The sequence below is a fragment of the Thioalkalivibrio sp. ALE10 genome (genome assembly GCF_000381385.1).
Taxonomy (GTDB): domain Bacteria; phylum Pseudomonadota; class Gammaproteobacteria; order Ectothiorhodospirales; family Ectothiorhodospiraceae; genus Thioalkalivibrio.
In genome coordinates, this window is sequence record NZ_KB906451.1 from 113,483 (window position 1) to 170,369 (window position 56,887).

At 65.4% G+C, this 56,887-nt stretch carries 53 protein-coding genes and 1 tRNA gene (2 of these 54 cut by a window edge); 11 read left to right on the forward strand and 43 right to left on the reverse strand.

The annotated features are described in order from the left end of the window. The 5 genes in view from F788_RS0104940 to F788_RS0104960 are tightly spaced (at most 3 nt apart) and all read right to left on the reverse strand, a layout consistent with a single transcriptional unit that may run on beyond the window. A protein-coding gene (locus tag F788_RS0104940; RefSeq protein ID WP_019589447.1) for a glutathione peroxidase crosses the window boundary here: on the reverse strand, positions 1-442 show its 5' portion. Its footprint begins 80 nt before the window's first position; 442 of the gene's 522 nt are visible here — the first part of the coding sequence; the start codon lies at positions 440-442; the stop codon falls past the left edge of the window. Continuing rightward, on the reverse strand, positions 442-1,074 hold the full coding sequence (locus tag F788_RS0104945) for a membrane integrity-associated transporter subunit PqiC (RefSeq protein WP_019569952.1): 633 nt from the start codon (positions 1,072-1,074) through the stop codon (positions 442-444). The genes F788_RS0104940 and F788_RS0104945 overlap by 1 nt, the downstream gene beginning before the upstream one ends. Further along, a complete protein-coding gene (locus tag F788_RS0104950; RefSeq protein ID WP_019589448.1) occupies positions 1,074-2,105 on the reverse strand; it encodes an MlaD family protein in 1,032 nt (343 codons plus the stop codon). The genes F788_RS0104945 and F788_RS0104950 overlap by 1 nt, the downstream gene beginning before the upstream one ends. Further along, the gene (locus F788_RS0104955; RefSeq protein ID WP_019589449.1) at positions 2,102-2,893 is read right to left on the reverse strand and encodes an ABC transporter ATP-binding protein; all 792 of its coding nucleotides are present in this window, start codon (positions 2,891-2,893) and stop codon (positions 2,102-2,104) included. Before F788_RS0104955 ends, F788_RS0104950 begins: the two co-directional genes overlap by 4 nt. 3 nt (positions 2,894-2,896) lie before the next feature. Beyond that, positions 2,897-4,048 carry an ABC transporter permease gene (locus tag F788_RS0104960; RefSeq protein WP_019589450.1) on the reverse strand — a complete coding sequence of 384 codons (1,152 nt, stop codon included), beginning with the start codon at positions 4,046-4,048 and terminating at the stop codon, positions 2,897-2,899. 126 nt (positions 4,049-4,174) lie between these two features. Between F788_RS0104960 and F788_RS0104965 the strand changes: the two genes are divergently transcribed. From F788_RS0104965 to F788_RS0104975, 3 genes are read left to right on the forward strand one after another with little or no spacing between them, the layout of a single operon-like run. Beyond that, complete coding sequence (locus F788_RS0104965; protein ID WP_019589451.1) at positions 4,175-5,089, forward strand: MoxR family ATPase; 915 nt, start codon at positions 4,175-4,177, stop codon at positions 5,087-5,089. Continuing rightward, entirely contained in the window at positions 5,071-6,096 is a 1,026-nt protein-coding gene (locus F788_RS0104970; protein ID WP_019589452.1) for a DUF58 domain-containing protein, read from the forward strand. Before F788_RS0104965 ends, F788_RS0104970 begins: the two co-directional genes overlap by 19 nt. Then, positions 6,093-8,156, forward strand: a complete 2,064-nt coding sequence (locus tag F788_RS0104975) for a DUF3488 and transglutaminase-like domain-containing protein (protein ID WP_019589453.1) — start codon at positions 6,093-6,095, stop codon at positions 8,154-8,156. Before F788_RS0104970 ends, F788_RS0104975 begins: the two co-directional genes overlap by 4 nt. Positions 8,157-8,192: 36 nt before the next feature. On the opposite strand, the gene F788_RS0104980 is transcribed toward F788_RS0104975, so the two are convergent. From F788_RS0104980 to sdhC, 6 genes are all read right to left on the reverse strand, one after another. Then, positions 8,193-9,158 (reverse strand): NifU family protein, encoded by a 966-nt coding sequence (locus F788_RS0104980; RefSeq protein WP_019589454.1) that lies wholly within the window; start codon positions 9,156-9,158, stop codon positions 8,193-8,195. Next, positions 9,112-9,366 (reverse strand): succinate dehydrogenase assembly factor 2, encoded by a 255-nt coding sequence (locus tag F788_RS0104985; RefSeq protein ID WP_024329487.1) that lies wholly within the window; start codon positions 9,364-9,366, stop codon positions 9,112-9,114. The genes F788_RS0104980 and F788_RS0104985 overlap by 47 nt, the downstream gene beginning before the upstream one ends. Before the next feature lie 139 nt (positions 9,367-9,505). Next, on the reverse strand, positions 9,506-10,207 hold the full coding sequence (locus F788_RS0104990) for a succinate dehydrogenase iron-sulfur subunit (RefSeq protein WP_019589455.1): 702 nt from the start codon (positions 10,205-10,207) through the stop codon (positions 9,506-9,508). Further along, positions 10,207-11,982, reverse strand: coding sequence for a succinate dehydrogenase flavoprotein subunit (gene sdhA, locus F788_RS0104995; protein WP_019589456.1), 1,776 nt, complete (start codon positions 11,980-11,982; stop codon positions 10,207-10,209). Before sdhA ends, F788_RS0104990 begins: the two co-directional genes overlap by 1 nt. Continuing rightward, positions 11,979-12,317: a succinate dehydrogenase, hydrophobic membrane anchor protein gene (sdhD, locus tag F788_RS0105000; protein ID WP_018870429.1), complete on the reverse strand. Its 339-nt coding sequence runs from the start codon at positions 12,315-12,317 to the stop codon at positions 11,979-11,981. The genes sdhA and sdhD overlap by 4 nt, the downstream gene beginning before the upstream one ends. Continuing rightward, positions 12,314-12,697, reverse strand: coding sequence for a succinate dehydrogenase, cytochrome b556 subunit (sdhC, locus tag F788_RS0105005; protein WP_018870430.1), 384 nt, complete (start codon positions 12,695-12,697; stop codon positions 12,314-12,316). Before sdhC ends, sdhD begins: the two co-directional genes overlap by 4 nt. Positions 12,698-12,809: 112 nt before the next feature. On the opposite strand from sdhC, the gene F788_RS0105010 reads away from it, so the two are divergent. From F788_RS0105010 to F788_RS0105020, 3 genes are all read left to right on the forward strand, one after another. Next, complete coding sequence (locus tag F788_RS0105010; RefSeq protein ID WP_019589457.1) at positions 12,810-13,856, forward strand: folate-binding protein YgfZ; 1,047 nt, start codon at positions 12,810-12,812, stop codon at positions 13,854-13,856. A 3-nt stretch (positions 13,857-13,859) separates the two neighbouring features. Beyond that, positions 13,860-14,024 carry a hypothetical protein gene (locus F788_RS14035; RefSeq protein ID WP_019589458.1) on the forward strand — a complete coding sequence of 55 codons (165 nt, stop codon included), beginning with the start codon at positions 13,860-13,862 and terminating at the stop codon, positions 14,022-14,024. 94 nt (positions 14,025-14,118) lie between these two features. Next, positions 14,119-14,892, forward strand: a complete 774-nt coding sequence (locus F788_RS0105020; RefSeq protein WP_019589459.1) for a response regulator transcription factor — start codon at positions 14,119-14,121, stop codon at positions 14,890-14,892. 14 nt (positions 14,893-14,906) lie between these two features. Here F788_RS0105020 and F788_RS0105025 read toward each other — a convergent pair whose 3' ends face one another. The 12 genes from F788_RS0105025 to cpaB form a co-directional block, all read right to left on the reverse strand. Next, positions 14,907-17,312, reverse strand: a complete 2,406-nt coding sequence (locus F788_RS0105025) for an ATP-binding protein (RefSeq protein WP_019589460.1) — start codon at positions 17,310-17,312, stop codon at positions 14,907-14,909. An 87-nt stretch (positions 17,313-17,399) separates the two neighbouring features. Next, positions 17,400-17,822, reverse strand: a complete 423-nt coding sequence (locus F788_RS0105030) for a response regulator (protein WP_019589461.1) — start codon at positions 17,820-17,822, stop codon at positions 17,400-17,402. Positions 17,823-17,835: 13 nt separating this feature from the next. Further along, positions 17,836-18,303: a TadE/TadG family type IV pilus assembly protein gene (locus tag F788_RS0105035; RefSeq protein WP_019589462.1), complete on the reverse strand. Its 468-nt coding sequence runs from the start codon at positions 18,301-18,303 to the stop codon at positions 17,836-17,838. 30 nt (positions 18,304-18,333) lie between these two features. Continuing rightward, the gene (locus F788_RS0105040; RefSeq protein WP_232196738.1) at positions 18,334-20,196 is read right to left on the reverse strand and encodes a TadG family pilus assembly protein; all 1,863 of its coding nucleotides are present in this window, start codon (positions 20,194-20,196) and stop codon (positions 18,334-18,336) included. A gap of 17 nt (positions 20,197-20,213) precedes the next feature. Continuing rightward, positions 20,214-20,522: a DUF3613 domain-containing protein gene (locus F788_RS0105045; RefSeq protein ID WP_019589464.1), complete on the reverse strand. Its 309-nt coding sequence runs from the start codon at positions 20,520-20,522 to the stop codon at positions 20,214-20,216. After that, a complete protein-coding gene (locus F788_RS0105050; RefSeq protein WP_019589465.1) occupies positions 20,522-21,148 on the reverse strand; it encodes a hypothetical protein in 627 nt (208 codons plus the stop codon). Before F788_RS0105050 ends, F788_RS0105045 begins: the two co-directional genes overlap by 1 nt. Before the next feature lie 151 nt (positions 21,149-21,299). Next, positions 21,300-22,244, reverse strand: coding sequence for a type II secretion system F family protein (locus tag F788_RS0105055; RefSeq protein WP_019589466.1), 945 nt, complete (start codon positions 22,242-22,244; stop codon positions 21,300-21,302). 10 nt (positions 22,245-22,254) lie between these two features. After that, positions 22,255-23,148 carry a type II secretion system F family protein gene (locus F788_RS0105060; protein WP_019589467.1) on the reverse strand — a complete coding sequence of 298 codons (894 nt, stop codon included), beginning with the start codon at positions 23,146-23,148 and terminating at the stop codon, positions 22,255-22,257. A gap of 39 nt (positions 23,149-23,187) precedes the next feature. Then, positions 23,188-24,435: a CpaF family protein gene (locus tag F788_RS0105065; RefSeq protein ID WP_018937010.1), complete on the reverse strand. Its 1,248-nt coding sequence runs from the start codon at positions 24,433-24,435 to the stop codon at positions 23,188-23,190. Further along, positions 24,432-25,646, reverse strand: coding sequence for a hypothetical protein (locus F788_RS0105070; RefSeq protein ID WP_019589468.1), 1,215 nt, complete (start codon positions 25,644-25,646; stop codon positions 24,432-24,434). The genes F788_RS0105065 and F788_RS0105070 overlap by 4 nt, the downstream gene beginning before the upstream one ends. Beyond that, positions 25,646-26,914: a type II and III secretion system protein family protein gene (locus F788_RS0105075; RefSeq protein ID WP_231372023.1), complete on the reverse strand. Its 1,269-nt coding sequence runs from the start codon at positions 26,912-26,914 to the stop codon at positions 25,646-25,648. The genes F788_RS0105070 and F788_RS0105075 overlap by 1 nt, the downstream gene beginning before the upstream one ends. A gap of 19 nt (positions 26,915-26,933) precedes the next feature. Next, a complete protein-coding gene (gene cpaB, locus F788_RS0105080; RefSeq protein WP_019589469.1) occupies positions 26,934-27,914 on the reverse strand; it encodes a Flp pilus assembly protein CpaB in 981 nt (326 codons plus the stop codon). A gap of 300 nt (positions 27,915-28,214) precedes the next feature. Here cpaB and F788_RS0105085 point away from each other — a divergent pair, with 300 nt between their 5' ends. Both F788_RS0105085 and F788_RS0105090 read left to right on the forward strand, forming a co-directional pair. After that, a complete protein-coding gene (locus F788_RS0105085) occupies positions 28,215-28,394 on the forward strand; it encodes a Flp family type IVb pilin (protein WP_019589470.1) in 180 nt (59 codons plus the stop codon). Between the two features lie 30 nt (positions 28,395-28,424). Further along, positions 28,425-28,940 (forward strand): prepilin peptidase, encoded by a 516-nt coding sequence (locus tag F788_RS0105090; RefSeq protein WP_231372024.1) that lies wholly within the window; start codon positions 28,425-28,427, stop codon positions 28,938-28,940. A 30-nt stretch (positions 28,941-28,970) separates the two neighbouring features. On the opposite strand, the gene F788_RS0105095 is transcribed toward F788_RS0105090, so the two are convergent. Genes F788_RS0105095 through F788_RS0105120 form a run of 6 tightly spaced genes read right to left on the reverse strand, consistent with a single transcriptional unit; the run spans position 28,971 to position 34,411 of the window. After that, positions 28,971-29,483, reverse strand: coding sequence for a C39 family peptidase (locus F788_RS0105095; RefSeq protein WP_019589472.1), 513 nt, complete (start codon positions 29,481-29,483; stop codon positions 28,971-28,973). Then, positions 29,480-29,962, reverse strand: coding sequence for a hypothetical protein (locus F788_RS0105100; protein ID WP_019589473.1), 483 nt, complete (start codon positions 29,960-29,962; stop codon positions 29,480-29,482). The genes F788_RS0105095 and F788_RS0105100 overlap by 4 nt, the downstream gene beginning before the upstream one ends. 24 nt (positions 29,963-29,986) lie before the next feature. After that, a complete protein-coding gene (locus F788_RS0105105; RefSeq protein WP_018937002.1) occupies positions 29,987-31,216 on the reverse strand; it encodes an ABC transporter permease in 1,230 nt (409 codons plus the stop codon). Further along, positions 31,216-31,923, reverse strand: coding sequence for an ABC transporter ATP-binding protein (locus F788_RS0105110; RefSeq protein WP_019589474.1), 708 nt, complete (start codon positions 31,921-31,923; stop codon positions 31,216-31,218). Before F788_RS0105110 ends, F788_RS0105105 begins: the two co-directional genes overlap by 1 nt. A 7-nt stretch (positions 31,924-31,930) precedes the next feature. Further along, the gene (locus F788_RS0105115) at positions 31,931-33,097 is read right to left on the reverse strand and encodes an efflux RND transporter periplasmic adaptor subunit (protein WP_019589475.1); all 1,167 of its coding nucleotides are present in this window, start codon (positions 33,095-33,097) and stop codon (positions 31,931-31,933) included. Between the two features lie 21 nt (positions 33,098-33,118). Next, positions 33,119-34,411: a TolC family protein gene (locus F788_RS0105120; RefSeq protein WP_019589476.1), complete on the reverse strand. Its 1,293-nt coding sequence runs from the start codon at positions 34,409-34,411 to the stop codon at positions 33,119-33,121. Between the two features lie 321 nt (positions 34,412-34,732). On the opposite strand from F788_RS0105120, the gene F788_RS0105125 reads away from it, so the two are divergent. After that, positions 34,733-34,915, forward strand: coding sequence for a hypothetical protein (locus tag F788_RS0105125; protein ID WP_019589477.1), 183 nt, complete (start codon positions 34,733-34,735; stop codon positions 34,913-34,915). A 466-nt stretch (positions 34,916-35,381) separates the two neighbouring features. On the opposite strand, the gene F788_RS0105135 is transcribed toward F788_RS0105125, so the two are convergent. From F788_RS0105135 to F788_RS0105175, 9 genes are all read right to left on the reverse strand, one after another. Beyond that, the gene (locus tag F788_RS0105135) at positions 35,382-36,638 is read right to left on the reverse strand and encodes an HlyD family type I secretion periplasmic adaptor subunit (RefSeq protein WP_231372025.1); all 1,257 of its coding nucleotides are present in this window, start codon (positions 36,636-36,638) and stop codon (positions 35,382-35,384) included. Then, positions 36,635-38,821, reverse strand: coding sequence for a type I secretion system permease/ATPase (locus tag F788_RS0105140; protein ID WP_019589479.1), 2,187 nt, complete (start codon positions 38,819-38,821; stop codon positions 36,635-36,637). Before F788_RS0105140 ends, F788_RS0105135 begins: the two co-directional genes overlap by 4 nt. Further along, a complete protein-coding gene (locus tag F788_RS0105145; RefSeq protein WP_231372026.1) occupies positions 38,818-40,191 on the reverse strand; it encodes a TolC family protein in 1,374 nt (457 codons plus the stop codon). Before F788_RS0105145 ends, F788_RS0105140 begins: the two co-directional genes overlap by 4 nt. 39 nt (positions 40,192-40,230) lie before the next feature. Next, positions 40,231-42,540 carry an Ig-like domain-containing protein gene (locus F788_RS0105150; RefSeq protein WP_019589481.1) on the reverse strand — a complete coding sequence of 770 codons (2,310 nt, stop codon included), beginning with the start codon at positions 42,538-42,540 and terminating at the stop codon, positions 40,231-40,233. Between the two features lie 3 nt (positions 42,541-42,543). After that, a complete protein-coding gene (locus F788_RS0105155; RefSeq protein ID WP_019589482.1) occupies positions 42,544-43,395 on the reverse strand; it encodes an OmpA family protein in 852 nt (283 codons plus the stop codon). An 82-nt stretch (positions 43,396-43,477) separates the two neighbouring features. After that, positions 43,478-44,815, reverse strand: a complete 1,338-nt coding sequence (locus F788_RS0105160) for an EAL domain-containing response regulator (RefSeq protein ID WP_019589483.1) — start codon at positions 44,813-44,815, stop codon at positions 43,478-43,480. 83 nt (positions 44,816-44,898) lie between these two features. After that, a complete protein-coding gene (locus F788_RS0105165; protein WP_019589484.1) occupies positions 44,899-45,816 on the reverse strand; it encodes a hypothetical protein in 918 nt (305 codons plus the stop codon). 70 nt (positions 45,817-45,886) lie between these two features. Beyond that, a complete protein-coding gene (locus F788_RS0105170; protein WP_019589485.1) occupies positions 45,887-47,515 on the reverse strand; it encodes an OmpP1/FadL family transporter in 1,629 nt (542 codons plus the stop codon). A gap of 425 nt (positions 47,516-47,940) precedes the next feature. Continuing rightward, positions 47,941-48,016, reverse strand: a tRNA-Ala gene (locus F788_RS0105175). A gap of 237 nt (positions 48,017-48,253) precedes the next feature. Between F788_RS0105175 and F788_RS0105180 the strand changes: the two genes are divergently transcribed. Further along, a complete protein-coding gene (locus F788_RS0105180) occupies positions 48,254-49,030 on the forward strand; it encodes an MBL fold metallo-hydrolase (RefSeq protein WP_019589486.1) in 777 nt (258 codons plus the stop codon). Positions 49,031-49,095: 65 nt separating this feature from the next. Then, positions 49,096-49,521, forward strand: a complete 426-nt coding sequence (locus F788_RS0105185; RefSeq protein WP_018870434.1) for a glutathione S-transferase N-terminal domain-containing protein — start codon at positions 49,096-49,098, stop codon at positions 49,519-49,521. 48 nt (positions 49,522-49,569) lie between these two features. Here the strand turns inward: F788_RS0105185 and F788_RS0105190 are convergent, their stop codons facing one another. From F788_RS0105190 to F788_RS0105210, 5 genes are all read right to left on the reverse strand, one after another. Then, the gene (locus tag F788_RS0105190; protein ID WP_026332713.1) at positions 49,570-51,480 is read right to left on the reverse strand and encodes a methyl-accepting chemotaxis protein; all 1,911 of its coding nucleotides are present in this window, start codon (positions 51,478-51,480) and stop codon (positions 49,570-49,572) included. Positions 51,481-51,674: 194 nt separating this feature from the next. Further along, the gene (locus F788_RS0105195; protein WP_018870436.1) at positions 51,675-53,585 is read right to left on the reverse strand and encodes a methyl-accepting chemotaxis protein; all 1,911 of its coding nucleotides are present in this window, start codon (positions 53,583-53,585) and stop codon (positions 51,675-51,677) included. Positions 53,586-53,712: 127 nt separating this feature from the next. Beyond that, positions 53,713-55,263 (reverse strand): DASS family sodium-coupled anion symporter, encoded by a 1,551-nt coding sequence (locus F788_RS0105200; protein ID WP_019589488.1) that lies wholly within the window; start codon positions 55,261-55,263, stop codon positions 53,713-53,715. Positions 55,264-55,266: 3 nt separating this feature from the next. Then, positions 55,267-56,181, reverse strand: coding sequence for an ornithine carbamoyltransferase (gene argF, locus F788_RS0105205; protein ID WP_019569936.1), 915 nt, complete (start codon positions 56,179-56,181; stop codon positions 55,267-55,269). Beyond that, positions 56,178-56,887: the 3' portion of an acetylornithine transaminase gene (locus F788_RS0105210; RefSeq protein WP_019589489.1), read on the reverse strand. 487 nt of this gene lie beyond the right edge of the window; the window shows 710 of its 1,197 coding nt (coding positions 488-1,197); its start codon lies off the right edge, out of view; its stop codon occupies positions 56,178-56,180. Before F788_RS0105210 ends, argF begins: the two co-directional genes overlap by 4 nt.

Sequence of the window (56,887 nt, forward strand, 5' to 3'; positions counted from 1 at the left end):
CGAAGCGCCGGATCACGCGGCCGTCCCGCCCCACCAGAAACTTGGTGAAGTTCCATTTGATCCGCTGCGTGCCCAGGGCACCGGGGCCGGCCGTCTTGAGGTGGCGGAACAGCGGGTCGGCGCCCTCCCCGTTCACCTCGATGCGGGCGAACACCGGGAAGCTCACGCCAAAGCGCAGACCGCAGACCCGGATGGAGTCGGCATCGCCCGGCTCCTGGCGACCGAACTGGTTGCAGGGGAACCCCAGCACCCGGAAGCCGCGTTCGCCATAGCGATCCTGCAGCGCCTGCAGCCCTTCGTACTGCGGGGTGAAACCGCACTGCGAGGCGACGTTGACGATCAGCAGCACCTCGCCGCGGTACTCGCCGAGCCGCTGCCGCCCGCCGTCGGCGCGGGTCACTTCGAAGTCATACACCGTGGCTTGCGGGTCCGGGTCGGCCATTATCCGTCCGCCTCCTGTCGCGCGAAGGATTGGAGTTCCGCCTCAAGGTCCGTAAGGCTGGCCGCCATGCCGCGGGACAGGGCGGCCACCAGGGCCCGGGGCGAGCGTTGTTGCAGGGCTTCGGTGGCCTCGAAATGCGCCAGCTCGGTCCGATCAGCACCACCCAGCCGGGTCCGCAGCCCCACGCGTGCGGCATCGCGGCCGCTGTGCGTATCCAGGTCACCGTACAGGGCCGTGACCAGCACGTGCAGTTCCACCACCGGTTGCCCGGCCGCCCGCGCGGCGCGGGCGTCGTCCACCAGAACCACGGCGCCGTCGCCACGGGTCCAGCGTTCGCGCAGCAGCTGTTCCACCTGTTCCGCCGGACGCAGGAACCATTCGTTGTAGTAGTCCGATTCGTACTCGTGCGGCCCCAGGCGGTACACCAGCCCCTTCTCGGCATAGGCGGGAGCCACGCGCACCGAGCCCAGCTCCACCGCCACGGGCGCCCCGGCATCGGCTGCGGGCGGCCCGGTGTCTTCCGGCAGTTCCAGCAGGAACCACGCCCGCTCCACCGGTTCGCGTTCGGCCAGCAGACCGCAGCCCCCCAGCAGGAATGCGGCCAGCACCGCCAGCAGTAGCGCGCGTGTCATCAGCGTTCCTCTCCCCGGTTGTCCCGGTCCATGATACTGCGCGGCGGCGGTGCCCCGAACAGGGTACCCGCCGGATTGCGCCGCACGTCTTCCGAAAGGCTGCGCAGGCTGCGCGTGGTGCTCTGCAGCTCTTCCAGGGTCTCCGCCAGTTTCGCCTCGTTCACTTCCACGCCGCGATCCAGGCGTTCCACCATACCCTCGATCCGGGCCACCAGCTCGCCGATCTCGGCCTGTTCCGCGGTGCGCCTCAGCTGACGCATGGTCTCGCGGGTCTCGCCCGGGAGGGCCTGCGTATCGGGATGGTCGAGGAGGTTCTCGACGGATTCCATGATGCGCTCGGCGCTGGTGGCCGTGGTCTCCAGTTCGCCGATCAGGTCGTCCGCCCGTCCGGCGATGCCCTCCACGTCGATGCTCGACACGGTGTCGTCGAGATTGACCAGCAGGCTGTTGAGATTCCCCACCACGCCCTCGATATCGATATCGTCGATGCGTTCCAGCAGCTTCTCGGCATACTCAATGAACTGCATCGTGATGCTGGGCGCCGACGGCAGATAGGCATACTCCGGATCCCAGGGGTGGTCCAGCGGCGGGTGTTCCGCGGGATCGGCGAAGTCCGCCTCCAGGTAGTTCATGCCGGTGATGCCCTGGGCCGCCATGCGCACCCGCAGCCCGGCCTCGACCAGCTGCTCCAGGACATCGTCCTCGAACAGGGCTTCCTGCGGCGTGGTCGCAAAACGGTCCGGCCACAGGCGTGCGCGCACCAGCACGTAGCGCTTGCGTTCCGCCGGGGGAACATCCTGTTCGTACTCCACCGAGGTGAAGCCCAGCCGGGTGACCTCGCCGATCTGGACCCCGCGGAATTTCACCGGGGCGCCGACCTCCAGTCCCTGCACCGACGAATCCATGTACGTCTCGATCATCATCGACGGTCGGAAGAAATTCCCCGCCGTCGCAATCAGCAGGATGATCACCAGCGCGGCGAGCCCGCCGAGGATGAACAGGCCCAGCCGGAAATGCTGTCGGGCACTCATGCGGAGGTCTCCTCGCCGTTGGCTGCTTCGTCCTGGTCGCCGCCCAGAAAGCGCCGCACCCAGGGGTGTGCCGACTCCTCGCGCAGGCGTCGCGGATCCCCGTCGGCGACGATGCCCCGGGTTTCCTTGTCGAGCATAATCACGCGGTCGGCGATGGCAAAAATGCTCGCGAGCTCGTGGCTCACGATCACGATGGTCATGCCCAGGCTGCGCGCGAGCCGCCGGATCAACCGGTCCAGCTCGCGCGAGGTAATCGGATCCAGCCCGGCCGAGGGTTCATCCAGGAACAGCACCGAGGGGTCCAGCGCCATGGCCCGCGCGATGGCGGCACGTTTCTGCATGCCACCGGAGATCTCCGAGGGCATGAAATCCGCGAACGCGCCCAGCCCCACCAGCTGCAGCTTCGCCCGGGCCACTGCGTCCATCGCCGGACGCGGCAGAGCGGTGTGAACCTCCAGCGGCAGGCGCACGTTTTCCAGCAGGGTCATGGACCCGAACAGCGCCCCCATCTGATACATCACCCCCATGCCCCGCAGGATGGCCTCGAAACGCTCGCCGTCGGCGTGGGCAATATCCGCGTCGCCGATCCAGATCCTTCCGGCCTGCGGGGCATACAGCCCGATCATGTGCTTGAGCAGCGTGCTCTTGCCACTCCCGGAGCCCCCGAGGATCACGAAGATCTCGCCACGGCGGACCTCGAAGTTCAGATCCCGCATCAGCACGAAATCGTCGAAGCCCATGGTCAGGCCTTCCACCCGGATCACCGGATCCGTATCGGACTGCGCCATGCCTCACACCCCCAGGTGATAGAACAGGACCGCGAACAGGCCGTCGAACACCACGATCAGGATGATCGCCGTAACCACCGCACTGGTGGTGGAACCGCCCACCGCCGCCGCGCCGTTGCCGGTCTGCAGGCCGCGCAGGCAACCGACGCTGGCCACCAGCAGGCCGAACACCCCGGCCTTGAACAATCCGGAGAACAGGTCCGAAAGCGACACCGCGCCGGTCACCTGATTGAGAAACGCAACCCACGGGATGCCGAAGCCCTGCAGCACCAGCGCCGCACCCAGCAGGCCGATCAGATTGGCGTACAGCGCCAGCAGCGGCGCGACCAGGATGCCCGCCAGCACCTTGGGCACCACCAGGAAGCGCACCGGATCCAGGGCCATGGTCTGCAGGGCATTCACCTCCTCGTTCACCTTCATGGTCCCGATCTCGGCGGCGAACGCCGCCCCCGAGCGCCCCGCCAGCAGGATCGCCATCATCAGCGGGCCCAGCTCGCGGAACAGCGACACCGCGACCAGGTTGGCCACGAAGATCTCCGCGCCGAACTGACGCATCGCGATCGCTGACTGGAACGCCAGGATCACGCCCATCAGGAAGGCGATCAAAGAGACGATCGGCAGGGCCTGGAACCCGGCAACCTCGGCCACGCGAAAGGTATCGCCCCAGCGCACCTGCCGCGGATGGCGCAGCGCCGCCCACAGGGCACGGCCCAGTTCGCCGATGAACGCCATCTGCTCCCAGCCCGCGCGTCCCACCTGTCCAACCGCGTTCGTCCAGCGGCTGCGCCAGTCGCTGCGGCCCTCACCGCGCGCGGGCGTCACCGCATCCAGCTCACGATACGGAGCCAGCTGCTCCTCGACCATGCGGGTGGCGCCGACCAGCTCCAGCGTCACCCCCCCGGCCGCGGCATCGCGTTCCAGCGCGTGCAGCAGGGCGGCCCCGGCGCCGTCACAATAGCTCAGACCGGTGACATCCACGGGCAGGGTCCCGCCCCCCGCCTCGCGCGCCAGCAGGCGCACGCGATCGCGCAGCGGGCCCCAGGACCGTTCCACCGCGGCGGTGTCCAGGCTGCCCGACAGGCGCAGACCGGGGGACGGCCCGTCTGTGGCATCATGTTGGAAGGCTGGCCGCTGGGCCCCTGACGCTGTGTCCATGCCGTTTTCCCGACTCGTGCGCGACCATGGTAGCCGTGCCGGAGCGCGGGGGACACTCTGCAGATACAGGGGAACCATCCGGCCGCTACAAACTCTTCTGCAACTCCCCCATAACGCGAGAACGCCATGTCTTCGGGAACGGACGCCCTGCAGCGGGTGGAACAGGCCCTGAACCAGATCCTGCTCGGCAAGCCCCGCGCCATCCGTCTGGCGCTCACCTGCCTGCTGGCCAACGGCCATCTGCTGATCGAGGACCTGCCCGGCGTGGGCAAAACCACGCTGGCGCACGCACTGGCGCGGGCGATGAACCTGGACTATCGCCGGGTCCAGTTCACCAGCGACCTGCTCCCGGGTGATGTGCTGGGCGTGTCGGTGTTCGAACAGGGCAGCGGCGAATTCCGCTTCCATCCCGGGCCGATCTTCACCCAGGTGCTGCTGGCCGACGAGGTCAACCGCGCACCGCCGAAGACCCAGAGCGCCCTGCTGGAAGCCATGGAGGAACGCCAGGCCAGCGTGGAAGGCGCGACCCGTGATTTGCCCGATCCGTTCTTCGTGATCGCCACCCAGAACCCCGAGGAGCAGGTCGGCACGCATCCGCTGCCGGAGTCGCAGCTGGACCGGTTCCTGATGCGCATCGAACTCGGCTACCCCGACCCAAGAGCCGAGCGCGCCCTGCTGGAACGCCGCGGGGACACCGGCCACCCGGCCCCGGACACCATGGCCACGCCGGAACAGCTGGCCCAGTGGCAGGCGTCCGTGGATGCCGTGCACGCCGATTCCAAGGTGCTCGACTATCTCCAGGAGCTGGTGGCTGCCAGCCGCGATACCGCCCGCTTTGCCCACGGCCTGTCGCCGCGTGCCGGCGTGGGCCTGCTGCGCGCGGCACGTGCCCACGCGTTTCTCGACGCGCGCGACTACATCACCCCCGACGACATCGCCCGGGTCCTGCCGGCGGTGGCCGGCCACCGCGTACGCGCCCGCGAGCCGCAGGATCCCGGCCGCACCGTGGAGGCCCTGCTGGAATGCGTGCCCAGCCGCTGAATCGCCGGCGACGCCTGCGCGGCACCTGGCAGCGCCTGCGCGACGACGCGATCCGCTGGATCAACCGCCGCCACGCGCACGACGGCGAGCATGCGCGGCTGGGCCGCGACCGCATCTACATCCTGCCCACCCGCGCCGGTTACACCCTGCTCGGGATCATCCTGATCATGCTGCTGGGCTCGATCAACTACGCCAACAACATGGCGTTCCTGCTGACCTTCCTGCTGGCCGGGATCGGGCACAACGCCATCTGGTACACCCATCGCAACCTGCTGGGACTGGAGATCCGCCCGCTGCCGATCGACCCGGTGTTCGCCGGGAACGCGCCCGAAGCGCAACTGCGACTCCATGAAACCGACGGCCGGGGGCGCGAAGCCATTACCGTGCGGGTCGGTGCACACGCTTGCGAACCGGTCGCCATCCCCGCGGGTGGCCGGGCCGATGCCAGCATCGTGCTGCCGGCCGTGCCCCGCGGAGTCTACCGCCTGCCGCGCCAGCGCGTGGACACGCGCTTCCCGCTGGGGGTCCTGGAGGCCTGGAGCTGGCTCAATCTGGACGCCGAGGTCCTGGTCTATCCGTCGCCCGTGGACCCCGGCCGGGCCCTGGCCGGACACGGCGACGGCGACGAGGACACCGGCGCCCGCGGGCAATCCGAGGAACCGCCCGACCACATCCGGCCCTACCGCCCCGGCGATCCGCCCGGCCGCATCATCTGGAAGGCCTATGCCCGCAGCGGCAAGCTGCACGTGCGCGAAAGCCCCGGCGGGGTACAGGACGACCTCTGGTTCGACTACGACGCCCTGCCCCACGGCGACACCGAGACCCGCCTGTCGATGCTCTGCCATCAGGTGCTGGAGGCCCATGCGCAGGAGCGCGTCTGGGGCCTGCGTCTGCCGGGCCAGCGCATCGACCCCGGCCAGGGCCCGGAACATCGTGACCACTGCCTGCAGGCACTCGCGCGTTTTCGCACCGCCCCGGCACCCCTGCCGCTGGAGGACGGAGCATGAGAGAGGGCTGGCTCACCCGCCCGGCCCCGCCGCGCGACGAACTGCGCGGGCTGGGCATCGCGCTGATCGCCCTGCCCGTGGCCGCGCTGCCGCACGCCTGGTACCAGCCGGCCTGGGTGACCCTGCTGATGGCCCTGGCCGTGCTGCTGCGCGGCTGGGTGCACTGGCGCGGGACCCGCGCGCCCTCGCTGTGGGTGATGAGCCTCCTCGCCCTGGGGGCCGGCGCCATGACCCTGGCACATTACGGCACCCTGTTCGGCCAGGAGGCCGGCAGCGCGCTGCTGCTGGTGATGATCGCCCTGAAGCTGCTGGAGGCGCGCAGCCGACGCGACGTGGTCATTGCGCTGTTTCTGGGTTATTTCGTCATCGTCACCACGTATTTCTTCGACCAGGCCTTCTGGATCGGGCTGTGGTCGCTGCTGGGGGCGCTGCTGCTGACCGCGGCCCTGGTGCAGCTGCACGCCGCCCGCCCGCTGACGCCGGGTTATCTGGCCCGCCGCGCCGGGACCATGCTGGTGCACGCCCTGCCGTTCATGCTCATCCTGTTCATCGTCTTCCCGCGCATCGAAGGGCCGCTCTGGGGCGATCGCGAGGACCGGGACAACACCGCGCAGACCGGCCTGTCCGACGAGATGAACCCCGGCGACATGGCCGAACTGCTGCAGGACGAAACCGTCGCCGCCCGGGTCGAATTCGACGGCGAGATCCCGCCGACCCGCGCACAATACTGGCGGAGCATGGTGATGACCGACTTCGACGGCCGCCAGTGGCGGGCCGATCGCGGAGATTCTTCGATCGAGCCGCCCGCGGTGGAGGGCGATACCGTCGACTACACCGTCACGCTGGAGCCCACGCGTTCCCGCTACCTGCCGGTTCTGGAATATCCCGCCCGCCTGCCCGACGATGCCGAGCTGCGCGCGAACCATCAGGTCATCCGCGACCAGCGCATCACCGGACGCATTCAGTACACCGCCAGCGCCGATCTGACGCGCCCCCCGGGCAGCGACGCCGACACTCCCGCCCTGGATCCCGAGACCCGCGAACGGGCCCTGGCGCTGCCCCCGGGCGCCGCGCCGCAGGCCCGCGCCCAGGCCGGACTCTGGACGGCCACGCACGACGACCCGCGCGCCATCGTTGAAACCGCCCTGACGCGGTTCTCCGGCGACCCCTATCGCTACACCCTGCAGCCACCGCAGACGACGGGCGATCACACCGATGCGTTCCTGTTCGATACCCACGCCGGCTACTGCGAACACTACGCCTCGGCGTTCGCGGTGCTGATGCGGGCGGCGGGCATCCCCGCGCGGGTGGTCACCGGCTATCACGGAGGCGAGTGGCGCGAACGCGGTGGCTATCTGCGGCTGCGCAACGCCGACGCCCATGCCTGGAACGAGGTCTGGATCGACGGCGAGGGCTGGCTACGGGTCGACCCCACCGCGGCGATCGCGCCCGAGCGCATCGAGCAGGGCCTGCAGGGCCTGTCACCCTCCGAGGGCGAGCAGACGCCGGACTTCCTGCGCCGCGAGGGCCTCTCCTGGCTGCAGCAGGCGCGTTTCGAGCTGCAGGACTGGCGGGAGTTCATCGGCTTTCGCTGGGAGACCTGGGTGCTGGCCTTCACCCCCGAGCGTCAGCAGCGGCTGTTCGAGCGCTTTGGCCTGGACCCGCGCGACTGGCGCAGCGTGCTGATCGCGCTGGGGGTCAGCTTCGGCACCCTGGCCGCCGGGGTCGCGCTGTGGCTGCTGCTGCGCGGACGCGAGCGCCGGGATCCGGCGCAGCGCGCCCTCCACCGGCTGTCCCGGCGCCTGCGCGGTGCGGGGCTGGCGCACCAGCCGCACGAGAGCGTGGATGCCTGGGTGCAGCGCGTGGCCGCGGCCCGGCCGCAGGACCGCGAAGCCCTGGAGGCTTTCGCCCGGCACTACAACGCCCTGCGCTTCGCGCCGCTGGACAGACAGGGACGGCATGAACAGCGCCAGGCCCTGAAGGCCACCCTCGCCCGCATCCCGCGGCGGCGGCCGGCCACGGACACGGACGCGGAAACGCCTGCCGACACCCGGCCCTGAGCGGGGCTCCGGGTCAGCAGCGGGGGGTCAGCGGGATCAGAAGGTATTGGCCACCGAGGCCACGCCCGGCGCCCGCGAGCGCACCAGGCGTTCGACCACGTTCTTGAGATCCAGGGTGGAACGCGGGCAGCCGACGCAGGCCCCCTTCAGGCGCACGCGCACGGTGCGCCCGTCCAGCTCGACGAACTCGATGTCGCCACCATCCTGCATCATGATGCGCCGCGCCTCCTCGATGGCCTCGCGCACCGCGTCCTCGTCGATGGGGCCGTCGGCCGGCACGTCGGCCTGTTCCCGGGCCGCATGGGTCTGGGCCCGGTCCAGGCGCAGCGCCAGCTCCGGATCGAGCTCCTCGATCGCGTCCAGCTCTTCCTCGCTGTAGACGTGATCCGGGTCGTCCTTCAGCAGGTGCGACACGTCCACCATGACCTGTGCGTTGTCGGGACGCGTTTGATCTCCCGCCATGATCCGGCCTCCGCTAGCTCGCAGTGCGGCCAGTATAGCAACGCCGCGCGCGATCACGTCGCGAGGCCTCACCGGCTCCCCGGATTCCGCCGGACCCGGCGCGGGCCAGCGCAGGCGCATGCGCAACCGGCGCAGGTCGTCCGCATCCACACGCCCCGGGTACAGCCACAGGGTCCCCGGGCGACCCCCACCCGCGGGGCGATAGCGCAGCACCACGCGGGTAGAGAACACCCGGGTGTCCGGCAGGATCTCGATATCGTGGATGCGTTCCTGGCGCAGGCCCTCGGCGGTGGCCAGCCACCAGCGTCCGTACGCGGTGCACCCCAGCCAGTCGAAGTGCGGCTGGCGGCCACGCCGGGACCAGCCGAACGCGGCCGCCACCAGTACAGCCACCACCGGCCATGTCCACCACTGGGCGTAGACCAGGGCGTACAGCACGACCGCGGTGCTCAGCAGCACCTGACCGGCGAGGATCCGGCGCGCGAGCCCCGGATCAGGGTGCAGGCGCAGCCGCAGCGGCGGCGCGGATGAGCGGGGCAAGCCGGGCTATCCCGGCATCCGCGGTGGTCTGGCGGCCCATGACCACCTCGTAGAGCACGTTGTCGGGATAATCCAGCAGCCGTTCGAAGGCATCGCGACCCTCCTGGTCCAGTTGCGCATATCCCTGCGCGAGAAACTCCCCGAGCAGCCAGTCATTCTCCAGCATGCCGCGACGGCAGCGCCATCGAGTGCGGCTGTCAGGCTCCATCATACGCCCTTCCGGGGATGCTTCCTGCCACCCCATTACTTCCCGCAACCCCTGTGGGAGCCTGCTTGCAGGCGAACGGTCCTCGGCCTGTTCCGGTCTTCATTCGCCTGCAAGCAGGCTCCTACGGGGCACTCCGGTTTCATAACGACCTCTTCAGCATGGTGCGGCGGATGTCGCTGATCGCCTTCGCCGGATTGAGGCCCTTGGGACAGACCTGGGTGCAGTTCATGATGGTGTGACAGCGGTACAGCTTCCAGGCGTCATCCAGCCGGTCCAGCCGGTGCTCGGTGGCCTCGTCGCGGGTGTCCTTGATGAAGCGCGCGGCCTGCAGCAGCGCGGCGGGGCCGAGAAACTTGTCCGGGTTCCACCAGTACGACGGGCAGGCCGCCGAACAGCAGCCGCACAGGATGCACTCGTACAGCCCGTCCAGCTCGTCGCGGTCGGCCGGGTCCTGCTTGCGCTCCACCTCGGGCTCCGGGCTGTCGTTCACCAGCCAGGGCTCGGCCGCGCGATACTGGTCCCAGAAATTGGTCATGTCCACGATCAGATCGCGGATCACCGGCATCCCCGGGAACGGACGCAGGGTCACCGGGGTATCCAGCTCCTCCAGCGGCGTCACGCAGGCCAGTCCGTTGGTGCCATTGATGTTCATGCCGTCGGAACCGCAGACCCCGTGCTGGCAGGAGCGCCGGAAACCCAGCGAGTCGTCCTGCTCCTTCAGCAGCAGCAGGGCATCCAGCAGCATCATCCCCGACTCCACCTGGTCGTCGGGCAGGGTGAAACGCTGCATCTTCGGCAGCGTGTCGGTCTCCGGGTTGAAGCGGTAGATCGAGAATTCCATCAGTAGGTGCGCTCCTTCGGCGGGAACGAGGCCACGGTATTCGGCCGGGTCCGCACCGGCTTGTAGTCGAGGCTGTCGTCCTCCAGCGAGTACAGGCTGTGGCGCAGCCAGCGCTGATCGTCGCGTTCCGGGAAGTCGATGCGCGAATGCGCGCCACGGCTCTCCTCGCGTCCCAGCGCGGAGCGGATGGTGGCGATCGCGCAGTCCATCAGGTTCTCCAGCTCCATCGCCTCCACCCGCGCGGTGTTGAACGTGGGCGTGTGGTCATGGATCACCGCGTGGTCCAGGCGCCGGCGCAGCTCGCGCACCTTCTCCACGCCCTCGCGCATCACCTCGTCGGTGCGGAACACCGAACAGTGGTCCTCCATCACCTTGCGCAGTTCGCGCTTGAGCCCGTCCACCGACTCGATCTCGCCGGTGCCCGAATCCCGCCGATCCCAGCGGGCGAGCCGCGCCATGGCCTGCTCCACCGCGGATTCGTCCAGCGGCCGGTGATAGCGGTTTTCCTCGAGGTATTCGAGGATGTGATTGGCTGCGGCGCGGCCGAACACCAGGATGTCCAGCAACGAGTTGCCCCCCAGCCGGTTCGCCCCGTGGACGGATACACAGGCCGCCTCGCCGGCGGCATAAAGCCCCGGCACCGGGTCCTCGGGCGAGTCCTTGACGGGCGCGACGACCTGCCCGTCGCGGTTGGTGGGGATCCCGCCCATGCTGTAGTGACAGGTCGGGAACACCGGGATCGGCGCGTCGATCGGGTCCACGTTGAGAAAGGTCTGGCTGGCCTCGCGGATGCCCGGCAGGCGCTGCATGATGGTGTCCGCCCCCAGATGGCGCAGGTCGAGGAACACGTGATCGGCGTTGCGCCCGCAGCCGCGGCCTTCGCGCACCTCGGTGGCGATCGCACGCGAGACCACGTCGCGCGAGGCCAGATCCTTCGCGTTCGGCGCATAGCGCTCCATGAAGCGCTCGCCGTCGGAATTGATCAGGTAGCCGCCCTCGCCGCGCGCGCCCTCGGTGATCAGCATCCCGCGCCCGGCGATCCCGGTGGGATGGAACTGCACGAATTCCATGTCCTCCAGCGGGATCCCCGCGCGCAGGGCCATCGCCATGCCGTCGCCGGTGTTGATCAGCGCATTGGTGGTGGTGCGGAACAGCTGCCCCGCCCCGCCGGTGGCGATCAGCGTGGTCTTGGCCTCGATCACGATCGGCTCGCCACTGAGGATCTCGAACGCCAGCACCCCCAGCACGTGGCCCTCGGCATCGCGCAGCAGGTCCACAGCGAAATATTCGTCGAAGAAATGGGTGCGCGCGCGCAGGTTCTGCTGGTAAAGCGAGTGCAGGATCGCGTGGCCGGTGCGGTCGGCGGCGGCACAGGTGCGCGCGGCCTGGTCCTGGCCGAAGTTCTGGCTCTGCCCGCCGAACGCCCGCTGGTAGATGTTGCCGTTGTCCAGGCGCGAGAACGGCACGCCGAAGTGGTCCAGCTCGTAGACCACCCTGGAGGCGGCACGGCACATGTATTCGATCGCGTCCTGATCGCCGAGGTAGTCGGAGCCCTTCACCGTGTCGAACATGTGCCAGTGCCAGGAATCGGGCAGCACGTTGGCCAGCGCGGCGTTCACCCCGCCCTGCGCCGCCACGGTATGCGAGCGCGTGGGGAACACCTTGGACACCACGGCCACCTTGGCCTCGGCGTTGGACAGCTGCAGGGCTGCCCGCAGGCCGGCCCCGCCGGCCCCGATGATGAGGGCGTCGAACTTGCGCCGGGTCACGTTCATGAAAGCCATGCCTTGAACAGGATTGCGAAGGCCCACAGGCCGAGGATCAGCAGGCCGGTGGCCGACAGGATCAGCACCGTCAGACGGGTGCCGAAGGGATGGACGTAGTCCATGATCACGTCACGCAGGCCGATCCATGCGTGCAGCAGCAGGGCTACCACGCCCACCGCCGTCAGCAGGCCCACCAGCGGATGCCCGACAAAAGCGAGCCAGCGGGCATGATCGGCCGGCGCGAAGAAGATGAAATAGCCCAGCATCAGCACGGTGAACACGCCCAGATACACCGCAGTGATCCGCTGCAGCAGCCAGGCGCGCTGTCCGCTCAGGAGTCTCACAGCCACAGCCCTCCCCAGACGATCAGGGTGGCGACGATCCCCGCAATCAGGGCCTGGCGCGCGGTGCGCAGCGACCCCTCGCGGTCCTCGCCGATCCCGAATTCCATCGCCAGATAGCGGATGCCCGCGAACAGGTGATGCAGCAGCCACCACAGGACACCCAGCAGCACCAGCAGGCCCAGCGGGTGACCGACCCAGCCGGCCACGCGGGCAAAACCCTGGGGGCCGGACAGCGAGAGCTGCAGCAGCCACAACAGCACGGGGATCGCGAGAATCAGCAGCACGCCGGTCACGCGGTGCAGAATCGAGACCACGGCATTCAGCGGAAACCGGATCCTGCGCAGATCGAGGAAAACGGGACGAACCGGTGACCGGGGCATGCGACCTCTCGCTCGTGATGGGCGACATAAGGGATCCTGACACCCGACACGGCGTTCGTCTACTATCGGGCCGCCAGGGAAATGCCGCCCCCGCGGCTACAGGAGATGCGTGATGCGCGAAGACTGGAAGAAACACCTTGTCGATTCCGGTGCCGAATTCGAGGGCGACGAGCTCGTCCACTACGGCAACCCGGAGCGTGAACGGCAGATGGCCGTCAACGGCGATGTCATCTGCGACCTTTCCCATCGCGGGCTGCTGGAGATTCGCGGTGCCGATGCCACCGAATTCCTCCAGGGCCAGTTCGGCAACGATATCCGGCAGGTGGACGAGCGCCACGCCCAGCTGTCCAGCTACGCCAGCCCCAAGGGCCGCACCTATGCGGTGTTCCGTGTCCTGCGCACTCAGGACGGCTATCTGCTGGAGATGCCGGCGGATCGCGTGGAGCCGGTCGCCAAACGGCTGCAGATGTTCGTCCTGCGCTCCGACGTGATCATCGAGCAGGCCGGCGACAGCCGCATCCGCTTCGGCCTGTCCGGTCCGGATGCCGAGAAGGAGCTGCAGGACGCCCTGGGCGCCTGCCCCGCACAGATTCACGAGGTCGTGGAAAAGGACGGGGTGACGGCGCTGCGCGTGCACGGCGTGCACCCGCGTTTCGAACTGTTCGGCGGCCTCGACGCGATGCGCCGGCTGTGGGACGCCCTCAACGTGCGCGGCGCCCCGGTAGGCCCGCACGAATGGCAGCTGCTGGACATCCTCGCCGGGATCCCGAGCGTGGTCGAGGCCACCACCGAGATGTTCGTGCCGCAGATGCTGAACCTCCACGCCCTGGGCGCGATCAGCTTCGACAAGGGCTGCTATCCGGGGCAGGAGGTGGTCGCGCGCATGCACTACCTCGGCAAGCTCAAGCGGCGCATGTTCCGCCTGGCGATCCAGGATGGCGAGCGCCCGACGCCGGGCATGCCGGTATTCCGCGCCGATGGCAACCCGGATCAGGCCGATGGCGAACTGGTGGCCGCCGAACTGCACCCCGACGGCCAGTACTCCGCACTGGCGGTGCTCAAGGTGGACGCGGCCGAGGCCGAACTGCGCTGCGGCGCCCCGGACGGCGCGCCGGTGACGCTGTGCGACCTCCCCTACGACGTTCCCGAAGGGGCCTGACGCATGCGCTTTCTGTTCTTCTTCTTTGTCCTCATCCTGCTGGCGCTGTGGGCGGCGTTCTTCAGCCGCCCCAACAATCCGACCCTGTCCAACTGGCTGTACGCCCTGGCCGGGGTGCTGGCGATCCTGTTCCTGATCGGCTACCTCCGACTCGACGGGGCGATATAACTACGCTCCTAAAGGATTGAAGTAACCGACACACCTTTCCCAGTTCCAATCACCTTGGCATACTTGCGAACATATTGAGACAGGAGTTCCGCCGATGTCGGCCACCACGCCTCAGGTTTCCGCGGTTCGAATTCTGATCGTCGACGATGAACCCGACATCGTCGAAGAAATTCAGGAAAGTCTGGAGGCCGACGGCTACTCCTGTGAGCCCGCTTTCAGTGCTCGGGACGCTCGCAGCAAATTCAGCGAGGATCCATCGATTGGTATCGTCCTGACGGACATCAAAATGCCTGCCGAAGACGGATTCCAGTTCATTGAATGGCTCCTGGATCAGCACGAAGGCGATCGCATTTTCGAGACGGCCGTCATTACCGGTCATGGTTCCCACGACACCGCGATCCGTGCCCTGCGAGACGGCGTACGCGATTATTTTCAGAAGCCGCTGGACCTTCGGGCCGTATCCGCGTCCATCCAGCAACTTGAGGATCGGGTTCAAAAGCGGCGCGACGAAACCCGCTCGGCCCGGATTTCTCCTCAGCTGGATTCTCTCGACCACGCCATTGCCAGTGTGTCCAACGACCTCGCAACATTGAGAAACCAGCTGGGGCTCCCGACTCACACCCCCGAGAGCGGATCCGGACCCGAATCCAATGTGAACCTCGATCGGCCCGAGTTTGACAAGCTGACCGCCCGCCAGCGCGAAGTTGTGGCGCTGGTTGCCAACGCCTACAGCAACTATCAGATTGCCTACGAGCTTGGCATTACCGAGAACACCGTCAAGTTGTACGTATCACAAATCCTGCACACATTGGGCCTATCGAACCGCACCCAGCTCGCGCTTGCCGCAACCCGCCACCCCCTCTCCTGATACGTCGCCCGCTTCTATCCGGCGGGCAACTCGATACGGAAACAGGCACCCCTTTCCTGATTGGTCACCGTTATCCGCCCCCCCATTTCCTGAATGATTCCGAAACTGATGGACAACCCCAGACCGGTCCCTTTCCCGACCTCCTTGGTTGTGAAGAACGGCTCAAACATCCTCTCCTGAACACCCTCGTCGACGCCTCCCCCCGTATCCGAAACCTCCAGCAAGATGGTCCCGCCATCATCCGTGCTTGCCAGTCGGATCCGGATCGAGTGTCCGGACTCACTTCCAGAAGACACGATGGCATCTCGCGCATTGACCATCAGGTTCATCAATACCTGTTCCAGCTGATCACGATGACCCAGGACGTTATCCGACCCCTCGATCTCCGAATCGAGCCGCAGATCAATGCCATTGTTTCCAAACTGCTCCCGTACCAGGACCAATGCGTTATCAACCGCCTCCCGCACAGAAAAAAGAACCGGGGTCCGGTCGCTGCGCCGTCCGAACATCCGCATCTGGTCGATGATACTCGCGGCCCGCGATACCTGCCCTTCGATTCGGTCGATCTTGGCCAGCAACAGCTCCGGGTTTTCCTCCCCGCTGTCCAGAAGCCGCCGGGCATTGTGGGCAGCCATGCGTATGACATTAAGGGGCTGGTTGATTTCGTGCGCCGCACCGGTGGCCATTTCTCCGAGCGTCGCCATCTTGGCGGCATGAATCAGCTTCTCACGCGCCTCCCGAATCTCCGTGTTGTCTCGTCCTACGGCCTGCACCTCGACGAGATCGCCCCGATCGTCGAAAAATCCGCGTTCGGACCACACTACCGACCGAACCCCGAGTCCCGGAAGGACTATCTCCATTTCATGATCCACCGTAGGGCTTGAGGGGCTCAGTCCGGCAAGGCGCGTCCCCAGCTGTCGGATTTCGTCTTCACCGAGAAACTCTGGCCACGAATGGCCCTCCGGGCCTTGCTGGTGCTCAAAACCGAATGCATCCAGGAATGCCGTATTGGCGAAATTCAGCTTCAGATCTGCGCCGAACCGCACGATAAATACGGGGGCATCCTCCACGATAGCCCGGTAGCGACGCTCACTCGCATAAACGTTGGCCTCGAACGATTTTCGCTCAGTAATATCCAGAAGGATCCCCACCAAACGATTGTCCGTCCCGAAGCCCGTACGGCGGATTTCCTCATAAACCCAGGAGTAATTGCCGTCCGCATTCCTCAGCCGATACGCCCCCTCGAAACGACCTTCCGACTCCAGCTTTTCCAACCGCTCACGCACCACGGAAAGATCGTTGGGGTGAGTCCTGGACGCAAGGCTGGCGGTTTCCAGACAGGACGGATCCTGACTGCCAGTAATGCTCCACAACGAGGCACTCGCATGCGTTATGCGCAATCCTCCGGCCCCCAGATGGCCCAGATACACCAGGACCGGGGCCGACTCCAGCAATGCCGCGAACAGCTCACTCGTTTCCTGGTGACGCCGGTCTCCTTCGTCACGTGCACTGACATCCGTAACCGTTCCCCTCCGCACATGGCCGGAGCCATCACCAAGGGCACATACTCCACGGAAACGCAAACGCAGGGAGGACCCTTGACCGCCTCCCGCAGCCCTGACAGTCAGTTCCGCCGGCGCCATTCCCGCTGACCCGCACAGCGACTCGACCCAGGCCTTCAGGCGGCTTCGATCTTCGGCGATCACGCCAAACGCCTCGGCCAGATCCTGGCCTTCGGGATCGGCAGCCAACCGACGGGCCTCCGATGAAAGCCAGAGTCGCCGGGCCCCGGGGTCAAAAGTCCACGACCCCATCGCTTCGACCCTTTCAACCGCATCCGCATGGCTCTCCGTGAGCGAAACCCGCACAGTTTCCTGACGCGCCGCAAGAATTCCGCCCAGCATGGCGGCAATCGGGGCCAGTCCTGACGACCACGTAGCCCAGTCCGCCCGATCCGACAGCGACTCTACCAGCACGGCCCCCCATTCCCTTCCGCCGGTCAGCAATGGAAGCAGAACCAGCGACCGTACACCACGGCGTACAAGCACCCTGCCGGCACAGTCTCCGCGCGAACCTTCCAGAAAAACCACACGACCATGTTCGATCTCGCCGCGTACGGCGGTGCACTCCAGAAGACGCCGGGGTTCATCCGCTCCCGCCGGCGCAACCATGCCTTCATGAAGCACCCAGCTTCGTTCAATCCGCCCGTCCCCCCGGCCCTGTTCCTCTCGTACCACAAGCAGGGCCCGGTCCGCGGCCATCATCCTCCCCAGATCCGCCAGCACCCGATCCAGATAACGCCCTTCCGCCTGCCGAACGAGCGGCGTCACCATCATCGAGCGGATCAGCGTATCAATCGCATTCCGAGGGTCTTCTCCGTGTTGCCGTACGCCTTCAACAGACTCTGCGTCCATCAGCATGCTGTTCTCCTGCCCGGCCGGTCCGGCACAGGCCGCTTATGCCCCTGTCATCACCATCCGATCGCAAAATCGGTCCGGCGCGCACACTCACCCGTCACAACCATCCGCGGAATGCACCTGCAAGTCTTTTTCCATTAGCAGCCTTTCCGCGCGCTCCAGCGCGGAAAACAGCGAATCGGGATCCACCGGTTTCTCCAGAAAATCCGTTACGCCCTGCCTCAGCGCCGTGATTGCCGTGTCCTTGCTGCCGTGCCCTGTCACCATGATCACCGCATGAGCGTCGCCGAAGTCACGCCGAATCGACTCCAGGATTGCCATGCCGTCCTCGCCCGGCAGTCGCAGATCCAGAAGGACGATGCGGATTCCCGCGTGCTTTCCGAGAACACTCCGCGCCCCCTCACCGTTCGCCTCGTGCCACACCTGATAACCACCGGCCTCCAGGGCCTCCCGCAACTCCTCGTGGATATCCGCGTCATCATCCACGAGCAACACCTTTTTCAAATCGTCCATCGTCCCCTCCTGCCTACATGTCAATCGAAGCCTGCGCGCGTAAATCCCCCGGCATTCTGGGCACAGGGCCGATCCCCGGCAGTTCGATGGGCACCAGCAAGGGCGCCTGCGCATAGTCATAGGCAATCGTCACTTCCAGCACGTCCTCATCCATGTCTGCCGTGATCTCGAAATCCCCCGGAAACAGCGCCAGCATCCGGGCGTCTTCCATGATGCGCTCGGCATGCTCGGCCGCCAGCGCCTCCATCCGCTCCACTGCATCATCCGCCGCCGGATCAACCTGGATGGCAACCCGTGCGCCTTCCGCAGCGGCGGTGTGCATGTTCTGCATGAGCAGGAGGGGAAAGGAATAAGACACAATCGCGTAAAACACCGCGAAGAAAATCACGAAAGTCAGCGCGAATTCGATCGCCACCGCCCCGCCCTGACGCGACCTGCGGCGTCCATGACGCATCCTCGCAAACGCCTTGTTCGATTCCATCCGGTCTCTCCATCCGCGGCGCGATGAGCGTCACCGCACCAGATCAACGCCACCTTCACGCAACTCCACCACCTGGACATCCATTCCGCCAACCTTCACGCCCAGAATATCCAGGAGCGGGTCGATGAGAATTTCGCCCACCACGTTGAGCAGTGGCGCCACGACGTCCGCCAGCAGGGCGCGCAGGATCGGGGTTACCACAACCGCCAGGACCTCGTTGACCACATCCGCGACCCCGCATAACAGCCCCCCGAGAAGCCCGTCGCACACTTCCCCTTCAAACGTGGGGAGGACACGGACTTCGAGAATTAGCTCTTCACCCAGGGTCTCCACCGCGTGCCCCAGTGAATCCCCCACGCCGGACGACGTGGATAGCGGCTCCGTGGGCAGTTCGGACCGATCGGTCACCAGGAATTCCAGGGTCTCGGGTCCGCTCGACCCGACGGGGACCTCCGCCTGAAGGTCCACCTCGGCCAATCCGAGGACCTTCAGCCGGGAGGGTTCCAGTTCGTCCGACTCGCTGCTGGCGAACCGCCCGATGTGCACGCTGGCGAGTCCGGGCAGAGCCCCTACATCCACGCGGGTTCCATCCCCGTTTCTATCCGGGCACGAGACCCCTTCGAGCCACGCTTCGCCCCGAGCGGCCTGAACCGCCAGCCCCAGATCCAGTTCGATATCGTGATTCAGCCCTTCGCCATCCTCCAGTCCGCCCAGGATGCCCAGCCCCAGGTCCACCTGAATCCTCGCCTGAGCCGTCTCCAGATGCGTCCGCCACCGGTCGGCAGGGGCATCGCCGGCCGAACTCCCGGGCACGACACCCGGTGGCCCGATCGCCATCTGCGGCGGTTCGACCAGCTCAATCGACACCCCTGCGTCGACCATGGCCAGTCCGGGCACATCCACCGGCAGTTCAAGTTCCAGGTTGAGGGCGTCCTCCCCGGTGGCCGTCAGGGCCGACATCAGGATGAGCTCCAGCACGTTGAGCTCGGCATCCAGGGCAGCCTCCGGGTCTGAGGGCGCCTCTACGTGAAGCAAGTCCCCGAGCTCCAGCTCGAGTTCATCGACTCTCAGGCCGAGCAGTTGCTGTTCCAGTACCGAGAGGTCCACATCCGCCACGTCCTGCCGGTCCACCGCCGAGATCGACGCCTCGACCAGCTCCAGGACCGACACGCTGGTGGTCAGCAGTTCGTCGACCGTCCCGACCGCCAGATCCACGCCCGCGACCCTGAGGTCGTCGGCAAGCTGCAGCAGAGTGATCGACGTATCGGCCAGCCCCCGGTAGGCCACCGCATCGAGATCGAGATCGCTGCCCAGCAATTCGTTTAGGAGCAGATTCAGCAGGACCGAATCTTCAGCGGAGATCCGTGCCGCCCAGGAACCCGCGGAGATTCCGGCCATGTTCTGGCGCTGTGCCACGGCCTCGGCCGACAGGGCGGTCGTCCCGCCCAGCAGCCCCCCGAGCACGACGCTGGAGGGCACCTCCTCCGTCGCCACCACACGCACGGCCTCCGGCACTTCATCCGGGTCGCCACTGCCGAGCTCGAATACCCGAAGTCCGTCCACAACTTCGAGCGCCCCCAGCTGCACCTGTCCGTCTCCGGCCCTCAGGTCCCCGGAAAAACCGTTGCGCTCCGCGCTCCGCTGCGCACGCTCAGCCGCATCCGCCGACGTAGCGTGGCAGCCAGTGTGGTGCCGGGCAGTCTCCAGGGCCGCCATGTCCGCAATCCGCTGCAGGCCGCGCTGTTCCATGTAAAGGCGACCCGCATCGATCGCGAGCGCCATGGTGAGCATGACCAGCAACAGCACCAGCGCCGCCATCAGTCCAATGGCACCGCCCTGATGCCGCGGGGCTCCTCGCCGGCGGATGCCGCTTCCCGAGCGCAACGTGAACATATGGCCCCCGACGCGACTCAATCCGCGCTGAACGAATCCCGATCGATGTAGTGCGGCGGAATGGGGTGGCTGAAGCTGTCCAGGTAACGCCGCAGTGCCCGGGTCCGTGCCGCTTCCGACAGTCCCTGAACATGCCCGGAAGCCTGCTCGCCGTCGCGCTGCATGGACAGCCAGTCGCGGGTCCCGGCTGACAGGGATGAATCGACCCCGGCATCCGCCACTGCCCGTGAACCGACCTCAGTCCCGGCGGTAACAGGCCCGGCCGTCATCCCCACCACGAGGAACAGTCCGCCGCTCACCACCGAAAACACGCTCAATGCCTTCATCACTCCACTCCTTCGTTCGGGATTCCGAGTTCAAACTCGTCGGCCGTGCCATCCAGAGGCTGCCCCAGGATGATCTCGCCCTGTGCCTCGAGCCGAGTGGCCTCGAGCCGATCGACGCGATCGTTCAGGCGGGACACCATCTCCGCGTCTGCCCCGTGTTCGCGGACCAGTTCATCCAGCGGCCGAGTCTCGCCCCGACTCAGGTACAGCAGCATGAGGTTCTCCAGTGCCCGCGAGCGCCCGTCATCCAGTTCCAGGGCAGTCCTGAGTTCGAACTCGGCATCGTGGTCCTTTTCCAGCAACATCAGCACGAACCCGTAATCATTCCGCACCTCCGAGACATTGGGCAGCGCGATCCGCGCCTCGCGCAGGTGCTCCTCCGCCGCTGCGTAATCCGCTTCCCTCAGGGAAAGAATGCCCAGGCCATGATGGGCTGCCCCTCGGTGGCAAGGATCATTCTTCACCTGCCTGAAGGCATCCCGTGCATCCTCGTGGCCAATGCGACTGAGTATCTGTCCACGCGCCAGAACCACCACGTCGTGCTGCGTACCCAGGGCATCAAGCTCGGCCAGGGCCGCATACCAGCGGCCCTCCATCGCCTGTTCCTCGGCCATCTGCATCGCCATACGCGTTTCGGTCCCCAGATCGGAGGCACAGTCCAACGCAGCAGTATGCTGCTCAGCTCCATCGCCACCGCCCGTGGGCAGCGCCGCGCAGCCATGGAGCAGCAATGACGTCACGATCACCGCCAATGAACCTGCAATCCGATGTCGCGTTCTATCCATCACCGACTCCCCCCAGTGCGTCGATCAGGCCAATGAATCCTGGCGCCGCCAGCACCGCGAGCAGGGCCGGGAACAGAAACAGCATCATCACCACGCTCATGCGCGCCGACATCTTGTTCACCCGCTCCTGCACCCGGGTCCGCTGACGGTCTTCGATCAGTTGCGACAGCCGCTGCAGCGGTGCCTTAACATCCCCGCCCTGTTCCACCAGCTGTTTCAGGATGAGGACCGCATCATCCAGCTCCGCGACTTCCAGTCCCTCTGCCATGTCACCGAGGGCCTGCGCCAGCGAGACCCCGGTGCCAACCTTCTGCAGGACCACGTCAAGCTCCGCCGCAAGATCCGGGATCAACGCGCGGCTCTCCGTCGCCACCACGCGCAGGGCCCCGTCTGCCGACTGTCCGGAATCAAACAGCATCCGCAGAAGCTGAACCATCACGTTGACCTGATCGCCGATCCGCCGTCCGCGCTCGTTCGCCACCGTCGCAATCACCCGCCGGGGCAACATCAGTGCCGCAAGTCCACCGGCCCCGAGCACCAGAAGGTCGCCGCCCTCAAGGCCATCCCCGGTGGCAGCCAGCAGCAAAAACAGAACAGCCACAAGTACGATCGGAGCGAACTGGACCATAAACGCGGTGGCCCGCCGCTTCGCCGGTCGGATCAGACCTGCACGCCGCAGAAGCCGCGCCAGCTCCGGGTCCGAGCCCCGCAATCTTGCGACCAGCGCCGCAGCCGACGGGCGGCTACGGGCCCTTTCCGGGCGTTCCACCCCAGCGGCCGAGCCGTAGTTCACCGCTTCCGCGCCCGTTGTTCCTTCCAGGCGCGCGGTGATGGCGTCCCGCTCCCCGCTCCCCTGCCACCAGAGCCATGCCGTCATGACACCGCCGCCCAGAAGCAGCAGGACCGCCATCAGTAGCAACCACATGCCGAGCGTCATCACATACCCCTCAAAGACTTCGCAGCATGCGCCAAAGGATCAGGACGCCCAGTGCCTGCCAGACGATCGCTCCCGCGAGGACCGCGGTACCGGCGGTGCTTTCGAGCATTGCAGCGTAGTAATCAGGATTCATGGAGACCGTATAGCCCGCCAGTCCGATTGGCAGCACCGCCAAGACCAGCGCGCTCACCCGCGTCTCGCCCGTAAGCGCACGCAATTCACGGCGCGCCTGCTCCTGCTGCCGGAGCATGCGCACCACCTGCTCCATCAGTTCCACGGCACTGCCGCCGTAACGCATGTTGAACTGGACCCCCAGGGCCAGCAGCCGCAGCGGATGCAGATCATAGTCCTCGGCGACACTCTCCATCGCCTCGCCCAGACTCACGCCCAGATCGACTTCCCGCACGACCCGCGCCAGAACCTCCCCCAGCGGGGCACGCATCTCCGCCGCCGCGCCCGTCACTGCAGCCGGGAGCGTCCGGCCGGCACGCAGACTCCGCACCACGTGTTCGGCAAATCCGGGAAGCTGCTGCTGGAGGAATTCCCGTCGCCGCCGGGCCGACCAGGTCAGCACGCCGTAAGTGATCCCCAGCCCCGCGACAATCCCGCCCAGCAGACCCGGCCAGCCCGCCAGCACGCTGCCCGTCAATATCACGAGCAGCCACAGCGCCCCGAGCGCGGCGGCAGGAAGGCGGCTTTCACCCATTCCGGCCCGCAGCCACAGCCGTTCCAGCCCGGACCGACGACGCGTCGGATCGCCGTTGGCCACGCTCCCCGCAGTCCTCAGGCGTTCATCGATTGCCGCGTTGTCTACCCGGGTCCAGCCCGCGCGCAGCACCAGCACACCCACGGCAAGCATCGCCACCGCTGCTCCCAGAAACAGGTATCCCTGAGGTTCCATCATCGCCCCCTCCCCTGGCCTGGCGCTCCCGGGGCCATCCCTTCAGTTTCTCCGCAGCTTGCCGGACGCCGGCGCACCTTCCCGGTGCACGATCCGGTCGTGGGCACGGTCCAGCTCGAACAGCACGTTGGTGACGTAATGACCGTCACGCACCGACACCACCTCCGCGACCTCGCTGATGCAGCGACGTCCATTCGGCAACCGCACCAGCTGAACGATCACGTCGACGGCCGCCCCGATCATCTGCCTCACGGTCGCCTCCTGGATCTGGCGACCGGCCATGCCGAACAGGGCTTCCATGCGCAGCAATGCATCACTGGCGCTGTTGGCATGAATCGTGGACATGGAGCCGTCATGGCCGGTATTCATCGCCTGCATCATGTCCATCACCTCGTCGCCGCGGACCTCACCCAGCACGATTCGATCAGGACGCATGCGCAGGGCGTTCTTCACCAGATCGCGCGCCGTTACTTCGCCGAAACCCTCGACGTTCGGAGGACGGGTTTCCAGACGAACGACATGGCGGTGGCCCAGCTGAAGCTCCCCCGTATCCTCAATGGTGACGACGCGCTCCGAGTCGCCGATGAATCCACTCAGTACGTTCAGAAGGGTCGTCTTGCCGGTGCTGGTACCGCCGCTCACCAGGATGTTGGCTCGCCGCTCGACGGCGTTGCGGAGAAAGGACAGCAGTTCCTCGTTGAGCGTGCCGTAGACGACCAGGTCCCTTCCCTGAAGAGGATCTGCCTTGAATTTGCGAATGGAGATGGAGGGCCCGTCCATCGCGACCGGCGGGATAACCGCGTTAACCCGGCTGCCATCCGGCAACCGTCCGTCCACCATCGGGCTCGCTTCATCCAGCCGGCGACCCAGCGGAGCGAGAATGCGTTCGATTACCCGGCGCACATGGGCGTCATCAATGAATCGCCGATCCGTCTCCTCCAGACGTCCTTCACGTTCCACCACGATGTGCTGGGCACCGTTGACCAGGATTTCCGACACCGAGGGATCCGACAGCAGCGCCTGAAGCGGCCCCAGCCCGGTCAGTTCGTCCACCAGATCTTCGGCCAGTCGGTCGAGATCCATCTGGGTCAGCGGCAGCTGATGCCCGGCGACGTACTGAGCAACCTTCTCCCGTACGTATTCGAGGACTGCACCTCGCACCCATGACGAGAGTTCCACCTCATCTTCCTCGATGGACTCGACCAGGTACCGATGCAGGTTCAGCTTCAGATCCTGCTCGTCCCCCTGGTCGCGTACCGCTACCCCTCCGCGGGCCACCCCTATCTTCATCCGTTCCTCCTGGTCATGCCGCGCAGCCACTCGCGGAACCCCCCGGGGCGGTCACCCTGGTGGGCATCCAGACGGCGGATCAGCGTCCGGATGCCCGCAACCAGGCTGTCCCGCGGCGCCATCTCGAACAGACTCTTGCCCAGATTGATCGCCCGCATCCGCTGCAGACCATTCCCCGGGAGCGTTACCAACAACGGCGCCCCGATCCGTTCAGCAACCGTATCCGCATCAGGGGCCAACCGTGACTGAACACGGTCAACCACCACGCGCAACGAGCGGATCTGCGTCCCGGCCGTGCGCATCTGATCCAGGCGTTTCACGTTCTGTCGGAAACTGGGCACGCTCTGGTCCACCAGCTGCAGCACCTCATCGGCATTATTCAGCATCACATGGAGGAAGGCGCCCTGCGGAAGCCCCCCCAGATTCACGACCACATGCGAGTAATGACGCTTCAGGGTGCCCAGCAGCAGATACAACTCGGCGGTGGAAACCTCTTCTTCCCCATCGCCGTCTTCCGGGATGGACAGCACGTGGACCCCCGAGCCGTCGGACGGCAACGCGCTCTCCAGCAACGTCTGGTCGAGGCGCCGGAGGTTGCGCATCGCATCAAAAAAGGTGAAAGACGACTCCAGACCGAGGAGTGTCAGGCAATCACCGGACGGCACGCCCAGATCCAGGAGCAGCACCCGCGAGGACGGTTTCTCGTGCCGCAGACCAACCGCCAGATGGGAAGCAATGAAGGCATTCGACAAATCGGGGCGGGCGTTCATGACCGCCCACACCACGCCCCGATCATCGCGATCATCCTGCTGGACCGGAACACGATCGAGTGCCCGGCGCACCAGTGCCCGTACCTCGCTCGCCCGGGTCCCGACCGCGAGAAAGTCACGTGCACCGGCACGCATCGCGGCCAGCAGCTCGTCGCGTGCATTACCGTCACCGACCGCGATGACGGTCAGCATCGGCCGCGCGGCCGTGATTCCCTCAATCAGGGCCGAGGCACGATTCAGATCACCCGCCGTCACCCCGACGAACATCACCCGGGCATCGCCGAGGTCCAGCAGCCCCAGCACCTCGTCGAGCTGATCCGATTCGGCCGGAACAACTGCGCCGAGGTCACCCAGACTCATCTTCAGCCACTCCAGCTCGCGGCCACCCAGCAGACTCGCCACGAAACGGGAAGGCGCATCCAGTCTCGGTTCTTCCGTCATCACCGGGCCTCTCCGCTGCCGCTCCGGAGACGATCGAAACTGCCGTCCTCCAGGAAGAACTGCTCGGCCGCATTCGGCGAATACTCCCGATACGCCTCCCCCGGGAGATCCGGGAGATCCGCGTCTCGCGACATCGGCTGCACCAGATGCGGGGTCACGATCATCAGCAGTTCTCGATCATCCTCTTCCACCATTGAGTTGCGGAAAAAGGCCCCGAGCACCGGAATCTCTCCCAATCCCGGCAGGCGATCCACCTGCGACGCGGTACTGCTGCTCACCAGCCCCGAAATCACGAAACTCTCGCCGTCCCCCAGGGAGACCGTCGTATCCGTTCGCCGAACCCGGATACCGGGCACCATGGTCCCCTCGATCTGCACACCCGACGACTGATCCAGCTCGCTCACCTCCGGGGCCACCTTGAGGGTCACCTGGTTCTCGTCGATCACCGTCGGTGTCAGCGAGACCCGGACGCCGAACTCCTTGAACTGCACGTTCACCGAATCGGACCCCGACGTCGGGACCGGAACCGGGAACTCGCCCCCGGCGTGGAACGTCGCGTTCTGCCCGCTCAGGGCGACAAGACTGGGTTCGGCGAGGGTGTAGGCGAAGTCGCTGGATTCCAGCGCGTTGATCAGCGAAAGGAAACGGTCCCCGCCTCCGCCATAAAAGATATTGAAACCATCTTCCGACCCCGGGATGCCCGATGAGGCACCGGCAATCCCCCCGGGCACCCCGCGACCATCCACGACCCCCGGGGTACCGAACAGGAAGTTCGAAGAACCCCGGCGGCCCAGGAACGAAGCCCCGAGTTCCCGCAGCTTGGAACGGCTGACTTCCACCAGCCGGATATCCGCCTGCACCTGCATCGGGAGATCCGCCACCTCCTCGCGGCTATGTTCGCGCTCATGAACTTTCAACGCCTCACTGGCGGATACCGTCACCAGCGAACGTTCCGGATCAGGGTTGCAGGAGGTCCAGACGTACAGCGATGTCAGGCCGCCCCCCACCCCCGTCACCAGGACTTCGTTGCCATTCACGGCGGCCACGTCCGCCACCGCGTCGTCGCCGACCGCGACTCTCTCGATCCGCGTAGGAAACTCGATCCTTTTCTGGGTGCCTTCATCCATATGCTGCATGTGCGGCATGATCTCGTTAACGCGATCACAACCCGCTGTTGCCGGCGCCGCCACCGCCCACGCCAGCGCAGCCACCGCCACCAGCTTCATCATGCGCCGGGGCCCGGGCGCGCCGGCCGGCTTCCCTGTCATTGCGTGCATCACTACCCCCTCACTGCTCGGATGGTTGAATCGCTTCGGAATCGCCGCCACGGTGCAAAAATACCGGCGGCGGCTCCGGCGCGCCGGGTTCGGCTTCCTCGCGCCGCGGTTCCGGCCGCAGATCGTCCAGCGCCAGCAGACCGCGGTCCCCGTCTTCGTCTTCGGGTTCTCGCAGCACGTCCAGGGTCAACGGATCCTGCCGCTCACGCTCGTCGTATTCGTCGAAGGCTTCGCGGTCGAAGTCGGGCCGCCGTTCCACCGCCGGCCGCGCGGCCAGACGCAACGAACCGGCATGATCAGCCAGCATCAGAAGCGTCGCCTCCTCGTCCGGCACCGCCAGCACGGCGGTACTGGCTCCGCGACGCCGGCTGCCCTCGTCGTCCTCGTCACGATCGACCACGCCATCGGCCGGGACCGCGAGATCCTTGCCATAGGCCAGTACACGGAGATTGCGGTGGGCATGCTGCGCCGATTCATCGACATCGGCCCGCCGTTCGCCCGGCAGATGCAGGAGCACGTCCACACGATCGCCCGGCCGCAGAAAGCCGCCGGCGCCCGTTTCATCATTGACACTGATGGCCACGGCCCGCTCCCCCGGCCCCAGCGAACGGGTCAGCTGACTCGCCCGTGCAAAGCGCGCTTCCGTCAGGGGCTCGTGAGCGCGCACCCGACTCGCGAGCATCCGCCCCACGACCTCTTCCTTCTTCCCAAAGGCGAGGGGCGGCACCTCGCGCAGGCGTTCCACGTGCAGGTCCTCGGCCCGTACCAGCTCGCCCGCGGCCAGATCCCGGCTGGCGAACACCACGTCCACCCGGTCCTCGTCGACCGAATCTTCAGCGTCCTCTCGGGGGTCCGGCTCTTCTTCCTCACGAGCCTCGACCTCCGGCTCGCTCACGGCCGGCGTGGTGGACAACTGGATCCCCAGCCAGCCCAGCACCAGCGCCGCCGCGAAAAACACCACGGCCAGCCCCATCAGCAATCGGCTGCTCATCAACTGTTCTCCTTTTGCCTCGTTCCGGCGACATGTCCCATGCCCCGCCGACATGGCCGGGATGACCGCACGGACTCCACGTCGCCCCGACACCGTCGCCCCGCCGAATGGCATACACGATGGTTTCCGCATCGCGGCGGCGGCAATCATACTTCAGGACTAGTTCCTTCGTAATAGTTTGCTTATGTACCTTTAAATTTATGGGTATTTGCCCCAGACAAGCCGCTCGCCGAAATTCCTTACGGGTTCAGCATGAATGGAATAACCCACCCGTGGATCGTGGAAATCAAGGAGTACGCCATGAAGTATTTCATCCGTAACCTCTGGAACGACGAAGAAGGAGCTTCTGCCATAGAATATGCGTTGATCGCCGCGTTGATCGCTGTAGCAATCGCGGGTGCAGTGACGCTCGCCGGCGAAGAAATAGAAGAGTTGTTCGACACCATCGTCGAGGAGATTGGAGGTGCTGGGGAGGGTTGACGCCCCCAGCCAGGTTCATCCTGAAGCACGATGTGGCCTTTGCTGACAACCATCGGCCTTGCCCTGTGGGCGCTCGCCTGCGCCGCCCTCGACTGGCGTGAGCGACGCATCCCCAACGCCCTGACGGCCCCCGCCATGCTGGCGGGGGCCTTCTACGTGGTGGCATTCCAGTTCACCCTGCTGGGCCAGACACCCTGGACCCATGCGCTGGGCGGCATCGGTCTGGCACTGGCATTCGCCCTGCCGGGCTATCTGCTCGGCAAGCTGGGTGGCGGTGACGTGAAGATGTTGCTGGCGGTGGCCCTGCTCGGCGGGTTCCCCGCGGTACTGGCGGCCGTCCTCGGGGCAGGGGGCCTGGCGGTACTGCTGCTGGGCGCCACGCTCACCGGGCGCTCGGCCGCAGTCAGCACTCTGCCCCTGCCTGCCAGCGTGCAGCGGCTCGGTCGCGGGGTCGCGACCGCCGATCTGCGCCGCATCCCGCTGGGGGTCGGCTTCGCCGCCGGGCTCGTCGTCTACGCGTTCGCGCTGGCGTGGCCGGCGGCCTGAAGGCGCCCGGGACCATCCGGGCGCGTATTCCTAAGGGGGCGGGAACCAGTCCAGCGGTGAGGATTCGGCTCGGCGGCCGGGCAGATCCTCCGGGCCCTTGAGGGGCAGCCAGTCCGAATCCGCCTGGTCCACGTACAGCACGCGGCCTTCGCCACGCCCGGCGGTCCACAGCACCTCGAATGCGTCACGGCTTACATGCCGATCACCGCGCGCGGGGTCAGCGAGGCGTATGTTCTCCGCATCCACTCCGCGCAGCACGACATAGTGGCCCAGCTCACGCGAGCCCTGCAGATGCAGAATCCCGGGCCGTCCGACACGCCCCAGCGTCGCGGTATCCAGCGCATAGCCATGTGCCCGCAGCCCCAGGCCCGCCGCGCAGCGCCGCAGTCGATCCATGTCCACCGCCTTCCGGGTACCCAGTTTACGCAGGATGCCGGCCTCGTCCGCGGGCTGGCCCAGCACCTCCCGCAGGAGGGTTGCCAGGGCCGCCGCGCCGCAGGTGCGAGCGTGGGTCTGCCGCACTACCCGTTCGCCGCGGCTCATGCCCACAACCGTGCATAGGCAACGGCCACCACCGCGATGATGGCCCAGACCAGCAGCATCAGGCCCGCAGCCTGCCCCCGGCTCAGGCGGGCGATCTGGTGCAGCAGCACATAGACCAGCCCGAAGGTCACGAGCACGGCGATCAACCCCATCACCGGAACGGGCCCGAGGATCAGCGGTAACATGATGATGATACTGGCTGCATGAATCTTCAGCGGCGACTCGGTCCGGCCGAGGACCAGAGCCAGAACCACCCAGACGCTGGCCGCAAGCAGCACAGAGAACGAGACCGCCGCCTGCAACGCCTCAAGGAATTCCTCCACGGGCGTCTTTACACCGGCCAGCAGGCTGAGTGCAGTGTTGAGCACCACGATCACTAGCAGGAGCCCTATCCCCTGCAGCCATTCCGCGACGCCTCCTTCGAGCTCTTCCAGCACCCCCAGAGGGCGGCGCGCCAGTTTGCTGTAAAGTGATGCCATGCTTCCCTCGCGTCATTGGTCCAACTAGTCGTAGCGCAACGCTTCCATCGGGGACAGCGTCGACGCCTTCTGCGCCGGGTAATACCCGAAAAAACCGCCAATCGACGCCGAGAACAACACCACTGCAAGAACAATGAGTAAGTCGAGCTCCGGCGTCCACGGCAGAAACTGCGCGACCAGCAGCAGCGAAAGGCCGGCCAGCGCCAGGCCAATCAATCCGCCCACGACCGTCAGCATCGCCGCTTCCCCGAGAAACTGCATTCGGATCCGTCCGGCCGTCGCGCCCACGGCGCGCCGGATCCCGATCTCGCTGACCCGCTCGCTGACCGAGGCCAGCATCACGTTCATAACGCCGATTCCACCCACGACGAGGCTCACTCCGGCAATGCTGACCAGAATCCAGGTCATAGCATCAACGATGCGCCCGGCGAGGCTCGCAATCTCGCCGAAATCGGTCACGCTGTGGGCCGCACCGTTACGTGCCAGGTTGCGCTTCGCCGACATCAGATACAGTTCAATCGAACGCTCTACGGCATCCTTGTACTCGCGGTCCGCCTCCACGAGGATGTGCTGCACGTGCTGCACCCCCTCCACCTGCCGCTGGACAAAGCTCACCGGCACCAGCAGTTCGGTATCCTGCCCGTCGCCCAGAGCCGCATCCTCGCGTTCTGCAAGCACCCCGACCACCTCGACCGAGCGCTCCTGAAACTGCACGACGCGCCCCAGGGCCGGTCGGTTACCGAACAGACGGTCCGCCAGTTCGGCACCTATCACCCCGACCGCCGAACCCCGGTTTGCATCGCTCTCCGTCAGGCCCCGCCCGCGCGCGATTTCCATGTCCCGCATAGCGAAGTAACCGGGCGTCGTTCCCACCATCGTGCCCACGGCGCGCCGGTCACTGCGCCGGAGCTCGCCACGGATCTGATAGACCGGGGCGGCATCACGGACATGTTCGATCCCGGATGCGATCTCCTGCGCATCCCTGGCATGCAGGCTTTCCGCGATCCGCGGATCGAAGAATGACGTTGGATCTTCGGGGTTCCCTGGGGTTACCACCAGCAGATCCGACCCCAGCACCTGCACCTGGGCCTCGATGTAGTTCTTGGCACCCAGACCAATGCCGATGAGTGTCACCACCGACCAGATGCCAACCGCAATCCCCAGAATGGTGAGTGCGGAACGGACCTTGTGCTCGCGCAACAGGGCGAGCGCATCCCCCAGGCTGGTCAGGAACTCGGCAAGCCGGACATGCATCAGCGAATGCCCTCCCCGACCGGCGGAACCCGTCGCAGCTGCCCCTGTTCTAGCCGATAACTGAAAGTCGCCCGCGCAGCCAGGTCCATGTCATGGGTCACGAGAATGACCGCCAGGTCCGGTTCCTGGCCCTGCAGCGTTTCGATGATCCGCATCACCGACGCACCCGTTTCCGGATCCAGGTTGCCGGTCGGCTCGTCCAGCAGAAGGATCCGCGGGCGCACCGCCAGCGCCCGCGCGATCGCCACCCGTTGCTGCTGTCCCCCGGAGAGCTGACGCGGGCGATGTTCGGCATGCGAGTCGAGTCCAACCTGACTTAGCGCGTGTTGCGACCGTTCCGTTTTCTCCCGCGGCGTCAGATCGTCGCGATAATCCAGCGGCATCGCCACGTTGCGCAGTGCGCTCATGCGGTCCACCAGGTGGAAACGCTGAAAAACGAATCCCAGAACCCTGCCGCGAAAAGTGGACAGGGCCTCGTCCGACAGGGACGACGTTTCCGTCCCTTCCACCCGCACCACACCGCGGTCGGGGCGTTCCAGACAGCCCAGCACGTGGAGCAGCGTGGACTTGCCGGAGCCGGAGGGACCGACAATCGAGACGTAATCCCCGCGCGCCACCGTGATGCTGGCACCCCGCAGGGGCTCGACCCGGTGGCCGCCCACCGAAAACCCCTTCTCGACCTTGTCCAGTGCCAGGACTTCGGACACGGGTCCTTCACTCGTCCAGCAGGACGCGAACGTTCGCCAGGTCCCCATCCGCATCTTCAAGGGCCGCGTACTCGTCATCCTGAAAATCGATTTGCACGCCAGCGGGCTCTACGCGCCCCGCATCGTCGACCACCCAGATGACCGTGAAGTCCTGGTCCCTGAGGGACTTCACTCTCTCTTCGTGCTCGCCCTGGAATTCCGACGGCGGCTGATACGCCAGGGCTTCGACCGGTACCGCCCGACGTTCCCGATTGTCACCGACGTCGATCCGCGCCCGGGCACTCATGCCCGGGTAGAAAGCCCCATTCTCATTCGCCGTCCGGGCAATCACCCGGTAATGCCGCACGCCATCGCTGTTCCGGGCACCCCGTTCGACTTCCTCCACAGTGGCGCGGTGGTCCTCCCCGGGGCGCGCCTCGATGGAAAACTGCACTTCCTGCCCGGCTTCCACTCGACCGACGTCCGCCTCATGCACATCCAGGAACAGGCGTATTTCATCCAGGGAGGGAGCGACTTCTGCCAAAGGCGTCGAAGTACTGGACGAAACGGGTTGCCCCGGCTCTGCGTGCACCGACAACAGGACCCCGTCGAACGGGCTTTTGATCCGGGTGTTCTCAAGATCCTCACTGGTACGCTGCAGGTGCACACGGGCACGTTCGACCTCGGCTTCGGCCCTTTCCCGTGCCGCCCGGGCCTCCAGATAATCTGCCCGCGCCTGTTCGAACTCCTCGCGCGGGATCAGGTCCTGGTTCGCCAGCCGGCGGGCGCGCTCCTTGCTGCTGCGCGCCTGTTCATACCGGCTCACCGCGGTGGCCTCCTCTGCCTTGGCACTCCAGATTGCCGCTTCGGCCTCGCGGTGCTCATGCCGAACCTGGCGGTCATCCAGCTCGACCAGCACATCGCCTTTGCTGACCTCACCGCGCCCCCGAGCAATCTCCACCACCGCACCCGGGACCCGGGCAAAAAGGGCCCGCTGCCCGCTGGCCCGCAACTCCCCATCCGCGCGCACCTCGGCCCTGACCACGCGTTCGGCAATCGGCGCAGTCACGGCACCGTCCGGCAGGCCCCCGTCATCCGGCAACACGATGAGTGCCACCAGCAACGCAAGCACCACCGCAGCCACCAGTCCCAACCGCAAGGCAAAGATCTGGTTGCCGTTACGCCCCTGGAACATGCCGCGTATCACCCGGCCGCCCTAGCGCAGCGTGTCGGTCGGAATAGACCCGAGCGCCCAGTAGAGACTCGCCAGAGCTTTCTGGCGATCGAACCGCGCACCCTCCAGTCGCGCCTGGGCTTCCGCCACATCCACCTGCGCATCCGACAAATCCGAAAAGCTCCGCACGCCCTCACGGTAGCCACCCCTGGCGTTGCGCAGATCCTCCTCCGACGCCGCCAGGGCACGCTGAGCCAGCTCGATCCGCTCTTCGGCTTCCACCAGGTCGTTTTCGGCCTCCCGGGCCTGCGTAACGACTTCGTTATAGCGTTGTTCACGCGCCGCCGCCGCTGCCAGCTGCCGGGCCCGTGCCTCGGCCACCCGCGAATCCCGGGCACCTCCGTCAAACATTTCCCAGCGAAGCTCCACACCGACCGTGTAATTGGGTGCGGTGCCCCCGTCGGCAAACTTCTCCACCCGGTACGTCGCGCCAGCCTGCAAGGTCGGGCGGAAACTCCGCCGATGCCGTTCCAGCTCGGCGCGCCGTGCTTCCACCGTTCGTACCTCTGCGACCACGCCCGGATGCTCCTCGGCCCAGTCCGTGTCTTCCAGCGCCTGCCTCCAGTCGCCCGGATCCCGAATGCGACTGCGCGTATCCACATCGAAGTCGGCGCGGTGGGGATGGACGCCCATTGCCCGGATCAGCCGCAGCCGGTGCCGCTCCACCGCGTTACGGGTTTCCGTAACGTCCACCTCGGCCCGCGCCACATCCGCATCGGCCCGCGCCACATCACCGGACGTCGCACGCCCTGCTTGATGCAGCCGCCGCGCCAGCGCCGCCGACTCTTCCTGCCGCGCGAGCGCTTCCTCGTGCACCTCAAGCAGTGCCTGTGCATGCAGGAGATCGAAGTATCCCTTCGCCACTTCCAGCACCGTGTCCGCTTCCACCACGTTCTCGCGTGCCCGTGCCGCCGCTCGGTCGCCCAGCGCCGCATCCTTCTCGCTGCGGCGCTGACCGAAATCCCACAGGATGTATTCGGCCGAGACATCACTGCTGTAACGGGTAAAGCCCGACATGTCCCGATCCGGTTCGTCCACCGTCACGGGCTCCGTGCCCGGAAAGATTCCGCTGAAGTCCAGCTCCGGCCGCCCCTCCTCCGGGGAAGCACTGTTGAGTGTGAGATGGTCCACCCCCGCCCCGACGTTCACGCGCGGGCGATAGGCCGCCTCGGCTCGTTCCACCCCGGCCTGTGCCACGTCCCGCTCGGCCCGGGTGCGATGGACTTCGGGGTTATTGTCGAGGGCGATCTGGATTGCGCTTTCAAGGGTGAGCACGTCCGCTCCCGCCACGGGGACGGAGGCTGTCACGATACTCAATCCCAGCCCCATGAGGGCCTGACGCGTCGCTTCTTTCAACCGAGCATGAAACAAGGTGCGCCTCCATAACTATAAAGAGCGTACATCATGCAAACGGACAGTCCGGAACCGAAGTACCGTTTCCTACTAGTCTTTTCGCTCTTCCTGTTCCCAATACTTCCCTACGTCCACCAATTGCCAGCTCGCGGATCGTTGACGTAAAAAACGGATCCGTATTTACTGGATCCCGTCGGTGATCGCCGACCTGTGAAGGAGCAAACACAGCCAAAGGAGGCAAGCATGTTCCGCGAACTGGACACTGCAGAAATGGAAACCGTCGTCGGTGGCGCCGATGCCACGATCAATCTCGGTGCCCTGGGCACCATCACCGTCGACGCCGCCATGCCGGCCCTCGCCGCGGTCGCTGAAGCAACCAACGACCTGCTGATTGGCCTGACCGGAGTGCTCGGCGGAGTCCTCTGAAAAAGAGCGCAAAGCGTGCTCCATTGCTCTCATTCGTGAACGTCACGGGTGAGAGACACGGTCTATCCTCGAGCGCCCCCCTGTCTCGAGGATAGTAGCTCCCCTTACCCATCCGGGGGAGCGCTCAGAGGGAGGAGATCGGATCTCCTTCCTCTGTTTTTTTTTGTGCAAACACAAAAAAGGCGACATACCGACCGGCATGCCGCCCGTACTTCCGGCTGCAACCGGGCCTTAGAGCAGTCCGCCCAGCAGACCGCCACCCAGAAGTTCACTCACCAGATCGAGCACCGGCTGGGCCAGACCCAGGACAGTACCAAGCAGACCATCAATGACATCCATGATTTCGCTCCTTTACATGGGTTTCTTGGAAACCTCCCGGATTCACACCGAAAGGCAGTCTCACCATATCCACACCACGGGATCCGGTCACCCCTACTTTATTAAGGGGCGACAAGAATGGCGCGCATTATCGCTCGCTCAACGCATCGCCGGCACGGTTAAACGGCTTCAGGAGATATTCAAGAATCGTTCGTTCGCCCGTCTCGATATCCACGCGGGCAATCATCCCGGTCGCGACTGCCACTGACCGACCCGCATCCGTCTCGAGGGAGGTATCCTCCAGTTCAAGAGAGACGCGATAATAGATTTCTTCCGGGTTCACCTCGTCGCGGAAGGTATCCGGCGAGATATCCGTGACAATCCCCTGGAGTTTCCCGTAGCGCGAAGCATCGTAAGCGGTGATCTCCACCTGCGCTTTCTGTCCGGGGTGCACGTGTGCGATGTCACGCGGGGAGATCCTCGCTTCGATGATGAGGTCCTCGTCCTGGGGCACGATTTCCATGATCTTTCCATTAGGCGAGACCACCCCACCCAGGGTCTGGAGCTCGAGGTTCTGCACCCGGCCTTGAACGGGGGAACGCAGGACCAGGCGTTCCAGGGCGTCCTCATGCCCTCTTAACGCCGAGCGGAGAGCTTCTACTTCAGTACGCGTCTCGGCGAGTTCTTCACGCGCACGCACCCGGAAATCGTCCTCCAGCTCCTCTTTCTGCTGTCGCAACTCCGCCATGGAACGCCGCTGCTGCAGCAGTTCGACCCGCGAGGCGGCCCCGGCGTCCACGAGCTCGGCCGTGATCGACCGTTCCTGCTCCACAAGATCGATCGCGGTCTCGATGTTTCGCAGGCTGCGTTCGAAACCCTCCCGGCGACTGTCGAACAGAGCGCGCTCCGGTGCGGTAACATCGGGTGCGGATTCCAGCACGTCCGGAAAATCGATTTCGCGCGCCCCGGTGACCTCGGCTTCCAGGCGGCTCTTTCGGGCGAGCGCTCCAAGATAGCGCGCTTCCACCTCTTCTTTCTCCGCCCGCGTCTGTACCGGATCAAGGGCCGCCAGTTTCTGGCCCACGTCGACGGAATCGCCCCGCCGGACGTAGAGCTCGCGCAATATTCCGCCTTCCATCGACTGAATCACCTGCGACCCGGATTGCGGGACGACCGTACCCTGCCCGGTCGAAACCTGGGTCACCTCCGCAAAGTAGGCCCAGACGCCGAACGCTGCAAACAGAAGGGACGCTAGCGACACCAGGCGGACGGCTGTCGGCGCCCGCCCTTCCTCACCGGGGAAATGGACCGGTTGGGACGACACCGTGCCCCTTGGCGTAGGGCGTCCGTGCCACCACCGTCGCACGGCCTGCCCAAAATCCTCCCGCCATGTGCCCGCCTTCATCCCTGCGCCTCGTCCCGGGCCGCCACATCGTTCCCCTGGCGCAACTTCGCGAGTACGCGGTCGCGTTCGTCGTCCGCAACGACGCGCCCCGCGTCGATAACGATGACACGATCGACCAGGTTGAGCACGTTCCGGCGGTGGCTGGCCACGACCAGCGTATTGCCCGGCGGCAAATGCGCCAGATCGCCGATCACTGCAGCTTCCGCCCGATCGTCCATGCCAGTGGTCGGCTCATCCAGCAACAGCACCGAAGGACGCCGCAGAAGAACCCGGGCCAGTACAATCGCCTGACGCTGTCCACCGGACAGCCCCGCACCCCCCTCGCTCACCATGTAGTCCAGCCCGTCCGGTACCCGCTTCAGCAAGTCGCGAGCGCCGATCCGTCCCAGCACCCGAAGAATCTCATCATCGGTGGCGCCGGGCGCGCCCAGCGTCAGGTTTTCTCTGAGCGAACCATGGAACAACCGGGCGCTCTGACTGACCAGACCCACATCCCGGCGCACATCGGCCGGATCCAGATGGGCCAGATGCACGCCATCGAGCATGACTTCGCCCTCGGCGGCATCAAGCAGACCGGCGAGTCCCTGCAGCAATGTGGACTTCCCTGCCCCGCTGCGCCCGATCACGGCAACCCGTTCGCCCGGCTGAATCTCCAGGCGCCCGATCGTCAGTGCCGGACGTGGATCCTCACGTGAATAGATGAGCTTGGTCCGCTCCAGCTGGTAATGTCCACGCAGCAGGGAGCGATGGACCCGACGCTCACCCTCGGGATAATCCACGGACCGGCGCATGACGCCATCCAGTCCCTTCAGCGCCACCCGTGCCTGCTGCCAGCGATTGAGGACCTGGTTGATCTGTGCCATGGGAACCAGCATCCGCGACGCCAGGATGGAGGCAGCGACCAGCGCCCCGGTTGTCAGATCGCCGCTCATCACCATCGGCGCCCCGAACAGGATCACCACCGCAAACGAGCCGGTCTGTACCGTCTGCCCCCAGGCGGTGAGCGAATTGGTCAGCAGGCGCTGGCGGAGATTCACCTCGGTGGTGACCGCGTTGTAATGGTTCCACTGGTTCTGAAACCGCGGCTCGGCCTGCAGCGTCTTGATGTCATCTCCCCCCTGGATCGACTCGACCAGCATGCCGTTGCGCCGCGACGCCTCGCGCATGGCCTCGTTGGCCAGACGGCTCAGACGCCCCTGCAGCAAAAGCCCCGGCAGAACCAGCGCGACGAGGGCCAGCGCCGGCACCAGCACCAGACTGCCGGCGATGTACCAGAAAACCACCAGAAACAGAAGAAAAAACGGCATGTCCGCCAGCACGGACACCGTTGTTGAGGTCATGAAGTCGCGCACCCGCTCGAGCTCGCGCAATTGCGCGATGAAACTCCCGGTCGAGCGCGGACGCTCCGAATTACGGATCCTCAGGGCATGCCCGAATACCCGGTCCGAAATGCGGACATCCGCATCTTTGCCCAGCACGTCGATGATCCGCAGGCGCGCCACCCGCATCGCGAACTCGAACAGGAGCGCCAGCACTACACCACCGAACAGCACATACAGCGTCGGGAACGACTCCGCCGGAATCACCCGGTCATAAACCTGCATCGCGAACACCAGGCCGGCCAGCGCCAGCACGTTCGCCAGCAGCGACGCCACGAAGACATGGCCATAGGGCCGCAGATCGCGAAAGACGATGCCCCGAAACCAGTCCTGCCGATAGGGCTTGATGTATTCGTCGATCCGTGAGTCTGCCTGATTTCGCAGGGGCCGCACCACGAAAACACGCCGTACCTCCGCCTGCAGCGCCTCCGTCACCAGCGCGCTGCGCACATCGCCTTCACCTGCCCAGGCCACCTGCCACGCGCTACTGTCGTGGGTTATTCCATCGACGACCCCCACATCACCGCCTTCGAGTTCCACCAGGAGCGGCAACTTCCAGGCATCGAGCCTGTCGAGCACCCGTCGATCCGGAGATTCCGCCAATTCCAGACCCATCTGCCGTGCGAGTGCCGCCAGCTGGCTGGCGTCGGGCTCCGCATCTCCGGCCCATGCAACCAGCGATCTCGCATGTTCCTCGGAAAACGGACACTCGTAGTAGCGCGCCACATGCAGCAGGGCCTCCAGCCACTCTTCCAGACCCTGAGCGGTCGCGGACGCCCCCGCGTCGCGCGCCGTGCCCTTCATTCCTGCGCCCCCAGACCCAGCAGAGCGCTCAGCCTTCCGCCCTGCTCCAGACACCGCACGGCATGCAGGCGCCGGTCATGACGTGCATCCACCAGATCGAAGCGCGCCTGGAAATAATCCTGTTCCGCGCTCAGCAGGTCCAGCAGCGTCCGCGTTCCGGCACCCACATATTGCGTTTCATACAACCCGCGGAGATCGTCCAGCGACTCCAGCCGCCGTTCCAGACCCTCGATCCGGGTCTCCAGATCGTCCAGCCGCGTAGCGGCTTCATCCACTGTTCGTGCCGACGCCGCCCTCAGCGATTCACGCCGCGCCGCGGCCGAATCCCTGCCCAGCTCGGCTGCTCGCTCACGCGCGCGGTTCCTGCCGCCACGGAATACATCGGCGGTGACATTTAACAGAACCGTGGATTCACTCTGATTCGGGAGATCGCTGTCGAAGAAATAATCACTCTGGAAATCCACCGACACCGTCGGCCAGCGAGCGGCCCGTTCACGCTCGCGCAGCGCCCTGGCCTCTTCCTGTCGTGCTGCCGCGACCTTCAGACTCGGTGCCGCGTCAAGCCCCTCCCGGTCGATACCCCTGCAACTCGCGGCCCAGTCGTCCGGAAAGGCGTCGTCGATCCGCATCCCCGACGCCACATCAACGTATTCATGCAGCTCTCGCCGGGCACTCTCCCGGTCCGCCCGAACATCGGCCAGCACCAGGCGGGCCTGTTCCGTCCGTGCTTCGACCGCACGGGTATCGGCACGTGCAGCCGCACCGAGATCCGAGCGCCGCTGGGCAAGCTCACCGATTCGTTCCATGGACTCGATCTGCTCGCGGGCAATCGCTTCCATGGCCTGATAACGCTGCATATCGATCATGGCCTGAAGCGCACTACTCGCGACCTCCTCCCGCGTCGCGTGCAGTTCCCCCCTCGCGCGGGTCACCCCGGCACGGGCCCTCTCGATGTCACTGCTCACTTCGCCGAAATCATACAGTCGCTGCGAGGCGTTCACGCTCGCTACATCGACATTGCGCCCGAGCGAACTCTGGTATTCGGAACGGGTGCTGGCGGTCACCTGTGGCCAGCGCCGGGAGCGTGCCACCGTGACCTCTTCGCGCTCACGCTCCATGTCGATCCGCGCTCGCCGCACGTCCGGGTGTTGGTCCACGGCCTCCCGCGCGAGTGCCGGCAACTGCGTGGCCCCTTGCGCACGGCGGACCTCGCCAGGGGGGCCAGTTTCGCTGGATGCCGAAGAACCCGGGGCCGCTACCGCATCGGCGCCCGCCGCCCCATCCGTCTGTCCCATCACCAACGACGCCGGTACCAGAAACAGTACCAACGCAATTCCCGTCTTTTTCAATGCTCCCCCCTTTTCGGGCACAACCGAACCCTGCCGCCACAACCCGGACGGAGCGGGCCCTTACGTCACATAGAAGCCGACTTCCATGTCGATTCGGCCCTCGTCAATATCTCCCGTGTCGGGATCTTCCACCCGGTATTCAAACTCGTCGGTCTCGCCGATGTTGCCGGCCTCTTCCTCCGCCACATACTCGAGGCTCCCGTCTTCTTCCACGGTCAGGGTGCCGAACTCACCCTCCAGTTCGACCGACCCATCATCGAGCTCCTCGAAATCGCCGTCCCCCGCCAAGCGGACGCCCACCAGCAGACCTTCAAACTCGGGGTCGCCACGCACATCGACCATGGATGCGAGATCACCTTCAAACGATTCAACTCCATCGACCTCACCGTCGGACGGGTCCAGCTCGTCCGGGTCAACGGTCAGAAGTTCGATGTTCTCCAGGGCCACATCCCCGCTGAGAAGCTCCACGCCTCCCTGGCGGCGCAGTTCCAGCTCATACTCCCCGGACTCCAACCCGGCCTCGGCGACGTCCTCGTCCGTTCCCAATAGGCCAAGGAGATCCAGCCCCAGCAGCCCGGTGTCTTCCTCCAGTGTTCCGAGCGTTTCGAATTCCTCGTCGGAATCCTCACGATAGGAAAGTTCAATTTCGAAGCCCTGATCCAGCAGCGACAGGACCGAACCGGAGGACGCTTCGAACTGAAGCGCACCCACATCCCCATCCTCAATCGCGAACCTCAGTGAATCGCTGTCTTCGACACCGATACCCAGCAAGCCCCCCTCCAGCACCAGATCGTCCAGTTCCTCGACCTCAAACTGATCCTCCAGACCCGTCACCTCGACTTCCGAGACGCCTCCCAGATCCCGAGCAAAGATCGAGTCCACGGCGACGTCCACAGGGTCCGAAGTAAACCCGTCTTCGGACAGCGCCCGGACCGCCCCCTCGTAACCGAGGATCTCCTCATCGTCGACATCTTCGAAGTCGTCTTCTTCAAAGGCCCACGTACCGCTCTCCACCTCCGAAGTCAGCAGCACCTCTCCGTCATCAGCCAGCAGTTCCACTTCCGTAGCAAGCGGCCCCGCTTCGCCCGCGATGGAAATGCTGTTCTTCGGGGTGACCTCGGGCTCTTGCGGCGTATCCGAAAATTCAACCTCGGTCGGTTCGGACTCGTTCCCGGCGTCATCCGTCGCCGTCACCTCGCCCTCGAAACCGGCCGGATCCCCGTCCGGAAAACCCCCGGCCGGGATCGACCACTTACCGTCAGCATTCGTCTCGGTGGTGGCGACCTCCTGGCCTTCGTCGTCCGTCAGCGTAATCGTGGCCCCCGCTTTCGCGGTCCCCGACAGACCATCGGCATTCGCCTCGTCCACCACCGGCGCGTCCGGGGCCTGGCCATCGATCGGGCCCACCTCGGTCGGGTCGGACTCATTGCCGGCGTCATCCGTCGCCGTCACCTCGCCCTCGAAACCGTCCGGATCCCCGTCCGGAAAATCCTCGGCCGGGATCGACCATTCACCATCGGCATCGGTCTCGGTGGTGGCGACTTCCTCGCCTTCGTCGTCCGTCAGCGTGATCGTGGTCCCCGCCTCCGCGGTCCCCGACACACCATTGGCATTCGCCTCGTCCACCTCCGGCGCGTCCGGGGCCTGGCCATCGATCGGGCCCACCTCGGTCGGGTCGGACTCATTGCCGGCGTCATCCGTCGCCGTCACCTCGCCCTCGAAACCGTCCGGATCCCCGTCCGGAAAATCCTCGGCCGGGATCGACCATTCACCATCGGCATCGGTCTCGGTGGTGGCGACTTCCTCGCCTTCGTCGTCCGTCAGCGTGATCGTGGTCCCCGCCTCCGCGGTCCCCGACACACCATTGGCATTCGCCTCGTCCACCTCCGGCGCATCGGGGCCTGGATCTTCTTCGTCATCATCACCATCATCCGACGAACCTGAGGAAGACGAACCTGCCGCTGCCGCTGCCAGGCCCCCCGCCCCCACAGCCCCGGCCACGAGCCCCAGGCCGCTCACCCCCGAACTCTCGGCGGCCACCAGCTGGCCAACCTCGGAGATCTCGGTAAAGGCGAACGACTCCCACGGTTCCTCGTACTGCCCCCACCACAGCACTCCGCTCGAATCTTCCAGCACGAGTTCGTTGCGGAGTTCACCGCTCCCGCCGAAAAACCCCTCGATCACGAGTTCCTCGCCCGACTGCAGGGTGATGACCAGATCCATCCCCTGCTGATCGAATGCGGCGACCTCTTCCGGCCCAACCGGCAGCTGCACCACCTGGTTTTCACCGACCGTCAGCTCCCCAAGCGCCACCTCGCGACTTTCTCCCGACGCCTTGTCCACCAGCTGGACCTGCATGTTCTCCGCCATCCTTTATCCCTCCTGATCCTGATTGCCGCGGTCGATGATCTCGATTTCCACGCGCCGATTAGGCTCGAGACACTCCCGGGTCTCCGTCGCATGCTCGGGCCCACGGCAGAAAACCAGCGGTCGTGTTTCACCCCGCCCTTCGGCGACCATTACGTCGGGATCGATACCCTGCTCGATCAATTCCTGCCTCACGCTTTCGGCACGCCTCTGGGAAAGTTCCCGGTTGTACTCGGCATCGCCAATACGGTCCGCGTGCCCCACGAGCGTGATCCGAGGATCCGAATATTCGCGGTCGATTTCCTCCGCGACATCTCCGATCCGATCACGACCTTCCGGGGTTAGACGATCGTCATCAAAACCGAAGACCACATCCGCCGAAAGCGTCAGGATCTCCAGCTCGGGAATCTCCGGGGGAGCGGTCAGTCCCTCATAAAGTCGCTCGCACAGAAATCGACGCCATTCCCCCGTGTCGACTCGATCCCATCCATCAAAACTGACTCGGTACTGACACACGAGAACGTCGTCCCCCGTCGCAAAGGGAATCTCGAAGTTGTAAAACCAGTGGGCCTCGCCACGATGACGCTTGAATTCGTCCGGCGTTCCGAGTTTTTCCAGCACTTCTCCCTGTTCCATGCCTGCGGACACTGAATCCAGGGTCACCCGATCAACCGCTCGTCCGACCCGGGCGAAGTCTTCATCCAGCTCGATCAACGGTGTCTCCACGTCCGGATAGCCGGCGTCATCCGCGACTACCGGGGAAGTGCCGACTGCGGCCAGAACGGCCGCAAGAAACAGGGCCGGTCCGGCCGTGTTGCGAACCCCCGGTGCATGCTCTTCATTCTTTGCTGCGTTCATTCGGACGTACTCGCTCGCTGGAGGCCGAAATTTTCCTGTGACGCTACCATCCTCCATAACCACAAGAACCAGTCTTTACCGACTATGACTCCCGTATACCTGCCCGATCCGAGCCGGCGTCACCTTCGTCCAGCAAGCCGCGGAGAAACTCTCGCTCCTCATCCGTCAGGATCCGGCCTTGCCGGTCCTCCCGTGACGACGACCAGCCCCGCCCCGAACACCCTCGGGAAAGATCCAGCTCAGCGAACCGGTCAGTCCCGAGCTCTTCCGGCCACAACGGCTCGGAGATGTAAAAACCCTGCGCGATACCGAAACCGCACTCGCAGGCCACGTCCATCAGCTCCTCTCTGGAAACACCCTCGATCACGGTTTCCAGCCCCTCGTCTCTTCCCAGGGCTGCCAGGCGACACAGAAACCGACGCCCGCCGCGACGCTGGACCGCCTGCTCGAGAAACCAGCGATCGACCTTGACTTCCGTTAATGGAAAGCGAACCAGCCGGTCCAGGTTTGCGGTCCCGGCCCCGAAGTCGTCCAGCGACAGTCCGAAGCCAGCGATCCTGGCCTGAGTCAGTACCCTGCGATGAACGGGTTCCACTTCCAGCTCACGTTCGGTGATCTCGAGCAGAACCTGATTCGGGCGCACCGAATTCTGTCTACAGGCCGTGAGCAGTTGCCTCAGAAGGTCCCCGTGTCCGAGCAGGTCCAGCGACAGATTGATGCTCAGGGTCATCGGGGCTACGTCACGGGACGAACTCTGAAGCGCCCCGAAGCGCGCAATGGCCATATCGCTAATCTGGGCAAAAATGGGCCAGGCGTAACGCGAATCTTCCAGAGCCCAGAGGAACGCACCGGGCCGGACAACCTCTCCGTCATGCATACGGATCCGTGCCAGCGCCTCGACACCCTTGACCCGCCCGTCCAGCAACGAAGCCTGCGGCTGGAATGCCACTGCAAAAAGGCGATCCGCCAGCGCATCCTCGATTTCAGACCCATCAAGGACGGCCCGCCCCCCTCCACGGCCGGTCTCCCTCACCGAGTCCCAACCGTCCTCCAGCAGGCGCCCCAGCTCATCCAGAACCAACGGCTTCGCCAGATGCCCGAGCACCGGTACACCGGCATCTCGGGCTACCCCTTCCGCTGACTCGCGGATCGACAGGTCAAGGCCCGAGATGAAGACCACCTTCGGACGCCGCTCTTCCCTTTCCGCCCAATATGCAATCGCCGCGATACCGTCTTCTTCACCTACCTGCAGATCCACCAGACACAAATCGAAGGACTCGGACAGATACTTCCGCCTCAGCGACGCCAGGTCATGCGAGATCACGACTGAAGCACCCAGGGCACCCAGATATTCCCCAAGCTCATCCGCAAACTCGGGGTCATCTTCAAGTATCAGTGTATGGACACCGCTCAACGTCATCCTCAACCATCCTTACGCCAGCACAAAAAAGGGGGGATGGCCCGGCCATCCCCCCTCTCGAGAAAGTCGGAACTGAATTCCGGTCACGGACCAGCGGCGATCTCTTCCAGAACCTCTTCGAGCACCCCCGGCGAACTCCTCAACTGGAAAAAACTGTTCGACCCCAGCATCCCCAGATCCGGCCAGTGAAGCGCCATCCTAAACCGCATGTGCAACGCCTCAACCTCACCATCGTTAACCAGAATTTCGTAGGGTAGATAAGCCGTATGCCGGCGATCTCCTACGTCAATCGTATCAAGCTTGTGCCGATCGCCTGCCTCTTCCGGGGCACCGGCTGAAGCATCAACCGCTACGCCATACAAAGTGACACCCGGACGATCTAGGTCCAGCCGGTAAACTTCCGAGACGCCATTGCCCTCCTGCGCCAGTGTCGCCTCGATCGCCGCCCTGGCCGTCTCGGCATCGTCATGACTTGCCAGCTCATATGGATCATCGAAGCGCTCCATGCCCACCATGTAGCGATAGCCACGCAGATCCGAAGCGGTCATCCCATCCTCTGAGCCAAATCCTCCAGTATTGCCGAGTACACTAGCGAGCTCTTCGCGCACCCCGACGAGATCCTCCTCCACTTCATAGGCGTGGCGGAAATATTCCAGATTGTTATAGGCGACCTGGACCTCGCCCCCCACGTCTGTGACCGCGACCCGAACCGGCGCGAGGTAGGCCGACCTTGCCGCATCGTTTGCCACTTGCGTCAGCTCCGGGTGCGACACGACGAACACATGGCGCCCGTCGTCCACTGCGTACTGGCCCAGCATCTCGAATGGACCCTCTCGCAATTTTGCGGCGACTTCCTCTACTACCGCTCCGTGTTCCTTCGTCGCAACCGAGTCCGCCAGCACAAAGGGTCTCAGCTCGTCGCTCTTGGCGCCCCCCGCCGCTGCCAGCAGGCCTGTCGCCAGTAGACACCCAACGATCTTGTTCGCTCTTTCGAATTGCATCGGCCTTCCTCCAGTGGTTATCTGCTTCTATGTCGGCGACTTCTTGCCGCTCTCTTTCTTTACCCTTCAATCAGAAACGGTACCCAAGTCCGACCTCGACTTCATATTGCTCCATTTCGATTTCTACATCCTGCTGCTCGAAAAACGCATGATCCCCCTTGACCGATTTCCTGGGCGCATACATGGCGGCAAAACTGATCTCCATATCCTCACTCAACTGCCGCGTCGCACCCAGCGTATAGTGTTCCGTCATCACACCAGGGGCGAGGATATTGAAGGTCACTTCGTCCTCAGGTATCGGATTGTCGCCCCGGTTATATCCGGCGCGTAGAGACCATCCATCAAAGCCGTCGTACTGCGCACCGACCTTGTAAACATTGATATCCTCCCAGCCAAACCCGGGGCCATCGGAAGATCCGAGTCGGTTTCCGTCTTCCGTCAAATTGGTGACTGAATTAGAAATGGAGTCGACGTCCGAATAATTGATCCGCTGGTAATCCGCGGCAACAGTGAGATTCCTAGTCACATCAACCGCGATTCCTGCACCCCAGCTCGAAGGAATATCAAAGTCGCCCTGCTCCGCGAAAAGCCCTTCATAATCATCAAACCCATCGTGTGCCTGACGGCTCTGATAGGATGCGCCAAGAGTGATGTGATCCGCGACGTCGGCCTGGAGGCCCACCTTCACTCCATAACCGAAGCTGTCGTCATATCCCTGGTCGGTCAGCTTGTCGGGACTCTCGCTCAAGGGTTTGAACTCGGACAGGCCGAACGCCTCGAAGCGCTGGTAACTGAGGATCGGACTTACGCCGGCGCGAACCTGACCATCGCCACCGAATGACGTCGCGAAGGTTGGCATGACCATCAGCTGCATCAGATCCACGCCGGCCGCCCCGTCACAGAAGGGGCCACTCTGGCTCCCGACCTCCGAACCCAGAGGCCCCTGACAACCTTCTTCATTGTCGAAGCCCGGATAATTCGTATTCAGGCCACCGTTACCCACAACGGTCACGCCCCAGGAACTGCGGTCGTTGATTTGACGCACGAAGGCAAATGACGGTATGAAAAAATTCTTTTCCCGTGACTCGATCCGTTCCCCGTTTGTATTCAGTGGAACCAGGGTATCCTGGACAAGGGACAGAAAGACGGTGTCTCCCAATTTCGCAGCATCGAGAGCAACATCGTCGTCAATGGCACCAATGATTGTGTCATTCAAGTCGTTCAACGGTTCTTCGGAACTCTCATCAGGATCGAGTATTGAGTCCACGACTCCCTGGAGATCATCGACGATATTGTCGACCGTACCGCCACTTCCGAGGAGATTGTCCACCGTAGTATCCAGCTGATCGGCCAGCTCTTCGAAAGTGTCTTCGACGGTTTCGGTGAGATCGACATCGAGGTCATCGAGGGTCAGATCGCCCACCTCGAGACCATCGCCAGTCACCTTGTAGGATCGCTCGGGCCGGAAGTAGGCAAGCGCACCATCGACCCTCGATTCCATGCCGGCGATACCGGCAGGGTTGGTTGCCGGAGCGAAGGAGTCATGTGACATGGCCATCCCGACCCCGCCCATCCCCTTGTTCTGGGTACCGAAGCCATGAGCAAAATAACCATTTGTCGCGTGGCTCTGCGGAATTGTGAGGGACAATGCTGTAACCGAAAGGGTGGCCGCCGCGCGGGCGAGCGTACGCTGCTTCATGACTCTCTCCTCTGGTTTGCGCGCATCTGCGCCGAGATACTGATCCTTTATTTTTCTCAACAGCGAGCTGTTCGCTCTTCAATGGATCGGCAGCGATAGTAGTGTGCAGAGAAGGCTTAAGACACTAGGCGGTTACAGCTAGTCGTTTGGTATTAGTTCGGATATTCTAATATAACCAATTCTTAATTCAGAGAGCCCAATGATAGCGACGGACCGTTTCAACGAGTCGCTCGATTCGGACGCCCCGGCGGGGCGGGAGGGTCCGGGGGAAACAGAGGTACTGCTAATATGCGCCGGCAGGAAGGCGGACAGGGGAGAGAAATTCCCTCCAAGGTAGCGGACCTGGATCAGATTGTTGCGCACCCATACCCGCACACAAAAAGGCCCCGCCGGTTACGACCGACGGGGCCTTTTTGCGAGGTGTTTGGTGGAGCGGAGGAGGATCGAACTCCCGACCTTCGCGTTGCGAACGCGACGCTCTCCCAGCTGAGCTACCGCCCCTCGAGATGCTGCGCATTCTAGCAGGGACCCGAGCCCACGGGAACCCCGGCGACCATCCGGGTGCTCCCGGGACCGGGTCGCATTTCGGCAACGCGTGCCGCAATCCGTGCGCCGTTTCGCGTGCGGCAGGACAGGCAGCCGCCTAGAATGAGATCCCTGATCGAGTCATTTGCCACAGCTCATGAACGCGCATCTTCCCTTGATGACTGGCCCCATACCCCTTCGCCGGAGCCCGGAATGAGCCTCTCCGTGCGTATCCTGGGCGCCAGCGGCGGCATCGGGCCGGGCCGCCGCACCACTTCCATCCTGATCGACCGGGACATCCTGATCGACGCCGGCAGCGGCGTGGGCGATCTCGAGCTCGAGGAACTGCAGGCGATTCGCCACGTCTTCCTGACGCACTCGCACCTCGACCACGTGGCATTCCTGCCACTGCTGATCGACACGGTATTCCGGGTGGATGCCCCGCCGGTCACGGTGCACGCCCTGCCGGAGACCCTGGAAGCCCTGCAGCGCCACATCTTCAACTGGGTGATCTGGCCCGATTTCACTGCCCTGCCCTCGCCCGAGCAACCGGCGCTGCGCTTTCGCCCGCTGGGTGCCGGCGAGCAGATGGACATCGACGGACGCTCCGTCACGGCCCTTCCCGCGATGCACACCGTCCCGGCGGTAGGGTATTCGGTGAGCCGGCCGGATGCCGGGGCCTTTGCGTTCAGCGGCGACACCACTTCGACCCGCGGTCTGTGGCAGACCCTGAATGCCCTGCCCCGCCTCGATCTGCTGATGATCGAAACCGGGCTGCCGGACGAGATGGATCATCTCGCCGGTGCCACCCGCCACTACACCCCGCTGCAGCTGGCGCGCGATCTCGACCATCTGCGGCATCGCCCGCGTATCGCGGTGACCCACCTCAAGCCGGGCTACGAACAGACCATCCGTGAACAGCTGGCCGCGCGCAACAATGGCGACATGATCGTTCTCGACGGCGACGAGCACTTCGAGCTGGCCGGCTGACCCTGGCCACCGAGCGCCGCTGCGTCCGGATTGGTCGCAAACCGGAGCTGTGGCATCCTTGGCGGATGCGACCCCTGATCCGACTCTTTTTCCGCGGCGTGCGCCTGGTTCTCACGCCCTTCATGCTCGTGGGCGAGAAGGTGACCCGCCCGCGCGGAATCCAGCGTGACCCCGAAGAACAGGCACGGGTGGACGAACAGACCCGCGCCCTCGCGCTCTACCACTTCCCCGCCTGTCCGTTCTGCATCAAGGCGCGCCGTGCCATGCAGCGCCTGTCACTGGACATCGAACTGCGCAATGCCCAGCCGGCCGGCGAACACCGCGAGACCCTGCAGACGGAAGGCGGCAAGCTGCAGGTCCCCTGCCTGCGGATCGAGGAAGGAGACGGCAGCGTGCGCTGGCTGTACGAGTCGGGCGCGATCATCGACTACCTCGAGTCGCGCTTTGATCCGGACCGGGCCGGAGCCGACCGCAATACCGAGGGCTCCTGAACCCGCAAATGACAGGGGGCGGCACGTGGCCGCCCCCTCGGGACCGGATCAGACCCGGAAGTGCCCCACCCGCTGCTGCTGTTCGGAAGCCAGCTTCGACAGCTCTTCCGAGGCATTCGCGATCTCGCGCGAGCCACTGGCCGTCTCGTCCAGCACCTGGGTGATGTTGGAGATGTTGCGGTTGATCTCCTCGGCCACCGAGGACTGTTCCTCGGCCGCGCTGGCGATCTGTGTATTCATCTCCGAGATGGTGGTCACCGACTGCGTGATCGACTCCAGCGACTCGCCCGCCTCGTTCACCTTCTCGCGGCTGGAATGCGCCCGGTTCTTGCCTTCTTCCATCGCCTGAACCGCCTCGCGCGTGCCGTTCTGGACGCGTTCGATCATGCCCTGGATCTCGTGGGTCGAATCCTGGGTCCGGCTCGCCAGGGTCCGCACCTCGTCGGCCACGACCGCGAAGCCGCGGCCCTGCTCGCCGGCCCGCGCCGCCTCGATGGCCGCGTTCAGCGCCAGCAGGTTGGTCTGATCGGCGATGTCCCCGATCACCTCCAGCACCTTGTTGATCTCCTCGGCATCGGTCGACAGCCGCTCGATCACTTCGGCGGTGTTGTCCACCTGCGAGGTCAGGTGGTTGATCGACTGCACCGTCTGTTGCACCAGCTCGCGCCCGGCGTCGGCATCCTTGTCGGTGGTCTGCGCCGCGGTGGCCGCATCCGAGGCGTTGCGCGCAACCTCGGCAACCGTCGCGGTCATCTCGTTCATCGCGGTGGCCACCTGGTCGACCTCGTCCTTCTGCCGCGTGACCTGACCGTTGGTCTGTTCGCTGGTTGCGGACAGCTCATTGGCCGCGGCCGCCACCTGGTCGCCACCGGCGGCGACTTCCTTGACCAGATCCTGGATCTTGCCCACGAAGCGGTTGAACGCCGCCGCCAGATCTCCCAGCTCGTTGTTACCGTCGGCCTCGAGCCGGCGCGTCAGGTCACCGTCGCCGGACGCGATGTCATCCAGACGCGTGACGGTCTGGCGCAGCGGCCGCACGATGCTGCGCGACAGCAGCCAGGCCAGCAGCAGACCAAGACCGATGGCGGCCACGCCCACCGCCACCACGGTGGTGGTGGCATTGCGGGCCATCGCCACGTAATCGCTGCGATCGACCATCAGCTCCAGCACGCCCACCGGCTCACCGGAGAAATCCTCCACAGGACGTCCGACCACGGCCATCGGGCGTCCGTCGTGGCGAACGTTGCGGATCATCTCCTCGCCGTCGAGGATGCGCCGCATCTCCTCCCGACTGAAGGTCGAATCGCCATTGATGGTTCCGGCAAAGACCTCGAAACCGGCATCACGATCGAGGTGTACCGCCACGGGTGATCCGGTTTCTTCGGTGAAGGACTCGAAGAAGGCGTCATCGAAGGCCATGCCGAATTCCAGCGAGCCGATGTGCTCGTTCTGGTAGGACACCGGCACCATCCCGCGGATCCCGATGCCGAACGGGCCTTCTTCCAGCCCGGTGATCGGCTGCCGATTGCGGTTCACCTCCAGGATCGTCTGGCGCACGTCCGACAGGTCGTCGCCGTAGTTGTCGGGACTGTGGGTACGCAGGAAGGAGGTCGCCGGCGGCGTATGGAAGTGATACTGGCGCACGTCGTGCTCGTCGCGCAGCTGGCCATATCCCGGCTCGGTCAGTTCCAGCAGGCGCTCACGATCCCCCTCGGCGAACGCCTGCTGAATCACCGGGATCTCGGCGATGGCCCGCGCCATCGACTCGCCCCGTTCGGCTTCCTGTTCCAGCTGGCGGATCAGCAGCCCGCTCAGGTCGTTCAGCTCCCGTTGCTCCGCGCGATCGGCCATCGTGCCGAGGCTGTTCATCACGACGACCAGCGTGAGCACCACGACCGCCACCACAACGATGGTGACGCCGCCCATCAAGCGCGTTCCGATACGGATATTCCTGAGCATGGCTTTCCCTCTTTTGGTGTTCCGGCATTCTGATCAATGCGCATTCCGCCGGGCCCTGCCCGGCCGGATGGCCAAATCAGCATACCCTCACATACTAACGGCGACCGTCCGGAAACCTTGATCCGAATCGGCCGCCGTCACGAAAACCCATCCTCCGGCACGGGGCACAACACCCCGGCCGGCAGGACCCACGGTCAGACACGGAAGCGCCCGGTGCGCTCCTGCTGCGCCGAGGCCAGCTTCGACAGCTCCTCCGAGGCGTTGGCGATCTGCTGCGATCCGGCCACGGTCTCGTCCAGCACCTGAGTGATGTTGGAGACGTTGCGGTTGATCTCCTCGGCCACCGAGGACTGCTCTTCGGCCGCGCTGGCGATCTGCGTGTTCATGTCCGAGATGCTGCTGATGGACTGCGTGATCGACTGCAGCGACTGCCCCGCATCGTTGACCTGTTCCACGCTGGAATGCGCCTGTCGACGGCCGTCCTCCATGGCCTTCACCGCGTCGCGCGTGCCGTTCTGCACCCGCTCGATCATCCCCTGGATCTCCTGGGTCGAATCCTGGGTCCGGCTCGCCAGGGTCCGCACCTCGTCGGCCACCACCGCGAAGCCGCGGCCCTGCTCGCCGGCCCGCGCCGCCTCGATGGCCGCGTTCAGCGCCAGCAGGTTGGTCTGATCGGCGATGTCCCCGATCACCTCCAGCACCTTGTTGATCTCCTCGGCATCGGTCGACAGCCGCTCGATCACCTGCGCGGTGTTCTCCACCTGGGTGGACAGGGTGTTGATCGCACTGACGGTCTGTTCCACCAGCTCCCGGCCGTGGGTCGCATCCTTGTCCGTGCTCTGTGCGGCTTCCGCCGCCTCGGTGGCGTTGCGGGCGACCTCGGCCACGGTCGCGGTCATCTCGTTCATGGCCGTGGCGACCTGGTCGATCTCGGATTGCTGGCGGCCGACCTGTTCGTTGGTCTGCTCGCTGGTCGCGGACAGCTCGTTGGCTGCGGCCGCCACCTGGTCGCCGCCGGCGGCAACTTCCTTCACCAGCTCGTGGATCTTGCCCACGAAGCGGTTGAACGCCGCCGCCAGATCCCCCAGCTCGTTGTTGCCGTCGGCCTCCAGCCGGCGCGTCAGGTCCCCGTCGCCGGACGCGATGTCGTCCAGACGCTCGACCGTATCGCGCAGCGGCCGCACGATGCTGCGCGACAGCAGCCAGGCCAGCAGGAGGCCAAGACCGATGGCGACCACGCCCACGCCCACCACGGTAGCCGTGGCATTGCGGGCCATCGCCACGTAATCGCTGCGATCGACCATCAGCTCCAGCACGCCCACCGGCTCGCCGGAGAAGTCTTCCACCGGACGCCCGACCACCGCCATCGGACGACCGTCGTGCTCGGTCCGGCGCACCAGTTCCTCGCCGCCGGCAATCCGCTCCATTTCGTCACGGCTGAAGGTGGAGTCGCCGTTGATGGTGCTGCCGAACGCCTCGAAGGTCCCGTCGCGCTGCAGGTAGAGGGCCACCGGGGCTTCCGTATCCGCCGTGAAGTCCTCGAAGAAGGCATCGTCGAAGGCCATGCCGAATTCCAGCGACCCGATATGTTCACCCTCGTGGGAGACCGGGACGATGCCGCGGATGCCCAGGCCGGCCACCCCTTCCTCGAGCCCGGAGATCGGCCGGCGGTCGCGGTTGGTATCGACCACGGTCTGGCGGAACCCGGAGAGGTCATCGTCGTAGCGATCCGGACGGTGTGCCCGCAGGAAGGACGTCGCCGGCGGCGTATGGAACTGATACTGGCGTACGCCGTATTCCTCGTAGAGGTGATCGAAACCCGGTACGGTCATCGCATGCAGCTGTTCGCGGTCCCGCCGGGCGAAGGCCTGTTGCACGTCCGGAATGGCGGCCACGGCCTGCGCCATCGCGGTCCCGCGATCGGCTTCCTGATCGAGCTGCCGGATCAGCAGTTCACTCAGGTCATTGAGTTCACGCTGTTCCGCACGGTCCGCCATGTTGCCGAGGCTGTTCATCACCACCACCAGCGTGAGCACCACGACCGCGACCACCACGAGGGTGACGCCGCCCATCAGGCGGGTTCCGATCCGGATATTCCTGAGCATCTCTCTCTCCCTTGAAGCTTTCTTCGCGCCCGGAGTTACGGGCGCCGTTCTGCGAGTCTCTCGCTCCCGCTAGCGGCCGGCAGCGGCCTGACTTGAGCCGCGCGGGTCACGCTCCCTCCCCCCGCTTTCAGCCCACGTGCCGCAGCAGCAACGGCTCGGCGAGCGCATACACCGCGAGGCTGACCAGCACGATGGCGACCACCGACAGCAGGGCCCCGCCGCGGATCATGTCCACCACGCGCAGGCGATTGGAGGCAAACACGATGGCGTTGGGCGGCGTGGCCACTGGCAACATGAACGCGACCGACGCGGCGAACGCCACCGGCAGGGTCATCAGCCCCACCGGCACGTCCATGCGCAGCGCGAGCGCGGCCACCAGTGGCAGCAGGGTGGCGGCGGTGGCGGTATTGCTGGTCACGTGGCTGAGGGTCATGGTGACCAGCACGACCCCCGCGATCACCAGCAGCAGCGGCCAGGCCTGGGCGCCCATCAGCGCCTCGGCGGTCAGTTCCGCCAGGCCCGAGGACTCGATGGCGGAACCGAGGCTCAGACCACCCCCGACCAGCAGCAGCACCCCCCACGGCAGCTCGCGCGTGTTATCCCAGCACAGCAGCCGCCGCTGACCCGAGGCCCCGGAAGGGATCAGGAACAGCAGCCCCGCCCCGAGGATCGCGATCCCGGCATCCGTCAGTTCCAGCGGCAGCCACGCCTCCAGCAGGGGGCGAAACATCCAGGCCAGCGCCACCAGCAGGAACACCGCCGCCACGCGCAACTCCGCCCGGCTCCACGGCCCCAGATCGCCTACCTGCTCCTGCAGCATGCGGTCGAGCCCGTTGAGACGGATGCGGTGCACCGGGAACACCCAGCGGGTCAGCAGGATCCAGGCAATGAGCAGCAGCGTCAGCGACAGCGGCAGGCCCAGCAGCATCCAGTCGATGAAACCGATCCCGAGCTCGTAGCGGTCATTGAGAAACGCGACGGTCAGCGCATTCGGCGGGGAACCGATGATGGTGGCCATGCCGCCGATGTTGGCCGCGAAAGCAATACCCAGCAGCAGCGCCAGGGCCGGACTGCGGCTGTCCGGCGCCATGCCCTGCAGGCCCTGGCCCCCGTCGCGCTCCATCAGCCCCAGCACCGACAGCGCGATCGGCAACATCAGGGCCGCGGTGGCGGTGTTGCTGACCCACATCGACAACCCGGCGGTGGCCAGCATGAAGGCGCCCACCAGGGTGTGCAGCCCGCGGCCGGAACGCGACAGGATCGCCAGCGCCAGCCGCTGGTGCAGACCCCAGCGCTGCACCGCCAGGGCGATCGCGAAACCGCCCATGAACAGGAAGATGGTGGGGTTGGCGTAGGGTGCGGTAGCCTCGTCCATCGCCACCACGCCGGTCAGTGGCAGCAACGCGATGGGCAGCAGGGCCGTGACCGGGATGGGCAGCGCCTCGCTGATCCACCACACGGCCATGAACAGGGTCAGGCCCAGGACCCGCCAGGCCTCCGGGGAGAAGGCCTCCGGCGGCGGGACCAGCAGAAAGGCCACGAAGACCAGCGGCCCGAGAAACAGGCCGATGCGCGCGCGCAGCGCGCTTCCGGCAGAGGATCCGCCGTGATCCTGTCCGGGACCGCCGCCGGCGCCCTGCGGCGGCGTTCGCTCCCCCTCCCCGGTCGTCTCCTGCATGCGTCAGTCCGCCGCGCGCACCAGGAATTCCATCAATGCCTTCTGCGCATGCAGGCGGTTTTCCGCTTCGTCCCACACCACGCTCTGCGGGCCTTCCAGCACGTCGGTGGCCACCTCTTCCTCGCGATGCGCCGGAAGGCAGTGCATGAACAGGGCATCCGGCTGCGCGCGATCCATCAGGGCCTGATCCACGAAGAACCCGGCAAACGCCTGGCGCCGCGCGCTCTTCTCCTGTTCCTGGCCCATGCTCGCCCACACGTCGGTCACCACCAGATCCGCACCCGCGGCCGCCTCGCCGGCATCGCGGGTCACGCTCACGTGATCGCGGGTCGCCTCCAGCACCGAGGGCTCCGGGTCGTAGCCCTCGGGACAGGCCGCCACCAGCTCGAAGTCCAGCAGATGGGCGGCGTACATGTAGCTGTGGCACATGTTGTTGCCGTCGCCGATCCAGGCCACGCGCTTGCCGCGGATGTCGCCACGGTATTCGAAGAAGGTCTGCAGATCCGCCAGCAGCTGCGCGGGGTGTTCCAGATCGGTCAGCCCGTTGATCACCGGCACCGAGGAATGGCGCGCGAACAGCTCCACCTTCTCGTGCTCGTAGGTGCGGATCATCACGCAGTCCACCATGCGCGAAAGCACCCGTGCGGTGTCCTCGATGGGCTCGCCCCGCCCGAGCTGGGTATCCCGCGGCGACAGGAACAGCGCGTTGCCGCCGAGCTGCTGCATGCCCACCTCGAAGGACACTCGGGTGCGGGTCGACGACTTCTCGAAGATCATTCCAAGGGTCTTGCCCCGCAGCAGGTCGTCATGGTGTTCGCCCGCCTTCAGCTGGCGTTTCAGCTCGATCGCGCGGTGCAGCACCGCGCGCGTCTCTTCGGCGGACAGATCGAGAAACGAAAGAAAATGGCGCGGATTCATGCAGAAGCCTCCCTGGTGGCCCCGGATGCCAGAAACGCATCCACCCGGTCGGCCACGCCGTTCGCGATCTGCGTGACCTGTTCGTCGTCAATGATCAGCGGCGGCAGCAACCGGATCACCCGCTCCGCCGTCACGTTCAGGATCAGCCCGGCCTCCAGCGCCTGTCCCACCAGCTCGCCGGCCGGCCGATCCAGCTCGATCCCCAGCATCAGGCCGCGGCCGCGGATCTCCACGACCTCCGGCCGGTGGCCCAGGCGATCCTCCAGCTGCCGGCGCAGTGCCTGCCCCTGGCGTTCGGCCTGCTCGCACAGGGCCTCCTCCTGCATCACGTCCAGCACCGCCAGCGCCGCGCGCGACACCAGCGGACCGCCGCCGAAGGTGGTGCCGTGCATCCCCGGCCGGAACAGGTCGCGGGCCGCCCCCGCCACCAGATTCGCCCCGATGGGAATGCCGTTGCCCAGCCCCTTGGCCAGGCTCACCACGTCCGGGGTGATGCCTTCATGCTGAAACGCGAACCACTGGCCGGTACGGCCGATGCCGGCCTGGATCTCGTCCAGCATCAGCAGCCAGCCGCTGGCATCGGCGATCTCCCGCAGGCGGCGCAGATAGCCGTCGGGGGGGATGCGGATGCCGCCCTCGCCGGTCACCGGCTCGACCAGAATGGCCACGATGTCCTCCTGCCCGGCCAGTGCCGCCACCGCGTCCG

What these genes read in the sequence shown, in the direction of transcription:
- F788_RS0104945 (WP_019569952.1), bottom strand. Translation starts at nt 1,074, where the DNA reads ATGACACGCGCGCTACTGCTGGCGGTGCTGGCCGCATTCCTGCTGGGG.
- F788_RS0104950 (WP_019589448.1), bottom strand. Translation starts at nt 2,105, where the DNA reads ATGAGTGCCCGACAGCATTTCCGGCTGGGCCTGTTCATCCTCGGCGGG.
- F788_RS0104955 (WP_019589449.1), bottom strand. Translation starts at nt 2,893, where the DNA reads ATGGCGCAGTCCGATACGGATCCGGTGATCCGGGTGGAAGGCCTGACC.
- F788_RS0104960 (WP_019589450.1), bottom strand. Translation starts at nt 4,048, where the DNA reads ATGGACACAGCGTCAGGGGCCCAGCGGCCAGCCTTCCAACATGATGCC.
- F788_RS0104965 (WP_019589451.1), top strand. Translation starts at nt 4,175, where the DNA reads ATGTCTTCGGGAACGGACGCCCTGCAGCGGGTGGAACAGGCCCTGAAC.
- F788_RS0104970 (WP_019589452.1), top strand. Translation starts at nt 5,071, where the DNA reads ATGCGTGCCCAGCCGCTGAATCGCCGGCGACGCCTGCGCGGCACCTGG.
- F788_RS0104975 (WP_019589453.1), top strand. Translation starts at nt 6,093, where the DNA reads ATGAGAGAGGGCTGGCTCACCCGCCCGGCCCCGCCGCGCGACGAACTG.
- F788_RS0104985 (WP_024329487.1), bottom strand. Translation starts at nt 9,366, where the DNA reads ATGGAGCCTGACAGCCGCACTCGATGGCGCTGCCGTCGCGGCATGCTG.
- F788_RS0104990 (WP_019589455.1), bottom strand. Translation starts at nt 10,207, where the DNA reads ATGGAATTCTCGATCTACCGCTTCAACCCGGAGACCGACACGCTGCCG.
- sdhA (WP_019589456.1), bottom strand. Translation starts at nt 11,982, where the DNA reads ATGAACGTGACCCGGCGCAAGTTCGACGCCCTCATCATCGGGGCCGGC.
- sdhC (WP_018870430.1), bottom strand. Translation starts at nt 12,697, where the DNA reads ATGCCCCGGTCACCGGTTCGTCCCGTTTTCCTCGATCTGCGCAGGATC.
- F788_RS0105010 (WP_019589457.1), top strand. Translation starts at nt 12,810, where the DNA reads ATGCGCGAAGACTGGAAGAAACACCTTGTCGATTCCGGTGCCGAATTC.
- F788_RS14035 (WP_019589458.1), top strand. Translation starts at nt 13,860, where the DNA reads ATGCGCTTTCTGTTCTTCTTCTTTGTCCTCATCCTGCTGGCGCTGTGG.
- F788_RS0105020 (WP_019589459.1), top strand. Translation starts at nt 14,119, where the DNA reads ATGTCGGCCACCACGCCTCAGGTTTCCGCGGTTCGAATTCTGATCGTC.
- F788_RS0105025 (WP_019589460.1), bottom strand. Translation starts at nt 17,312, where the DNA reads ATGCTGATGGACGCAGAGTCTGTTGAAGGCGTACGGCAACACGGAGAA.
- F788_RS0105030 (WP_019589461.1), bottom strand. Translation starts at nt 17,822, where the DNA reads ATGGACGATTTGAAAAAGGTGTTGCTCGTGGATGATGACGCGGATATC.
- F788_RS0105035 (WP_019589462.1), bottom strand. Translation starts at nt 18,303, where the DNA reads ATGGAATCGAACAAGGCGTTTGCGAGGATGCGTCATGGACGCCGCAGG.
- F788_RS0105040 (WP_232196738.1), bottom strand. Translation starts at nt 20,196, where the DNA reads ATGTTCACGTTGCGCTCGGGAAGCGGCATCCGCCGGCGAGGAGCCCCG.
- F788_RS0105045 (WP_019589464.1), bottom strand. Translation starts at nt 20,522, where the DNA reads ATGAAGGCATTGAGCGTGTTTTCGGTGGTGAGCGGCGGACTGTTCCTC.
- F788_RS0105050 (WP_019589465.1), bottom strand. Translation starts at nt 21,148, where the DNA reads ATGGCGATGCAGATGGCCGAGGAACAGGCGATGGAGGGCCGCTGGTAT.
- F788_RS0105055 (WP_019589466.1), bottom strand. Translation starts at nt 22,244, where the DNA reads ATGACGCTCGGCATGTGGTTGCTACTGATGGCGGTCCTGCTGCTTCTG.
- F788_RS0105060 (WP_019589467.1), bottom strand. Translation starts at nt 23,148, where the DNA reads ATGATGGAACCTCAGGGATACCTGTTTCTGGGAGCAGCGGTGGCGATG.
- F788_RS0105065 (WP_018937010.1), bottom strand. Translation starts at nt 24,435, where the DNA reads ATGAAGATAGGGGTGGCCCGCGGAGGGGTAGCGGTACGCGACCAGGGG.
- F788_RS0105070 (WP_019589468.1), bottom strand. Translation starts at nt 25,646, where the DNA reads ATGACGGAAGAACCGAGACTGGATGCGCCTTCCCGTTTCGTGGCGAGT.
- F788_RS0105075 (WP_231372023.1), bottom strand. Translation starts at nt 26,914, where the DNA reads ATGACAGGGAAGCCGGCCGGCGCGCCCGGGCCCCGGCGCATGATGAAG.
- cpaB (WP_019589469.1), bottom strand. Translation starts at nt 27,914, where the DNA reads ATGAGCAGCCGATTGCTGATGGGGCTGGCCGTGGTGTTTTTCGCGGCG.
- F788_RS0105085 (WP_019589470.1), top strand. Translation starts at nt 28,215, where the DNA reads ATGAAGTATTTCATCCGTAACCTCTGGAACGACGAAGAAGGAGCTTCT.
- F788_RS0105090 (WP_231372024.1), top strand. Translation starts at nt 28,425, where the DNA reads ATGTGGCCTTTGCTGACAACCATCGGCCTTGCCCTGTGGGCGCTCGCC.
- F788_RS0105095 (WP_019589472.1), bottom strand. Translation starts at nt 29,483, where the DNA reads ATGAGCCGCGGCGAACGGGTAGTGCGGCAGACCCACGCTCGCACCTGC.
- F788_RS0105100 (WP_019589473.1), bottom strand. Translation starts at nt 29,962, where the DNA reads ATGGCATCACTTTACAGCAAACTGGCGCGCCGCCCTCTGGGGGTGCTG.
- F788_RS0105105 (WP_018937002.1), bottom strand. Translation starts at nt 31,216, where the DNA reads ATGCATGTCCGGCTTGCCGAGTTCCTGACCAGCCTGGGGGATGCGCTC.
- F788_RS0105115 (WP_019589475.1), bottom strand. Translation starts at nt 33,097, where the DNA reads ATGTTCCAGGGGCGTAACGGCAACCAGATCTTTGCCTTGCGGTTGGGA.
- F788_RS0105125 (WP_019589477.1), top strand. Translation starts at nt 34,733, where the DNA reads ATGTTCCGCGAACTGGACACTGCAGAAATGGAAACCGTCGTCGGTGGC.
- F788_RS0105135 (WP_231372025.1), bottom strand. Translation starts at nt 36,638, where the DNA reads ATGAAGGCGGGCACATGGCGGGAGGATTTTGGGCAGGCCGTGCGACGG.
- F788_RS0105140 (WP_019589479.1), bottom strand. Translation starts at nt 38,821, where the DNA reads ATGAAGGGCACGGCGCGCGACGCGGGGGCGTCCGCGACCGCTCAGGGT.
- F788_RS0105150 (WP_019589481.1), bottom strand. Translation starts at nt 42,540, where the DNA reads ATGGCGGAGAACATGCAGGTCCAGCTGGTGGACAAGGCGTCGGGAGAA.
- F788_RS0105155 (WP_019589482.1), bottom strand. Translation starts at nt 43,395, where the DNA reads ATGAACGCAGCAAAGAATGAAGAGCATGCACCGGGGGTTCGCAACACG.
- F788_RS0105160 (WP_019589483.1), bottom strand. Translation starts at nt 44,815, where the DNA reads ATGACGTTGAGCGGTGTCCATACACTGATACTTGAAGATGACCCCGAG.
- F788_RS0105165 (WP_019589484.1), bottom strand. Translation starts at nt 45,816, where the DNA reads ATGCAATTCGAAAGAGCGAACAAGATCGTTGGGTGTCTACTGGCGACA.
- F788_RS0105170 (WP_019589485.1), bottom strand. Translation starts at nt 47,515, where the DNA reads ATGAAGCAGCGTACGCTCGCCCGCGCGGCGGCCACCCTTTCGGTTACA.
- F788_RS0105180 (WP_019589486.1), top strand. Translation starts at nt 48,254, where the DNA reads ATGAGCCTCTCCGTGCGTATCCTGGGCGCCAGCGGCGGCATCGGGCCG.
- F788_RS0105185 (WP_018870434.1), top strand. Translation starts at nt 49,096, where the DNA reads ATGCGACCCCTGATCCGACTCTTTTTCCGCGGCGTGCGCCTGGTTCTC.
- F788_RS0105190 (WP_026332713.1), bottom strand. Translation starts at nt 51,480, where the DNA reads ATGCTCAGGAATATCCGTATCGGAACGCGCTTGATGGGCGGCGTCACC.
- F788_RS0105195 (WP_018870436.1), bottom strand. Translation starts at nt 53,585, where the DNA reads ATGCTCAGGAATATCCGGATCGGAACCCGCCTGATGGGCGGCGTCACC.
- F788_RS0105200 (WP_019589488.1), bottom strand. Translation starts at nt 55,263, where the DNA reads ATGCAGGAGACGACCGGGGAGGGGGAGCGAACGCCGCCGCAGGGCGCC.
- argF (WP_019569936.1), bottom strand. Translation starts at nt 56,181, where the DNA reads ATGAATCCGCGCCATTTTCTTTCGTTTCTCGATCTGTCCGCCGAAGAG.